General features: G+C 69.7%; 51 protein-coding genes and 3 pseudogenes (1 of these 54 running past the window's edge). 33 read left to right on the top strand and 21 right to left on the bottom strand.

Going from position 1 to position 57,671, the window contains the following annotated elements; translation table 11 throughout:
- A protein-coding gene (urtA, locus tag ABZS58_RS26175) for an urea ABC transporter substrate-binding protein (RefSeq protein ID WP_354785754.1) crosses the window boundary here: on the bottom strand, positions 1-235 show its 5' portion. It extends 1,061 nt beyond the left edge of the window; only the first 235 of its 1,296 coding nucleotides appear in the window; it begins with the start codon at positions 233-235; its stop codon lies off the left edge, out of view.
- A gap of 1,011 nt (positions 236-1,246) precedes the next feature.
- Between urtA and ABZS58_RS26170 the strand changes: the two genes are divergently transcribed.
- The 13 genes from ABZS58_RS26170 (at position 1,247) to ABZS58_RS26110 (ending at position 14,312) form a co-directional block, all read left to right on the top strand.
- Entirely contained in the window at positions 1,247-2,095 is an 849-nt protein-coding gene (locus ABZS58_RS26170; protein WP_354785753.1) for an ABC transporter permease subunit, read from the top strand.
- Positions 2,096-2,224: 129 nt separating this feature from the next.
- The gene (locus ABZS58_RS26165; RefSeq protein ID WP_354785751.1) at positions 2,225-3,016 is read left to right on the top strand and encodes an ABC transporter ATP-binding protein; all 792 of its coding nucleotides are present in this window, start codon (positions 2,225-2,227) and stop codon (positions 3,014-3,016) included.
- The gene (locus ABZS58_RS26160) at positions 3,016-3,825 is read left to right on the top strand and encodes an ABC transporter permease (protein WP_354785749.1); all 810 of its coding nucleotides are present in this window, start codon (positions 3,016-3,018) and stop codon (positions 3,823-3,825) included. Before ABZS58_RS26165 ends, ABZS58_RS26160 begins: the two co-directional genes overlap by 1 nt.
- 51 nt (positions 3,826-3,876) lie before the next feature.
- Complete coding sequence (locus tag ABZS58_RS26155; protein WP_354785747.1) at positions 3,877-5,028, top strand: ABC transporter substrate-binding protein; 1,152 nt, start codon at positions 3,877-3,879, stop codon at positions 5,026-5,028.
- Between the two features lie 122 nt (positions 5,029-5,150).
- Complete coding sequence (locus ABZS58_RS26150; RefSeq protein ID WP_354785745.1) at positions 5,151-5,942, top strand: IclR family transcriptional regulator; 792 nt, start codon at positions 5,151-5,153, stop codon at positions 5,940-5,942.
- A gap of 51 nt (positions 5,943-5,993) precedes the next feature.
- Positions 5,994-7,478: an NAD-dependent succinate-semialdehyde dehydrogenase gene (locus ABZS58_RS26145; RefSeq protein ID WP_354785743.1), complete on the top strand. Its 1,485-nt coding sequence runs from the start codon at positions 5,994-5,996 to the stop codon at positions 7,476-7,478.
- Positions 7,475-8,302, top strand: coding sequence for a nitrilase family protein (locus tag ABZS58_RS26140; RefSeq protein WP_354785741.1), 828 nt, complete (start codon positions 7,475-7,477; stop codon positions 8,300-8,302). The genes ABZS58_RS26145 and ABZS58_RS26140 overlap by 4 nt, the downstream gene beginning before the upstream one ends.
- Positions 8,303-8,392: 90 nt before the next feature.
- Positions 8,393-8,956, top strand: a complete 564-nt coding sequence (locus tag ABZS58_RS26135) for an amino acid synthesis family protein (RefSeq protein WP_344513343.1) — start codon at positions 8,393-8,395, stop codon at positions 8,954-8,956.
- Positions 8,953-10,320 carry an aminotransferase class III-fold pyridoxal phosphate-dependent enzyme gene (locus tag ABZS58_RS26130; RefSeq protein ID WP_354785739.1) on the top strand — a complete coding sequence of 456 codons (1,368 nt, stop codon included), beginning with the start codon at positions 8,953-8,955 and terminating at the stop codon, positions 10,318-10,320. The genes ABZS58_RS26135 and ABZS58_RS26130 overlap by 4 nt, the downstream gene beginning before the upstream one ends.
- Before the next feature lie 15 nt (positions 10,321-10,335).
- A complete protein-coding gene (gene hydA / locus ABZS58_RS26125) occupies positions 10,336-11,754 on the top strand; it encodes a dihydropyrimidinase (RefSeq protein ID WP_354785737.1) in 1,419 nt (472 codons plus the stop codon).
- A 10-nt stretch (positions 11,755-11,764) separates the two neighbouring features.
- A complete protein-coding gene (locus tag ABZS58_RS26120) occupies positions 11,765-12,772 on the top strand; it encodes an LLM class flavin-dependent oxidoreductase (RefSeq protein WP_344513336.1) in 1,008 nt (335 codons plus the stop codon).
- Positions 12,769-13,485: an NADPH-dependent F420 reductase gene (gene npdG, locus ABZS58_RS26115; RefSeq protein ID WP_354785735.1), complete on the top strand. Its 717-nt coding sequence runs from the start codon at positions 12,769-12,771 to the stop codon at positions 13,483-13,485. Before ABZS58_RS26120 ends, npdG begins: the two co-directional genes overlap by 4 nt.
- Positions 13,482-14,312, top strand: coding sequence for a nitrilase-related carbon-nitrogen hydrolase (locus tag ABZS58_RS26110; protein ID WP_354785733.1), 831 nt, complete (start codon positions 13,482-13,484; stop codon positions 14,310-14,312). Before npdG ends, ABZS58_RS26110 begins: the two co-directional genes overlap by 4 nt.
- 281 nt (positions 14,313-14,593) lie before the next feature.
- Here the strand turns inward: ABZS58_RS26110 and ABZS58_RS26105 are convergent, their stop codons facing one another.
- The gene (locus ABZS58_RS26105) at positions 14,594-19,177 is read right to left on the bottom strand and encodes an FG-GAP-like repeat-containing protein (protein WP_354785731.1); all 4,584 of its coding nucleotides are present in this window, start codon (positions 19,175-19,177) and stop codon (positions 14,594-14,596) included.
- Between the two features lie 532 nt (positions 19,178-19,709).
- Between ABZS58_RS26105 and ABZS58_RS26100 the strand changes: the two genes are divergently transcribed.
- From ABZS58_RS26100 to ABZS58_RS26035, 14 genes and pseudogenes are all read left to right on the top strand, one after another.
- Positions 19,710-26,594 carry a polymorphic toxin-type HINT domain-containing protein gene (locus ABZS58_RS26100; protein WP_354785729.1) on the top strand — a complete coding sequence of 2,295 codons (6,885 nt, stop codon included), beginning with the start codon at positions 19,710-19,712 and terminating at the stop codon, positions 26,592-26,594.
- Position 26,595: 1 nt separating this feature from the next.
- A complete protein-coding gene (locus tag ABZS58_RS26095; protein WP_354785727.1) occupies positions 26,596-27,150 on the top strand; it encodes a DUF416 family protein in 555 nt (184 codons plus the stop codon).
- 382 nt (positions 27,151-27,532) lie between these two features.
- Positions 27,533-27,904 carry a hypothetical protein gene (locus ABZS58_RS26090; protein ID WP_354785725.1) on the top strand — a complete coding sequence of 124 codons (372 nt, stop codon included), beginning with the start codon at positions 27,533-27,535 and terminating at the stop codon, positions 27,902-27,904.
- A gap of 1 nt (position 27,905) precedes the next feature.
- Positions 27,906-28,217, top strand: a pseudogene (locus ABZS58_RS26085) (amidase domain-containing protein); the annotation flags it as partial.
- A gap of 35 nt (positions 28,218-28,252) precedes the next feature.
- Positions 28,253-28,468, top strand: a complete 216-nt coding sequence (locus ABZS58_RS26080; protein ID WP_354785914.1) for a hypothetical protein — start codon at positions 28,253-28,255, stop codon at positions 28,466-28,468.
- A 6-nt stretch (positions 28,469-28,474) separates the two neighbouring features.
- Positions 28,475-28,927 carry a hypothetical protein gene (locus ABZS58_RS26075; RefSeq protein ID WP_354785723.1) on the top strand — a complete coding sequence of 151 codons (453 nt, stop codon included), beginning with the start codon at positions 28,475-28,477 and terminating at the stop codon, positions 28,925-28,927.
- A 259-nt stretch (positions 28,928-29,186) separates the two neighbouring features.
- Entirely contained in the window at positions 29,187-29,459 is a 273-nt protein-coding gene (locus ABZS58_RS26070; protein ID WP_354785721.1) for a hypothetical protein, read from the top strand.
- A gap of 20 nt (positions 29,460-29,479) precedes the next feature.
- Entirely contained in the window at positions 29,480-29,821 is a 342-nt protein-coding gene (locus tag ABZS58_RS26065) for a hypothetical protein (protein WP_354785719.1), read from the top strand.
- Positions 29,822-29,836: 15 nt separating this feature from the next.
- Complete coding sequence (locus tag ABZS58_RS26060) at positions 29,837-30,232, top strand: hypothetical protein (protein WP_354785717.1); 396 nt, start codon at positions 29,837-29,839, stop codon at positions 30,230-30,232.
- Positions 30,233-30,398: 166 nt separating this feature from the next.
- Positions 30,399-31,073 (top strand): hypothetical protein, encoded by a 675-nt coding sequence (locus tag ABZS58_RS26055; RefSeq protein ID WP_354785715.1) that lies wholly within the window; start codon positions 30,399-30,401, stop codon positions 31,071-31,073.
- A 307-nt stretch (positions 31,074-31,380) separates the two neighbouring features.
- Positions 31,381-31,599 (top strand): annotated as a pseudogene (locus ABZS58_RS26050) (RHS repeat-associated core domain-containing protein); the annotation flags it as partial.
- A 55-nt stretch (positions 31,600-31,654) separates the two neighbouring features.
- A complete protein-coding gene (locus ABZS58_RS26045; RefSeq protein ID WP_354785912.1) occupies positions 31,655-32,179 on the top strand; it encodes a hypothetical protein in 525 nt (174 codons plus the stop codon).
- A 232-nt stretch (positions 32,180-32,411) separates the two neighbouring features.
- On the top strand, positions 32,412-33,131 hold the full coding sequence (locus tag ABZS58_RS26040; protein WP_354785713.1) for an IS6 family transposase: 720 nt from the start codon (positions 32,412-32,414) through the stop codon (positions 33,129-33,131).
- Positions 33,132-33,448: 317 nt separating this feature from the next.
- Entirely contained in the window at positions 33,449-34,624 is a 1,176-nt protein-coding gene (locus tag ABZS58_RS26035) for a site-2 protease family protein (RefSeq protein WP_354785711.1), read from the top strand.
- Positions 34,625-35,173: 549 nt separating this feature from the next.
- On the opposite strand, the gene ABZS58_RS26030 is transcribed toward ABZS58_RS26035, so the two are convergent.
- The 10 genes from ABZS58_RS26030 to acsA form a co-directional block, all read right to left on the bottom strand.
- Positions 35,174-37,600 (bottom strand): glycosyl hydrolase family 65 protein, encoded by a 2,427-nt coding sequence (locus ABZS58_RS26030; protein ID WP_354785710.1) that lies wholly within the window; start codon positions 37,598-37,600, stop codon positions 35,174-35,176.
- Between the two features lie 13 nt (positions 37,601-37,613).
- Entirely contained in the window at positions 37,614-38,219 is a 606-nt protein-coding gene (locus tag ABZS58_RS26025) for a CBS domain-containing protein (protein WP_354785904.1), read from the bottom strand.
- 231 nt (positions 38,220-38,450) lie between these two features.
- Positions 38,451-38,732 (bottom strand): hypothetical protein, encoded by a 282-nt coding sequence (locus ABZS58_RS26020; protein ID WP_354785708.1) that lies wholly within the window; start codon positions 38,730-38,732, stop codon positions 38,451-38,453.
- Entirely contained in the window at positions 38,729-39,049 is a 321-nt protein-coding gene (locus tag ABZS58_RS26015) for a hypothetical protein (protein WP_354785706.1), read from the bottom strand. The genes ABZS58_RS26020 and ABZS58_RS26015 overlap by 4 nt, the downstream gene beginning before the upstream one ends.
- Positions 39,046-39,426: a CBS domain-containing protein gene (locus tag ABZS58_RS26010; protein ID WP_354785704.1), complete on the bottom strand. Its 381-nt coding sequence runs from the start codon at positions 39,424-39,426 to the stop codon at positions 39,046-39,048. The genes ABZS58_RS26015 and ABZS58_RS26010 overlap by 4 nt, the downstream gene beginning before the upstream one ends.
- A 43-nt stretch (positions 39,427-39,469) precedes the next feature.
- Positions 39,470-39,718 carry an acyl carrier protein gene (locus ABZS58_RS26005; protein WP_354785702.1) on the bottom strand — a complete coding sequence of 83 codons (249 nt, stop codon included), beginning with the start codon at positions 39,716-39,718 and terminating at the stop codon, positions 39,470-39,472.
- The gene (locus ABZS58_RS26000) at positions 39,715-41,013 is read right to left on the bottom strand and encodes a dihydrolipoamide acetyltransferase family protein (protein WP_354785700.1); all 1,299 of its coding nucleotides are present in this window, start codon (positions 41,011-41,013) and stop codon (positions 39,715-39,717) included. Before ABZS58_RS26000 ends, ABZS58_RS26005 begins: the two co-directional genes overlap by 4 nt.
- Positions 41,010-41,990 (bottom strand): alpha-ketoacid dehydrogenase subunit beta, encoded by a 981-nt coding sequence (locus tag ABZS58_RS25995; protein WP_354785698.1) that lies wholly within the window; start codon positions 41,988-41,990, stop codon positions 41,010-41,012. Before ABZS58_RS25995 ends, ABZS58_RS26000 begins: the two co-directional genes overlap by 4 nt.
- Entirely contained in the window at positions 41,983-43,005 is a 1,023-nt protein-coding gene (gene pdhA / locus ABZS58_RS25990) for a pyruvate dehydrogenase (acetyl-transferring) E1 component subunit alpha (protein WP_354785696.1), read from the bottom strand. Before pdhA ends, ABZS58_RS25995 begins: the two co-directional genes overlap by 8 nt.
- Positions 43,002-44,813: an acetate--CoA ligase gene (acsA, locus tag ABZS58_RS25985; RefSeq protein WP_354785694.1), complete on the bottom strand. Its 1,812-nt coding sequence runs from the start codon at positions 44,811-44,813 to the stop codon at positions 43,002-43,004. The genes pdhA and acsA overlap by 4 nt, the downstream gene beginning before the upstream one ends.
- A gap of 272 nt (positions 44,814-45,085) precedes the next feature.
- On the opposite strand from acsA, the gene ABZS58_RS25980 reads away from it, so the two are divergent.
- Entirely contained in the window at positions 45,086-45,493 is a 408-nt protein-coding gene (locus ABZS58_RS25980) for a phosphoribosyltransferase family protein (protein ID WP_354785692.1), read from the top strand.
- A gap of 81 nt (positions 45,494-45,574) precedes the next feature.
- On the opposite strand, the gene ABZS58_RS25975 is transcribed toward ABZS58_RS25980, so the two are convergent.
- From ABZS58_RS25975 to ABZS58_RS25965, 3 genes and pseudogenes are all read right to left on the bottom strand, one after another.
- Entirely contained in the window at positions 45,575-45,919 is a 345-nt protein-coding gene (locus tag ABZS58_RS25975) for a hypothetical protein (RefSeq protein WP_354785690.1), read from the bottom strand.
- Between the two features lie 377 nt (positions 45,920-46,296).
- Positions 46,297-46,575, bottom strand: a pseudogene (locus ABZS58_RS25970) (universal stress protein); the annotation flags it as partial.
- Positions 46,536-47,045, bottom strand: a complete 510-nt coding sequence (locus ABZS58_RS25965) for a universal stress protein (RefSeq protein WP_354785688.1) — start codon at positions 47,043-47,045, stop codon at positions 46,536-46,538. The gene ABZS58_RS25965 and the pseudogene ABZS58_RS25970, both read right to left, overlap by 40 nt.
- Before the next feature lie 273 nt (positions 47,046-47,318).
- On the opposite strand from ABZS58_RS25965, the gene ABZS58_RS25960 reads away from it, so the two are divergent.
- A complete protein-coding gene (locus tag ABZS58_RS25960; RefSeq protein ID WP_354785687.1) occupies positions 47,319-49,634 on the top strand; it encodes a glycoside hydrolase family 9 protein in 2,316 nt (771 codons plus the stop codon).
- A gap of 40 nt (positions 49,635-49,674) precedes the next feature.
- Entirely contained in the window at positions 49,675-50,274 is a 600-nt protein-coding gene (locus ABZS58_RS25955; RefSeq protein ID WP_354785685.1) for a hypothetical protein, read from the top strand.
- 85 nt (positions 50,275-50,359) lie between these two features.
- Here the strand turns inward: ABZS58_RS25955 and ABZS58_RS25950 are convergent, their stop codons facing one another.
- Both ABZS58_RS25950 and ABZS58_RS25945 read right to left on the bottom strand, forming a co-directional pair.
- The gene (locus tag ABZS58_RS25950; RefSeq protein WP_354785683.1) at positions 50,360-50,842 is read right to left on the bottom strand and encodes a hypothetical protein; all 483 of its coding nucleotides are present in this window, start codon (positions 50,840-50,842) and stop codon (positions 50,360-50,362) included.
- Positions 50,843-51,174: 332 nt separating this feature from the next.
- Positions 51,175-51,438 carry a hypothetical protein gene (locus tag ABZS58_RS25945; RefSeq protein ID WP_354785681.1) on the bottom strand — a complete coding sequence of 88 codons (264 nt, stop codon included), beginning with the start codon at positions 51,436-51,438 and terminating at the stop codon, positions 51,175-51,177.
- Positions 51,439-51,825: 387 nt separating this feature from the next.
- Here ABZS58_RS25945 and ABZS58_RS25940 point away from each other — a divergent pair, with 387 nt between their 5' ends.
- Positions 51,826-53,094, top strand: a complete 1,269-nt coding sequence (locus tag ABZS58_RS25940) for an APC family permease (protein WP_354785902.1) — start codon at positions 51,826-51,828, stop codon at positions 53,092-53,094.
- 76 nt (positions 53,095-53,170) lie between these two features.
- Here the strand turns inward: ABZS58_RS25940 and ABZS58_RS25935 are convergent, their stop codons facing one another.
- The 4 genes from ABZS58_RS25935 to ABZS58_RS25920 form a co-directional block, all read right to left on the bottom strand.
- Positions 53,171-53,476 carry a PadR family transcriptional regulator gene (locus ABZS58_RS25935; RefSeq protein ID WP_354785679.1) on the bottom strand — a complete coding sequence of 102 codons (306 nt, stop codon included), beginning with the start codon at positions 53,474-53,476 and terminating at the stop codon, positions 53,171-53,173.
- Between the two features lie 314 nt (positions 53,477-53,790).
- Entirely contained in the window at positions 53,791-54,252 is a 462-nt protein-coding gene (locus tag ABZS58_RS25930) for a hypothetical protein (protein ID WP_354785677.1), read from the bottom strand.
- 5 nt (positions 54,253-54,257) lie between these two features.
- Positions 54,258-55,139 carry an ABC transporter permease gene (locus ABZS58_RS25925; protein WP_354785675.1) on the bottom strand — a complete coding sequence of 294 codons (882 nt, stop codon included), beginning with the start codon at positions 55,137-55,139 and terminating at the stop codon, positions 54,258-54,260.
- The gene (locus ABZS58_RS25920; RefSeq protein ID WP_354785673.1) at positions 55,136-56,113 is read right to left on the bottom strand and encodes an ABC transporter ATP-binding protein; all 978 of its coding nucleotides are present in this window, start codon (positions 56,111-56,113) and stop codon (positions 55,136-55,138) included. The genes ABZS58_RS25925 and ABZS58_RS25920 overlap by 4 nt, the downstream gene beginning before the upstream one ends.
- A 70-nt stretch (positions 56,114-56,183) precedes the next feature.
- On the opposite strand from ABZS58_RS25920, the gene ABZS58_RS25915 reads away from it, so the two are divergent.
- Both ABZS58_RS25915 and ABZS58_RS25910 read left to right on the top strand, forming a co-directional pair.
- Positions 56,184-56,861, top strand: a complete 678-nt coding sequence (locus tag ABZS58_RS25915; protein ID WP_354785671.1) for a response regulator transcription factor — start codon at positions 56,184-56,186, stop codon at positions 56,859-56,861.
- Positions 56,854-57,671 (top strand): HAMP domain-containing protein (locus tag ABZS58_RS25910; RefSeq protein ID WP_354785669.1); only part of this gene is annotated, 818 nt, incomplete at its 3' end. The genes ABZS58_RS25915 and ABZS58_RS25910, both read left to right, overlap by 8 nt.

Raw genomic sequence — 57,671 nt, 5'->3', positions numbered from 1 at the left:
TGTGCAGCACGTTGGAGACGGTCTTCTCGGAGATCGCCATGCCGCCGGTGAGGGAGTTGAGGAAGCCGAGCTTGATGGTGTTGCCGGAGGTGTCGACGCAACTGGGTCCGGCCGACTTGCTGCCGGACGTTTCGTCGCCGGCGCGGGAGCCACAGCCGGCGAGCACGAGGGCGACGGTCGTCGCGAAGGCGCCCGTGGCGACAAGCGTGCGCAGCCGCTTGCTGGTGGTGGACATATGCGGGAACTCCGTTCCTGGTCAAGGAGGCGTGACGCCGGGGTCGCGGCACAGCGGATGGTGCGGATGTTCATGTCCCGGGCCGAGCCGCCGGCGTCCCAAGCGCCCAGCCCGGTATCGCCAACGAGGTGCAGCCGGCTGCTGCAGGTGAGAGCAGATTGATCCAGTGTCATTGCTCTGACATTTCTCGATCGTTCCAACTATGTAACCGCAGTCCGGCAGAGCTGCACTGGCCTCGGAAATGCACGGAAAATCGCAGAAGGGCGATGTCAGAGTTCTGTCGCGGCCGAGATGGCGGGCAGGGCGATGGCACACTTCTGACATCCGGGAGGGGCTGATGCGCTGCATTCCGCCGTGACGGTGTTGCGCGATCGGCGGGTTGCCCAGGACGCGATGCACTTCCGTCCTGCTCGATCGGTTCCGGCGGAACCTTCGCCGCGCCGCCGGCCGCAACGTCCAGTTCGGTCGGACTAGGTCCGGCGGCTACCAGAACGAGCATTCGTGACCGATTATTCGGTCCTGCTGCACGAATACATGGGCATGATCGTGGAGAAGATCGCGAGCCGTTCGACTCGTCGCTGATCTCGCCCGCGTACCCGGTCACGGGCAAGACCGCGGGCCCCACAGGTGCCCCGGGCCGAAGAACGGCACCCCCTCGGCCGATCCCCGGCCCAGCCGGACGGCCGACGCGAGAAATGTCCGCAACAGGCGGAAACTCGCAGGTCACCTGCGGTAGGAAGGTCCGCCGAAACGCGTGAGATCCGCGTTGCCGGATGCATTGACGTGCCCTGAGTCACGGCTCTATCGTGAACCACCAGTTCACTCAGTGATCCGATCCAACGGTTCACTCAGTGAAACGCCACCGCCGGACGACGGCTCCCGAGAGGTTTCGGAGAGTGCCTGCACATGACCGCGACAAAGATCGTTCCGCCGCCGCCGTCGGCCGATACTGGGCGCGCCCAGCGCGGGCGGCAGCAGCTGGCGCAGGGCCGGTCCCTTCGCGGACCTAACGTGAAGAAGCACGTCATCAACACCGTCGGCTCGATCGGGGTCGTCGCGCTGCTGGCCGGGCTCTGGGAGGGGTACAAGGCGCTGGGCCAGGCGGTCGGCGACGTCATCCCCGGGACCAAGATCGGCTTCCCGGTGGCCACCGACGACCTGTCGATGCCTCACCTCTCGACGATTCTGCACTCGCTGATCGAGCCGGCCCGGCGCGGCGACTCGACGTCCCTGGCTGCGTACCTGATCGGCGAGGCCACGGTGACCCTGCGCGAGGCCCTCTACGGCCTCGTCGCCGGCTCCGTGCTCGGCCTGCTGCTCGCGATCGTGTTCCTCAACGTGGTCCCGATCGGCAAGGGCCTGATGCCGTGGTTGGTGGCCTCGCAGACGGTGCCGCTGGTGGCGATCGCCCCGATGATCGTGATCTGGGGCGGCAAGGCCGGCGCCCCGCCGTGGATCGCCGTGACCGGCATCGCCGCCTACCTGGCGTTCTTCCCGGTCACGATCAACACCCTGCGCGGCCTGAAGTCACCGCAGAAGGTGCACCTGGAGCTCATGCACAGCGTCGGTGCCAAGCGCCGCCAGGTGCTGTGGTGGCTGCGCGTACCGGCCTCGCTGCCGTTCGTGTTCGCCGGGCTCCGGCTGGCCGCGACGGCGAGCGTCGTCGGCGCGATTGTCGGCGAGCTGTCGGCCGGCACCGGTCGCGGCATCGGCCGGTCGATCCTCACCTTCGCCTACTACTACTCGAACGGCCCGGAGAAGCTCTACGCGGCCGTGCTCGTATCTGCGGTCGCCGGCATCGTCTTCGTGCAACTGCTGGGCCTGATCGAGCGATTCGCGCTCCGGCACCGCCATGCGTGAGCAGTCCGAAAAGAGCCGGAAACCTATGGCTCGGACCGCGTCGGCGGCGGACCGTCGCTCCCGCCAGGAATCCCGGCGTCCGCGGTGGCAAGACCGCACCGAACCTTCGACATGTGCCTGGAGTAGTTGATGACTGAGCCCGCCATCATCTCCGTCCGCGGAGTCAACAAAGAGTTCAACAGCGGCGGCAAGCGCTCGGTGACCGCGCTTCAGAACATCGACCTGACGATCGAGCGCGGCGAGTTCGTGTCGCTGCTCGGCCCGAGCGGCTGCGGCAAGAGCACCCTGCTGCGCGTGCTGGCCGACCTCACCGAGCCGACCAGCGGCACGGTGACCCTCAACGGCAAGACGCCCCGCGCCGCGCGGACCGACCGTGACTACGGGATGGTCTTCCAGCAGGCCGGCCTGTTCGACTGGCGCAGCGTCCAGCGCAACGTGGAGCTGCCGCTACAGGTCGCCGGGGCCGACAAGCAGGCCCGCCGGGCGAAGGCGCAGGAGATGCTGGAGCTCGTCCGGCTCTCCGAGTTCGCCAAGCACTTCCCATGGCAGCTCTCCGGCGGCATGCAGCAGCGGGTGGCGATCGCCCGTGCGCTCTCCGCCGACCCCGCGATCCTGTTCATGGACGAGCCGCTGGGCGCGCTGGACGAGATGAACCGGGAGCGGCTGCAGGGCGAGCTGCTGCGGATCTGGGCCGACACCCGGACCACGGTCGTGTTCGTCACGCACAGCATCTCCGAGGCGGTCTTCCTCTCCTCGCGGATCGTCGTCATGTCGGCCCGCCCGGGCCGGATCGCCGCGAGCATCGACGTGGACCTGCCGTACCCGAGGACCTCGGCCACCCGTAGCACTGAAGCGTTCTTCGCCAAGGTGACCGAGGCCCGCACGGCCCTGCACAGCGAGCACGCCGAGCAGGCCGCCTGATGGCCGTCACCCAGGCCGTCCAGCCGTCCCAGCTGCGGGCCCAGCTCGGCCGCGTCCTGCCGGTCGTCGTCACCGCCCTGGTGATTCTCGGCGCGTGGCAGCTCGCCGTCATCGTGTTCGACGTCCCGTCGTTCATCCTCCCGACGCCGACCGCGATCCTGTCCGCGTTCGCCGGCCAGTTCGGCACGATCATGTCGGCCTCCCGGATCACCGTCGAGGCGGTCCTGCTCGGCCTGCTCATGGGCGTGGTCTGGGGCGTCGTGGTGGCGCTGGTGCTGAGCCGGTTCCCGAGCATGTCCGGGCCCGTGCTCACCGTGTCCGTCATCATCAACTGCGCCCCGATCGTGGCCCTGGCCCCGATCTTCAACAACTGGTTCGGCGTCACCAGCCTGGTCTCCAAGGCCGGCGTCGCCGCCGTGATGGTGTTCTTCCCCGTTCTGGTCAACACGACCCGGGGCCTGCTCCAGGTCTCACCCCTGCACCTGGAGCTCATGCAGTCGCTGGCGGCCAAGCCCCGGCACGTGGCGCTGATGCTGCGGCTGCCCAACGCGCTGCCCTTCCTGTTCAACGCGTTGAAGCTCGGCTCGACCCTCGCCGTCATCGGCGTGATCGTGACCGAGTACTTCGGCGGCCCGAGCAACGCACTTGGCGTCTACATCGCCTCGCAGGCATCGCTGCCCAGGTTCGACTACGCCTGGGCCGGAATCCTCGTGGCGAGCGCGCTCGGCCTGGCCATGTTCGGCATCGTCTCGCTGCTGGAGCGCCTCCTCATGCCCTGGCACTCCTCGCTGCACGACGAGAACCCGTAGGCGCCACACCCCCTCAGAAGCCCTCAAACTCTTCTCTGCTTTGGAGTCACCATGTTCCTTCGTAGACGGCCGGGCCGGTTAGCAGCCGGTCTGAGCGCCCTCACCGCCACCGCGCTGCTCGCGACCGGCTGTGGCGGCATGTCCGACAGCGGCACGCAGGCCGCGTCCGACGCCGGCAAGGACTGCCAGTCGAAGACCAAGGTTCGCGTCGTGCTCCAGTGGGTCGCCCAGGCCCAGTTCGCCGGCTACTACGCGGCGAAGGACAAGGGCTTCTACGACTCGGCGTGCCTGGACGTGACCATCCAGGAGGGCGGCGTCAACATCGTCCCCCAGCAGGTCCTCTCGTCCGGCAACGCCGAGTTCGCGGTCAGCCACGTCACCAAGACGATGGCGACCCGCGAGCAGGGCGCCGACCTCGTCAACATCGGCCAGGTCTTCCAGCGCGGCGCGTACCTGCAGGTCGCCTGGGCCGACTCGGGCATCAAGACCCTCGCCGACCTCAAGGGCAAGAAGACCGGCAGCTGGGGCTACGGCAACGAGCTGGTGCAGTACGCGGCGATGCGCGGCGCGGGCGTTGAGCCGACCAAGGACACCCAGATCATCCAGCAGCCGTTCGACATGTCGCTGCTGCTCAAGCGCGAGGTCGACAGCGCGCAGGCGAAGACGTACAACGAGTACGCCCAGCTGCTGGAGACCAAGAACCCGAAGACCGGCAAGCTTTACCAGCAGTCGGACTTCACCGCGATCAGCCTGCAGGACGCCGGCTACACCAGCCTCGAGGACGGCATCTACAGCCGCGGGGACTGGCTCAAGGACCAGGCCAACCAGGACACCGCGGTGAAGTTCCTCAAGGCGTCGTACCAGGGCTGGGCCGCCTGCCGCGACGACCTCAAGGGCTGCGTCGACATCGTGCTCAACCACGGCAGCGCGCTGGGCGCCGGTCACCAGACCTGGATGCTCACCGAGGTCAACAAGCTGATCTGGCCGTCGCCGAACGGCATCGGGGCGATGGATCAGAAGTCGTGGGACTCCACCATCGACATCGCGATCAAGGGCGGCGTGCTCAAGAACAAGCCGGACAGCAGCGCGTTCCGCACCGACCTGTCCGACAAGGCCCGCGAGGAGCTCAAGGCGGCCGGCGTGGACGTCGCGGGCAGCTCCTACAAGCCCGAGACGCCGACGATCACCGAGGGCGGCAAGTAGCCGCGCGGGGTGCCGGACGGAGGTTGCGGCCTCGTCCGGCATCCTGGTGGCCCGCCGCGCCTGCCAGGATGGCATCGAAGAATTGCCGCTGACGATGGCATGCGGATAACGGGAGGAACTCGATGGCATCTGGTGAAGCCGGCCTGGTCCGGCGCACCATCTGGCTGCTGCGCGCGGTGGCCGCCCACCCCGAGGGCGTCGGCCTCAGCGAGGTCGCGCGCGAGGCGGGCATTCCGAAGGCGACCTGCTACCGGGTGCTGACCGTGCTCGAGCGGGAGAGCTGGCTGACCCTCGACCCGGTGACGCGGCGCTACCGCGTCTCCCTCGGCCTGCTGTCCATCGTGGGCGGCCTGCTCGACGGCGGCGGCGCCTATGGCCACATGCGTGACGTCCTGCGCGGCCTGGCGGGGGAGACCCGGGAGACGGCGGGCTTCGACGTCCTGCTCGCCCCGAAGGTGATGGTCGTGGCCCAGGTGCCGGGACCCTCGCTCATCGGCCAGACCCTCAAGCCCGTGCCGCGGACGCAGCCCGTGTGGGCCACGTCCACCGGCAAGGTGCTGCTGGCCGCGCTCGACCCGGCCGAGGTCCGCGCCGACTTCGCCGAGGAGTTCGCCGCGTCCGCGCCGCCGGAGGTCGGCGACCTGGACACGTTTATGGGCTCGCTGGCGGCGGTCCGCGCCCGCGGGTTCGCGGTCGCCTACGACGAACTCGAGGTCGGCGCGGCCTCCGTGGCCGCGCCGGTGCGAATCCGGGGCACCACGCCGTACGCGGTCTGGATCGGCGGCCCCACCTACCGGCTCACCCGCGACAGCATCGACGACGTGGCGGAGTCGGTCATGAAGGCCGCCCGGCAACTCAGCGACCTGCTCAGCAATACCGACATCGAACTGCCCAGTGGGCTAGGCCGGCTGTAACGCCGGCGATGGACCGGACCGGGGACGACCGGCCGGTGGGAGGAGGAGGCAATGGCCTCATTTGACGAGGCGCTGGCCGCGGCGACGGCGGCGGCCGGCCGGGTGCCGAAGGGCCTGTACATCGACGGCGAGTGGCGGGCGGCCCAGGGCGGCAAGGCTCTGGCGGTCGAGGACCCGGCGACCGGCTCGGTGATCGCGGAGGTCGCCGACGCATCCGTCGCCGACGCGCTCGACGCCCTGGCCGCCGCCGACCGGGCCCAGCACGCCTGGGCCGCCACGGCACCGCGCGAGCGCGGCGAGGTGCTGCGCCGGGCGTTCGAGCTGATGGTCGAGCGCCGCGACGACCTGGCCGGGCTGATGACCCTGGAGATGGGCAAGGCCTTCGCCGAGTCGCAGGCCGAGGTCAGCTACGCGGCGGAGTTCTTCCGCTGGTTCGCCGAGGAGGCCGTCCGCATCGACGGCGGCTACCTGCCGGCCCCGGCCGGTGGCTCCCGGGTGCTGCTCATGCGCCAGCCGGTCGGCCCGTGCCTGCTCATCACCCCGTGGAACTTCCCGATGGCGATGGGCACCCGCAAGATCGGCCCCGCGCTCGCGGCCGGCTGCACGGTCGTGGTGAAGCCGGCCAAGCAGACCCCGCTGTCGATGCTGGCGCTGGTGGCGATCCTCGAGGAGGCCGGCGTCCCGCGGGGCGTGGTCAACGTGTTCACCACGGCCCGCTCGGGCGAGGCCAGCTCGGCGCTGCTCGACGATCCACGGCTGCGCAAGGTGTCGTTCACCGGCTCGACCGAGGTGGGCCGGACCCTGCTGGGCCAGGCCGCCCGGCGGGTGCTGCGCACGTCCATGGAGCTCGGTGGCAACGCGCCGTTCCTGGTCTTCGACGACGCCGATCTCGATCTCGCCATCGACGGGGCCGTCCAGGCCAAGATGCGCAACGTCGGCGAGGCCTGTACCGCCGCCAACCGCTTCTATGTCCAGCGCTCCGTCGCGGAGCAGTTCGTCAGCGGCCTGGCCGAGCGCCTGGGCCGCCTGCGCGTCGGCCACGGGCTCGACCCCGCGACCGAGGTGGGCCCGCTCATCGACGGCAACGCCGTGAAGTCGGTCGGCGAGCTGGTCTGCGACGCGACCGCGGCCGGCGCCCGGGTCGTGACCGGGGGAGCGGCCGTCGGCGGCGACGGCTACTTCTTCGCCCCGACGGTCCTGGCCGACGTGCCCGGTGACGCCCGGACGGTCCGCGAGGAGATCTTCGGCCCGGTGGCCCCGATCGTGGTCTTCGACGCCGAGGATGAGGCGGTCGGCCTGGCCAACGCCTCCGAGTACGGCCTCGCCTCCTACGTCTTCACCGAGAACCTGGGCCGCGGCCTGCGCGTCAGCGAACGCCTCGAGAGCGGCATGGTCGGTCTCAACCAGGGCGTCATCTCCAACCCGGCGGCGCCCTTCGGCGGGGTGAAGCAGTCCGGCCTCGGCCGCGAGGGCGGCCGGGTCGGCATCGACGAGTACCTGAACATCAAGTACACGGCAGTCCGGGCGAACTGGTGACCGGCTTCGTCCTGGCCGGCGTGCAGTGGGAACCGGTCCTCGGTGACGTCGAGGGCAACCTCGCGGCCTCGTCGGCCTGGATCCGGCGGGCCGCGGCCGAGGGGGCCCGGCTCGTCGTCCTGCCCGAGGCGTCCTCGGCCGGCTACGTGTTCGAGGACCGGGCGGAGGCGGCGAAGTACGCGGAGCCGATACCCGACGGCCCCACGAGCACCGGCTGGGCCGCGCTCGCGGCGGAGCTGGGGATCTGGATCGTCGGCGGCCTGACCGAGCTCGACGGGGACCGGGTCTACAACTCCGCGGTGGTGCTCGGGCCGGACGGCCACCTGGGCACGTACCGCAAGGCCCACCTGTGGAACGACGAGAAACGCATCTACGACCCGAACACGGCCGGCTTCCCGGTGTTCGACACCCCGCTTGGGCGCATCGGCGTGGGCATCTGTTACGACGCCTGGTTCCCCGAGATGTTCCGCAGCGCGGCCGTACAAGGTGCGGATCTTCTCGTGCTGCCGTCGAACTGGGTGCCCGTGCCTGGGCAGCCCGACACCGGGCCGGCGATGGCGCACCTGATGTGCATGACGGGCGCACACAGCAACCAGTTCTTCGTCGCCGGCATCAGCCGGATCGGCGTCGAGCGCGGGCAGGAGTTCGTCGGGCGGTCCGTGCTCGTGGGCCCCGACGGCTGGCCGTTGGCCGAGCCCGCGAGCCGCGACCGCGAAGAGCTGGTGCTGGCCGAGGTCGACCTCATCAGCACCCGTCGGCAGCGCCGGGAGAACCCGTTCAACCAGCCTCTGGCTGACCGGCGCACCGACCTCTACTCGAGCTGAGCCTCGAGTCCTCACGGCTCTTGACAGCCCCCCGCAGTGTCTACAGTATTTGAACCGACGGTTCGTTGAATGAACCACAGAGGAGTGATCGTGATCAGGGTCCGGAAGATCGTTCGCCACCTCGAGGAGACCTGGCTCGAGAACGGTCAGGACGTGCAGCCCCGCCACCGCGTCGCGTTCGTCGGGGTCGTCATCGAGAACCCCTACCCCAGCGAGTACGTGCAGGATCTGGTGACCCTCGCCGACGAGCTGGGCGAGGAGATCGGCAGCCTCATCGGCCCGGCCTGCGTCGAGCTGCTGGGCGACGAGGTCGAGGCCTTCGGCAAGGCGGCGCTCGTCGGCATCGACGGGGAGCTCGAGCACGGCTCGGCGCTCATTCACAACCTGCGGTTCGGCAACATGTTCCGCAACGCGGCCGGCGGCACCGAGCTGCTGCCGGCGGCCGAGAAGGTCGGGCTCACCGGCAGCCCGATCGACATCCCGCTCAAGCACAAGCTGGACTCGAAGACCCGCTCGCACCACCAGACGGTGACGCTGCAGGTCGCCGACGTCCCGCGGCCCCGCGAGATCTTCGTGATCGTCGCCGCGGCCAACGCCGGCCGCCCGCTCGCCCGCCTCGCCACGTTCGGCGCCGAGGTCAAGGCCGGCGCATGACCGTCACCGAGCACCAGATCGACACCGGCGTCTGGACCGCGGAGCGGGTGAAGGCGGTCGACAAGGAGTACGTCATCCACTCCTGGTCGGTGCAGGGCTCGCTCGACCCGATCCCCGTCGCCGGCGGCTCGGGCTCGTGGTTCTGGGACTACGACGGCCGCAAGTACCTGGACTTCCAGTCGCAGCTCGTCAACCTGAACCTGGGCCACCAGCACCCCCGCCTCGTCGAGGCGATCCGAGCCCAGGCCGAGGAGCTGTGCTACATCGGCCCCGGCTTCGCGGAGCGCTCGCGGGCTGAGCTCGCCGAGATGATCGCGAACCTGACCCCCGGCGACCTGAAGATGAGCTTCTTCACCACCGGCGGCGCGGCGGCCAACGAGAACGCGGTGCGGCTCGCCCGCCACGTGACCGGCCGGCACAAGATCGTCGCGCGGTACCGCTCGTACCACGGCGCCACCGCCGGGGCGATGTCGCTCACCGGCGACCCGCGCCGGTGGGCCGCGGAGCCGGGCATCAGCGGCGTGGTGCGGATGCTCGACCCGTACACGTACCGCTGCCCGGCCGGGCACCCCGACCCGTGCCCGGTCTGCTCGGGCGGGCCGCACCTCGAGGAGATCCTGCAGTACGAGAACCCCGAGACCGTCGCCGCCGTCATCGTCGAGCCGGTCACCGGGACCAACGGCCTGCTCTACCCGCCGGACGGGTACCTGCAGTCGCTGCGTGAGATCTGCGACCGGTACGGCATCATCCTGATCTTCGACGAGGTCATGGCCGGCTTCGGCCGCACCGGCGAGTGGTTCGCCTGCAACCACTGGAACGTCACGCCCGACATCCTCGTCACCGCCAAGGGCCTGAACTCGGGCTACGTCCCGCTCGGCGCGATGACGGTGAACGAGCGGATCTCCGATTGGCTGCGGACGAACATGTTCTGGGGCGGCATGACCTACGCCGGTCACCCCCTCGCGTGCGCGTCCGGCGTGGCCTCGCTGCGGATCATGCAGGACGAGGGCGTCGTGGACAACTCGCGGGCGATGGGCGAGCGCCTCGGCGCCGGTCTGGCCCAGCTGGCCGAGCGGCACCCGAGCATCGGCGACATCCGCGGCCGCGGCCTCTTCTACGGCGTCGAGCTGGTGAAGAACCGCGCGACCAAGGAGCCGCTCGTCCCGTTCAACGCCAAGGGACCCGCGGCCGCCCCGGTGGGCAAGCTGCTCAAGGCGGCGATGGAGCGGGGCGTGTACCTCACCGCCAACTTCAACGTCCTGCGCCTCACGCCGCCGCTGGTCATCAACGCCGCCGAGATCGACCTGGCGCTCGGCGTGCTCGACGAGGTCCTCGCCCTCGCCGACGAGCACTACCAGGGCTGAACTGGAGAGATTGCCATGGGATCGACACTGATTCGCGGCGGTACGGTCGTCAACGCCGACGCGGCCATCCGCGCCGACGTGCTCGTACGCGACGGCCGGATCGTCGCGCTCGGTATCGGTTCGGACTGGACCGCCGACACGATCATCGATGCGACCGGCATGCTCGTCATCCCGGGCGGGATCGACGCGCACACGCACCTGGAGTACCCGATCGACGGGTTCACCACCAGGACGGCCGACGACTTCTACACCGGGACCGTCGCCGCCGCGCACGGCGGCACCACGACGATCCTGGACTTCGTCAAGAAGGAGCCGGACCGGTCGCTGTACGACACGTACCTGCGCCGCCGCGACGCGGCCCTGGAGCGCTCGGTCGTCGACTTCGGTCTGCACGCCATCGTCCCGCCCCGCGCCCAGCAGCCCGACGTGCTCGACGACCTGCGCCGCCTCGCCGGCGAGGGGGCGGCCAGCTGGAAGTTCTTCATGGCCTACCCGGGCACCCAGATGGTCGACGACGGCGAGCTGCTGGAGGGCTTCGACCTCGCCCGTGAGCTCGGCGTGCTGCCGATGGTGCACGCCGAGAACGGGCACATGGTGGCCCGCGAGACCCAGCTGCTCATCGAACGCGGGGACACGGCCGAGCACTTCCACGCGACCGCCCACGGCCACGACTCCGAGGCCGAGGCGGTGCACCGCGCGATCGTGCTCGCCGAGTCGGTCGGGGCGCCGCTGTACGTCGTGCACGTCTCCAGCGCCGCCGCGGCCGACGAGATCAGCCGGGCCCGGGCCGACGGCCGCCGGGTGTGGGCGGAGACCTGCCCGCAGTACCTGCAGATCGCCTACGAGGACTACGAGGGCCTCGGCGAGAAGGCCGCCGCCTACCTGTGCTCGCCGCCGATCCGCGAGCGCAGCAACCAGGAGGGCCTGTGGAAGGCGCTCGTCACCGGCGCGGTGGCGACGGTCGCGACCGACCACGCGGGGTTCTGCCTGCACCAGCCCGACGACCTGCCCCCGCAGAAGCTGCGCAGCCCCGGCTACTTCCCCAAGGTGCCCAACGGGGTGCCCGGCATCGAGGACCGGCTCATGGTGCTCTGGGAAGGCGGCGTGGCGAGCGGGCGCTTCGACGCCTGCCGCTTCGTCGACCTGGTGTCGACCCGGCCGGCCAAGCTCTTCGGCCTGTTCCCCCGCAAGGGGATCGTCGCCGTCGGGGCCGACGCCGACCTGGTCGTGTGGGACCCCGCCGCCGACCATGTCATCACCACCGAGAACACCCACATGCGTACCGACTACAACCTCTACGACGGGATGCGGGTGACCGGCAAGCCGGTCCACGTCCTGTCCCGCGGCGACCACCTGGTCGGCGCCGACGGCTCCTTCGACGGCGCCGCGGGCCGCGGATCCTTCGCCGAGCGCGGCGCGCCGCACCTCTTCTGAACGGAGCGTTATGAAGATTCCTCTTGGCATCCACGTCGGCGAGCGGCTCAGCCTCGAGCAGACCTACTGGCAGGCCGAGTTCGCCGACCAGAACGGCTTCGAGTCGGTCTGGGTCGCCGAGGGGCGCCTCGCCCGCGACGGCATCGTGCCCGCCGCGATCATCGCGAGCAGGACCCGCCACGTGAAGATCGGCACCGGCGTCGTCAACAACAAGAGCCGCAACGCCGCGCTCATGGCGGTCACCTTCAAGACCCTCGACGAGGTCGCGCCCGGCCGCGCGATCCTCGGCATCGGCGCCTGGTGGGAGCCCCTCGCGACCAAGGTCGGCCAGCCCCTGGTCAAGCCGATCGCGTCGATGCGCGAGTACATCACCGTCCTGCAGTCGTTCTTCCGCAACGAGCTCGTCGACTTCGAGGGCGACTTCGTGCAGATGCGCGGCGTGCGCTTCGACAGCATGTACCGCGAGAACAAGCCCGTCGACATCCCCATCTACATCGGCGCCGTGGGCCCGAAGATGCTCGAGCTGGCCGGGGAGATCAGCGACGGCGTGCACATGGACTTCCTGCTGCCGCCGTCGTACCTCGTCGGCGCGAACGCCGCCATCGAGCGCGGCCTGGCCAAGCGCACCGACGGCAAGACGTCGATCGACCTCACTCAGATCGTCTCGTGCAGCATCAACGACGACGACCCGCAGGAGGCCATCGACGCCTGCAAGGCCTTCCTGACGCTGTACCTGTGCCAGCAGCCCCACATCGCCGAGCACTGCGGCGTCGAGCGCGAGCTGGTCGACCGGCTCCAGGAGATCGCCGGCTGGCCCGCGACCCCCGAGGACATCAAGCGCGCGATGCAGCTCGTCCCCAACAGCCTGGTCCAGAACGTGACCGCCTGCGGCTCGACGGACGACGCGTTCGAGAAGCTCATGTCGTACCACGAGGCCGGCGTCCGCAGCCCGATCATCTCGACGCTGGGCGACAAGGAGCAGACCCTCACCCGGCTCGCCCAGGCGGCCAAGGCATGAGCGTCACCACGATCGCCGTCATCGGCGGGACCGGTCCCCAGGGCCGCGGCCTGGCCTACCGCCTGGCTCGCGCCGGACACTCCATCGTGCTCGGCTCCCGAGACGCTTCGCGTGCCTCGGCGGCCGCGGTGGAGCTGGGGCATGAGCTCGAGATCGGCTCCGTGGAGTTGCGTCGGGTGGCCGGGAACATCACCGGTGCGTCCAACCTCGACGCGGCCGCCTCCGCCCCCGTCGTGCTGCTCGCCGTGCCCTACGACGGACACACCGAGCTGGTGTCGTCGCTGGCCGCTGCCCTGGCCGGGAAAATCGTCATCAGCTGTGTCAACCCGCTGGGCTTCGACAAGCAGGGCCCGTTCGGCCTCGACGTCCCCGCGGGCAGCGCCGCCGAGGAGGCCGCGTCCCTGGCCGGCGGCGCCACGGTGGTGGGCGCGTTCCACCACCTCTCGGCCCCGCTGCTGCTCGACCCGGACGCGGACCTGAGCCACGAGGACGTCCTGGTGTGCGGCGACGACCGCGAGGCCAAGGAGCTCGTCATGGGCCTGGCCGCGGACGTGACCGGCGGCCGGGGCGTCGACGCGGGCCGGCTGCGGCTGGCCGGTCAGCTGGAACCGCTGACCGCCGTGCTCATCTCGGTGAACAAGCGGTACAAGACCCGTTCCGGGGTGTCCATCACCGGCCTGACCCAGGCCTCTCACGAGAGGGTCCCCGCGTGAAACTCGCCGCACTGCAACTGCAGGCCTCCAACGACCGCACGGAGACGATCGGCCGCGCCGCCGACCTGATCGACGACGCCGCCGGCCAGGGCGCCCGGATCCTGCTGCTGCCGGAGCTCTTCGCCGTGCCGTTCGTCCAGCCGGAGCCGGACCTCGACTACTTCGAGCTGGCCGAGCGCCTCGACGGCCCCTCGAACCAGATGGCCGCCGAGCGCTCGCGGCAGCACGGCATGACGATCGTCTCGTCGATCTTCGAGGCCGCCGACGTGCCGGGCGTGTACTACAACACGGCCTGCACCTACGTGGCCGGCGAGCTCAAGTCGGTGTACCGCAAGTCGCACCTGCCGTTCTCCAACGGTTTCCCGGAGAAGTTCTACTTCCAGCCCGGCGGCTCGGAACCCGAGGTCGTCGACACCGGCGAGACCGGCGTCGGCACCATCATCTGCTACGAGCGCCACTTCCCGGAGCTCAGCCGGATCGTGGCCCTGCGCGGTGGCTCGGTGCTGTGCGTGCCGGTCGCCTCGGCCAGCGCCCCCATGCGCGAGGTCTTCCAGCTGGAACTGCGCGCGCACGCGGTGTTCAACGGCCTGTTCGTGATCTGCTCGAACCGGGTCGGCAAGGAGGGCGTCAAGGACTACTTCGGCCTCAGCGCCGTCTACGGCCCGGACGGCGACGTGCTGGCCGAGGCGGCGGACGGCGCCGACGGGCTGGCGGTCGCGGAGGTGGACCTGAGCCTGATCGACCGCACCCGGCGCAAGCGGCCGTTCCTGCGGGATCGGCGGCCCGAGCTGTACTCGCGCCTGACGAAGATGGGCCCGACAGCCTGACCCCAAGCCGGTGCGGCGCATGCGATGTCGTGACTCATTGCATGCGCCGTGCCGTTCCACCCCACCCGCCCCTGAGTCCGCGCTCGCCGCGTCACGGGGCGAAGCGATCGACCTGCTCCCGGATGCCGAGGGCGAACGCCTACGCGGAGCGCTGGGTCTGCGGTATCGCCTTGATGTACCAGTCATCGAACTGCGCCAGCAAACGGTTGCCGGTCCTACCATCGACATCCACGCCAGCGGGTGGTCAGGACCCGCTGGCGTGGTTACGCGAGGCTCACGGCCTAACCGTGGTTGGCGACCCGGCCGACGAACGCGGTGCTGGACCAGCGGACCGGACTGTTGAACGAGCTGCCGGTCGAGGTGATCACCCAGGTGTCGGCGTCGTTCTGCGCGACCATATCGGCCCGACCGTCACCGTTGACGTCACCGATGTGGTTGGCGACCCCACCGAAGAACGCGACGCTGGACCAGCGGACCGGAGCGTTGAACGATGTCCCGGTCGAGGTCATCACCCAGGTATCGGCGTCGTTCTGCGCGACCATATCAGCCCGACCGTCACCGTTGACATCACCGACGTGGTTGGCGACCCCACCGAAGAACGCGACGCTGGACCAGCGGACCGGAGCGTTGAACGATGTCCCGGTCGAGGTCATCACCCAGGTGCCGGCGTCGTTCTGCGCGACCATATCAGCCCGACCGTCACCGTTGACATCACCGACGTGGTTGGCGATCCCACCGAAGAACGCACCGTTGGACCAGCGAACCGGGCTGTTGAACGAGCTGCCGGTCGAGGTGCTCACCCAGGTGTCGGCGTCGTTCTGGGCGATCAGATCGGCCCGACCGTCGCCATTGACGTCACCGACGTGATTGGCGACCCGGCCGACGAACGCACCGGTGGACCAGCGGACCGGAGCGTTGAACGATGTCCCGGTCGAGGTCATCACCCAGGTGTCGCCGTCGTTCTGCGCGACCATATCGGCCCGACCGTCGCCATTGACGTCACCGACGTGATTGGCGACCCCACCGAAGAACGCGACGCTGGACCAGCGGACCGGAGCGTTGAACGATGTCCCGGTCGAGGTCATCACCCAGGTGTCGGCGTCGTTCTGGGCGATCAGATCGGCCCGACCGTCACCATTGACATCACCGGCAAGGGTGCCCGGGACCGTGTTGTAGGTGATGCTCATCGTCGCGAGCTGGGCGATCTCGTAGGAGGCCGCCGCGTGATCGAAGATGTCGACACTGTCGATCGTCCCGCCCACGTAGTTGGAGCCGCCGGCCAGGCGCCCCTCGGCTCGGCCGATCTGGACCGGGCCCCAGGCGTTCCACGGGGTCGCCCGGACGCCGGTGCCCTCCAGAACGCCGTTGACGTAGACCTTGATCGTGCCGGTGTCCCCGTCGTAGACGCCCGCGATGTGGGTCCAGGTGTTGGCCTGTGCCAGCGTCTTGCCCTGCACCAACGAATACCCCGTCGGGGACGCCACGTCGGCGTTGGCGAACACGAAGCGCCACTGGCCGTCGACGGTGCACTGCAGGTAGAAGCCGGACTGCCAGCTGCCCTGCGAACCGACCACCGTCTGCCAACTGTTGGTCGCGGTGACCCGCACCCACGCCGCGACGGTGAAGCTGCGGTCGGTCCGCACGACCGCGCCGCTGGTGGCCGCCCACTGGTTGGTGCCGTTGAGCGACAGCGCCCGGTCGGACGGGTCGGTGGAGAACTTGCGACCGTTGACCCGGGTCCCACCGGCGAAGACCTTCGCCGGGTAGTCGCCGTAGTCGTCGAAGACGGCGGTGCCGCTGTCCGTGTCGTCGAAGCGCCACGCGGCCCGCCGCTCGGGCTTCTCCGACACCGTCCAGCTGCGCACCATCAGCGGTGCCGCGGTGAAGCCGGTGCCGGAGTTGCGCACCGTGTGCAGCTCGGTGGTGCCGACGATCGAGCTGTCGCGGAAGATCGCCAGGTCGTCCTTGCCGTCCCCGTCGAAGTCCGAGGCCTGCAGTTCCTTCACTTTGCGCACGTCGAACGAGGTCCACATCGGCGACGCGCTCAGCGAGGTGATCGCGGTGCCGTTCCATCCCCACACCGCCAAGTTGCTGCTGGTGCCGTAGTCGTACAGGACCGCGATATCGATCTTGCCCTTGCCGTTGGTGGTGTCGCCGTCGAAGTTGCCGGTGACGAACCGTGCCCGGCGGTACTCGAAGTTGCCCGATCCCGACGACCAGGCCGACCCGCTGGGCGCCTGGAACGTCTGCGCGGCCCCGTTGGACTTGTAGACCAGCCCCGACATGGTGTCGACCGCGTCGGCTTTCATGAACGTGACGTCGGTGTCACCGTCGGCGTCGAGGTCGGCGCCGATCGGGGTGGCGGTGGTGATGTTGATCGCCGGCGTGCTCGCCCACTGCGTCGCGGTGTACTGGCCCGAACCGGCGTTCTGCTTCCACACCCAGATGGTCGAGCCGTTACCGGTCACGTCGCCGCGGACCGCCGCGACGTCGGCCTTGCCGTCGCCGTCGAAGTCGCCCGGCATGAACCGCAGATTGGCGATGTTCCACAGTGGATCGACCGGCGCGGCCGGGCTGGTCCAGACCGGGTCCTGCAGGATGTCGAAGCGGTTGCCCCGGGCGGTCAGCAGGAACATGCGGATCAGGCCGTCCGGGTCCTGCCGGAACAGTGCGTGGTCGGACAGCCCGTCCGGCGCCCCGGAGGGGCCGGTGAAGTCGCCGGTGACGAAGCGCATCGTGACGAACGAGGAGCCGTCCCGGCCGGTGTCCCAACCGACGGTCTGGGTGGAGAAGTCGAGGTTGTTGTCGACGTCGAGGCCGTTGGAGGTCAGCGTCCAGGCCCGCAACCGGTCGCCACCGGCGTCGATGATCGCTGAGATGTCACCCTTGCCGTCGCCGTTGACGTCGCCGCGTTTCTTCGGCGGCACGGCACCGTTGTCGTTCGCCATCAGCTGGTACGGGTTGGTGGTGGTGATGCTCTGGTTGCCGGCGAAGTCCTCCGAGCGCACGTACAGGTCGCTGCTCGCGTAGCCGGTGTCGGGGTCGGTCCACAGCGTGACCGGGATGGTGGCGTCGCCGGTGCTGTCGGCGGGCACCCACCCGGTCAGCTTGTCCGCGGCGAACCCGTAGGCGTAGCCGGCGATGTCGGTGTCGGCGGGTGCGTGCTTGAGCAGCACGCTGCCCGTCTGGCCGACGTCCTTCACCGGGTCGCCGTCGGGGAAGTCGGTGCTGCTGATCGTCGGTACCGAGGGTCCAGTGGTGTCGATGATGAAGAAGCAGCGGCTGCTCCACGGGCTGGTGCCGACACCGTCGCCGCTGCGGGCACGGTAGGAGTAGACCGTGTTGGCCTGCAGCACGCCGGCAGGGACGGCCGGCCAGGAAACCGCGGAGCCGTTGGCCACGCCGACGGTGCTGGCAGTGTGCTTGACGGTCTCCGTCGCACCCTGCAGCACCTGAAGGTCGCCGTGCACGGTGTTGGCGTCGCTGTCCAGGAGCAGGGCGCTGAACTTCGTCTGCTGCATCGCCGCCGGCAGCCGGGTCGGCCTGCTCTCCGAGCCGCACGTGGTGGCCGGCACGGTGTTGAGCTCCTGCGGCACGTCGGGGGTGGTGTTGTACTCGATGCTCAGGGCCGCGCCCCACGGGTGGAACTGCTTCCACTGCAGCTTCTGGCCCTCGTCCACGGCCTTGAGGCCGAAGGTGATCTGGTTGCCGAACTCGCCGTTGGCGGCGCGCTGCATGTGCTGGCGCACCAGCGGGTAGTTGGAGCCGCCCATCAAGATCGTCATGTCGGGCGCCGCCTGGCCACCGCAGCCGGTGTCCTCGTTGGCGTGCCCCCAGCCGGTGGCGATGTGCGTCGCCCAGATGTTGCTGCCGCTGGAGTTGTTCCAGGTGACCGCCGCGGTCGAGTTGACGTTGTTGGTCCCGTACAGCAACACCGGGGTGTCGCCGCAGCTGGCGGAGTGGTCGAGGTTGATCGAGAACACCGCGTTGGTGAGCTGCTTGCCGACAAGGTTTTCCACGGTGAACAGGAAGTAGGACCGCCACGGCGTCTTCGTGGTGGAGTAGCCGGAATAGCCGACCTTCGCCCGGTCCCGGTCGGTCGACCAGTAGGAGGTGTTGCCGTTGGCCTGGTTGATGTGCGTCCAGTTGCCGTTGTTGGTGACGTTGCCGGACGGGTCGATGTACACCGGGAAGTTGAGGTCGGTGCGGGTCAGCATCGCCTGGTCGGGCTCGACCGACAGCTGGTCCTTGCCGATCACCGAGCGCATCGTGGCGTGGTGGGCCGGCTCGACGAGCTCCGCCTCCCACTTGCTCAGCCCGGCCGGGACGACCGGCTCGTCCCACATGATCGGTGCGTCGCTGATGAGCACCGACGTGCCGTCGTGGTCGACGAGGTTGAAGCCGCCGTCCGCCGTCGAGGTGATCTTCAGGTCGGCGGCGCGCACCCCGAAGGTGAGCTTGCGCAGCGCCTGGCTGTCGGCCGCGGCCCGGTTCTTGACCACGAAGACCTTGCTGAACCCTTCGCGCTGCGCGGTGAGCCGCAGGTCGACGCCGGGCAGCAGGTCAGGGTAGACGGCGTCGGCGCCCTCGAGCCGCGGCTTCGGCAGCTCGGTCGGCCAGGTCAGCGCGAACGTGCCGCCGATGCCCTTGAGGGTCAGCAGGTCGCCCTTGCCGCCGCCGGAGAAGCTGACATCGACCGAGGCCGCCTTCGGCCGCACCACGCCCTTCGCGTCCCGGACAAGCGTGAGGTCGATGTCGGACCACTTGCCGTCCTGCTGCACGCGCACCGGCGCAGCGAACTGCTTCATGGTGTACGTGCCGGACGGGTTGATGAAGAACTCCGTCGTCTCAGTCCGGCGCTGCACGATCTCGACAGGTTTTTCGGTGAGCTTCGCCTCACTCAACAGGGCAGCGATCGATGCGTTGCCTTTGGTACTGGCCGGGTCCTGGACTGCGCCCGGGCCGCTCGCCTCCGAGCCGCTCCCGTCGGTACCGGCGGGAGCGGCGGCAGTGTCGGTTGACTGCTGTGTGTGACGGTCGTGCGAGCCGAATTGCGTGACGGCCAGCACCGATGCGGCTAACCCGGTCACTGTGAGTGCGATGGCCCACTTCTGGGCCCGGCGCAGCGAGATGCTTTCGCCCACCATTGATCCTCCCCGTTTGGTCGATGGAAGCGGCCGCAGCTTAAGGAAGGGAATCAGAGAACTCAATCCCTTGTCCCGCGATGTATTTACATGGATGATCCGTGCTGCGATGCCTCTTCTCGAGGTGTTGATCATGGCTCGTTACGGGGAGGATGCCGTGGTCTGGTTCGGGTTTCATGCTGCGCGGACGGAAGTTCCGCCGGCTCGCCACCGCCGCCGTTGGCGGCAGCGGGTGGTCTCGACGCTTCTTGGTGTGATTGCCGTTACGCTTGCCGCTGGTGCGGTGTCGGTGCTGCCGGCGCATGCGGCGCCGGTGGATCCGTTCGTGGCGGGGCCGAACCAGGTGGAGCGAGTCGTCCCGGCGGATAAGAGCCACAAGAACGTGGTGCAGCCGCTCGTCGACGCGGAGCAGGACATTGCGCTCAAGGCGAGTCCGCCGGTGGCGTGGCCGACGGCGGAGACCACGACGGTCGACCTGGCTGCGCGGCGTCTGGCGGCGGAGCCGCAGCGGACGAACGCGCATGTGGTGAGTCCGGCGAGGGCAGGGCCGACCCGGGCCGGTGGCAGCCCGGTGTTTGTGGGTGATGCCCGTGAGGTGCGGGAGGATCTGCGGAAGGTGCCCCTGGCGGGACCCGGCGCCGTGCAGGTCGAGGTGTACGACCGGGCCCGCACCGCGAAGTCCCGTGTGGACGGTCTGTTGCTGCGGGTGTCGCGGCCGGACCGGGCGATGAGCAGTGACAAGATCGCGGTTGAGGTTGATTACAGCGGTTTCCGGGCCGCGTACGGTGGCGCCTGGAGCTCCCGGCTGAGGCTGGTCGAGCTGCCCGAGTGCGCCGCGACAACCCCGGAGTTGAGCGCCTGCCAGGTGGGCACGAAGCTGGCCGCCACCAACGACACCACGGCCGGGCGGATCGGCGGTGACGTGACCCTGGCCGGCGGCGCGACGAAGCTCCTCGCGGTGCAGGCCGCCGCCTCGGGCAGCGCCGGCAACTTCGGCGCCACCTCGCTGACCACGTCGTCGACGTGGAATGCGGGTGGTGCGACCGGTGACTTCACCTGGTCCTACCCGTTGCGGGTGCCGCCGGCGAACGGTGGCCCGAGCCCGAGCATCAGCCTTGCCTATGCGTCCAGCGCGGTGGACGGCCGGACGAACGCGGCGAACAACCAGACGTCGTGGATCGGGATGGGGTTCGAGTTCGCGCCCGGTCAGATCGAGCGGCGGTACAAGCCGTGTGCGTCCGATGTGGAGGGCGCGGCGAACAACAAGACCCGCCCGACGGGTGACATGTGCTGGTTCTCCGACAACGCGAGCATCTCCCTCAATGGGCACTCGTCCGAGCTGGTCCGGGTCGGGACCACGAACTTCTGGAAGCTGAAGGACGACGACGGCACGATCGTCGAGCAGAAGTTCGACGGGGGCCGCAACAACGGCGACGACAACGGCGAGTACTGGATCTTCACCTCGCCGGACGGCACCCAGTACTACCTGGGCTACAACCGGCTGCCGGGCTGGAACGGCGGCGACGAGACCAAGTCGACGTTCACGGTGCCGGTGTACGGCAACCACCCTGGTGAGGCGTGTTACAACGCGTCGTTCCAGGCGTCGGCGTGCCGGCAGGGGTACAAGTGGAACGTCGACTACGTCGTGGACGTCAACGGCAACACCATGTCGTACTTCTACGATCCGGAAACCAACAACTACGCCCGCTACGGTGACGCGAACAGCCCGGACTGGTACACCCGCGGCGGGAACCTGAAGCGGATCGAGTACGGGCAGCGCAGCAACGCCGTGACGAGCACTCCGGCTTTGGCGCGGGTGTTGTTCGAGACCGGTGACCGGTGCCTGCCGAACACGAACTGCAACGACGCGTGGAACTGGCCGGACACGCCGATGGACCTGAACTGTTCGGCGGCGCCGTGCACGCAGACGTTCTCGCCGGCGTTCTTCACCAAGCGCCGCCTGAAGCAGGTCGACACCGAGGTCCTCAACAACAACGGCGTCGGCTACCGGCCCGTGGACCGGTACACGCTGCGGCACTCCTACGTCAGCGGTGACGCGGCGACCGGGTACGCGCTGTGGCTCGACGGGATCCAGCAGACCGGTCGCGGTGCCACGCCGGAGATCGTCATGCCGGAGGTGACGTTCGACGGGACGTTCCTGCCGAACCGGGTCGATGACCTGGCGAACAACATCGCGCCGTTGAACTGGCGGCGGATCATCGGGATCACGAACGAGAACGGCGGCACCATGGCCGTTCGGTACAAGGACACCAACTGTTCCCGGACGAACCTGCCGGCGTCGCCGGCGACGAACACGCAGCGGTGCATGCCGGTCAAGGGCAGCGACGACGCGTTCCCGAACCGCATCGACTACTTCCACAAGTACGTCGTGGACCGGGTCACCCAGTCGGTGGCCGGGTACACGGTGCCGGCGGTGACGCAGGTCGTGAACGACTACGAATACGTCGGTGACGCCGCGTGGCGGTTCGACGAACTCGACGGCATCACGCCCGAGGAGGACAAGACGTGGGCACAGTGGCGCGGCTACGGCACCGTCATCACCCGGACCGGTGACGGCAACGACGGCACCCGCGGCAAGACCGAGTCGCGGTTCTACCGCGGTATGAACGGCGACAAGACCGGCACCGCCAATGTCTTCAAGACGGTCAACGTGACCGACTCCAGAGGCGGGTCGGTCCCGGACGAGGACCGGTTCAACGGTCAGACCCGGGAGACGACCCAGTTCCTGGACGACACGACCCGGCTGAGCACCACCATCTCGGACTTCTGGGTGTCGGCGGCGACCGCGTCGCAGACCCGGCCGTGGGGTGTCATCAACGCCACCAAGACCGGCACCGCGGCCTCCAGTTCGTTCACGTATCTCAGCCCGACCAACGTCCGGGAGACGCGGGTCGTCAACACGATCGCCGCCGACGGCACGATCACCGCGGTGCACAATCAGGGCGTCGTCGGTGACACCACCGATGATCAGTGCACGAAGTACACGTTCGCGTCCAGCGGTGTCGCGTACCTGCCGAACCGGCCGATCCGAGTCCAGCAGCTCAGTGCGGCCTGCTCGGTGGCCGACCCGCCGAAGTCCGACGTGCTGTCCGACTCACGTACGTACTACGACGGTTCTGACACGCTGGGCTACGTCGGCACCCGAGGCCTCGTGACCCGGGTCGATGAGGTCAACGGGTTCACCGGCGCGAACGCGAGCAGCGTGACGTATCAGACGAAGTCGAAGGCGGTGTACAACGCCGACGGCAACATCACCGACTCGTACGACGTCAAACTGAACCGGACGCAGACGGCGTACACCCGCAACGGCAACGGCCCGATTACCCGCATCACCACCACGGACCCGATCAGCCACGTCACCTACATCGACTCGGACCCGGCGTGGGGCGCACCGATCGTCAGCGGCGACTCGAGCAACAGCACCGTATTGGGCGACGTCAAGACCGAGGTAGAACTCGACGCCCTGGGCCGGGTTCTCAACGTGTGGGGTCTGACGCGCGTCCGCGGTGTGGACACGCCAGACACGGCCTACCAGTACCTGATCCAGCGCAACGCCCCGCCGGTCGTCGTCTCCACGACGCTGCAGGCACCGGCCGGGGCCCTCGCGCCGCAGTACACGTCGAAGTACGAGATCTACGACGGGCTCCTGCGACTGCGGCAGACGCAGGTCGCCAGCCCTTCGGGCGGGCGGTCGGTCAACACGATCGACTACGACAGCCAGAACCGGATCGTGAAGCGCTCCGGACCGATCAACAACGACGCTCCCTCCGGTTTTACCTACCTGCCGATGAACGAGGCGTCGCTGCCCAACCAGGTCCGGACCGAGTACGACGGCGCCAGCCGGGTCACCGCCGAGATCCTGATGGGCCACAACGCGTCCGGGCTGTTCGAGAAGTGGCGCACCACGACCACGCGCAACGGCGATCAGATCAGCACGACGCCGCCCGCCGGCTCGAGCGCGGCCACGCTTACCTACGACGCGCAGGGCCGGGTGTCGAAGCTGTGGCAGTACAAGACCGGCGTGCCGACGCCGTCGGACCCGAACAGCTACGACGAGACGAAGTACAGCTACGCCAAGGACGGGCAGCAGAGCGTCGTTGAGGACTCCGCGGGCAACAAGTGGGAGTACTTCTACGACGACCTGCACCGCACGAAGGAGACCCGCGAACCGGACCGCGGCACGAGAAAGATCGAGTACAACCAGTACGGCGAGGTCAGCAAGACCATCGACGCGCGTAACCAGGCGCTCAGCGTCACCTATGACACGATGGGCCGGCCGACCGAGCTCAAGGACGTGACGCTCACGCCGGAGAAGCGCCTCGCGACGTGGACGTACGACACGCTCAAGAAGGGCCTGCCGACGTCGTCGTCGCGGTGGGCCGGCTCCGACGAGTACCGCAGCTCGATGGTCGAGTACGACCACGCGATGCGGCCGGTCAAGACGTCGGTCAGTATCCCCATGATCGAGGGCGGTCTCGCCGGCACATACCTGTACGAGCACACCTACAACTTCGACGGCTCGCCGAAGACAACGACACTTCCCGCTGTCGGCCACCTCCCCGCGGAGACCCTGACCCACGGATACAACGCGTGGGGTCTGCCGTTCTCCCTGACCGGTGCGTCGACATATGTGCAGGCGTCGGCGTACAACTCCTTCGCGGAGCCGCTGAGCGTGACGGTCGGCGCGACCGGGGCCGGGAACAAGTCGCTGCTGCTGCAGTTCACCTACGAGGAGGCGACCCGCCGCATGGCGTCGTCGTCGGCCCGGCCGAACGGCGGCGCGTCGGTGTACAACGCGAAGTACACCTACGACGCGATCGGGAACGTCACGTCGGTGTCCGACCAGCCTGCCCTCACCGGGCAGCCGCATGACCACCAGTGCTTCCAGTACGACTACCTGCGCCGCATGACCGAGGCGTGGACATCGGCCACGCTGGACTGCACTGCCGCGAACCGCACGGTGGCAAACCTGGGTGGCCCGGCGAAGTACTGGAGCAGCTACGCCTTCGACAAGACCGGCAACCGCACCATCGAGCAGAAGCACGAACTGCCCGGCGAGCCGACCAAGAACTACCTGTACGGCACCGGCCACAAGCTGGGCAGCACCACCGTCGGCGGCAGCACCCTCACCTCGTACCAGTACGACGCGGCCGGGAACACCACCCAGCGGGTCGTCGGCGGCAGCACCCAGATCCTCGACTGGAACTCCGAGGGCAAGCTCGCCAAGGTCACCGAGGGCACGAAGATCACCCAGTACCTCAACGACGCCGCCGGTCAACGGCTCATCCGCCGCGACGACACCGGGACCACCCTGTACCTGCCGGGTCAGGAGATCCACCTCAGCACCGGCGGCGCCGAGACCGGCACCCGCTACTACAACCACGGCGGGTTGAACGTTGCGGTCCGCACCGACGACAACAAGCTTACCTACCTCGCCTCTGACCCGCACAACACCGCCACCGTGGCGATGGACGCCTCCACCGGTGCCTTCCAGAAGCGGCGGGCCACCCCGTTCGGTGAGGACCGCGGCACCGCCGTCACCGGCTGGCCCGGCGACAAGGGCTTCATCGGCGGCACGAAGGACCAGTCCACCGGCCTGACGCACCTCGGCGCCCGCGAGTACGACCCGACCCTGGGCCGGTTCATCTCGGTCGACCCGCTCACGATCCCCGAGGACCCGCAACGGCTCAACGGCTACGCGTACGGCAACAACGCCCCGATCGTCAACGCCGACCCCACCGGCGAGGCGTTCCCGCCCGACCCGGACGCGACCCCTGGGCCGCCTCCGGCGCCGAAGCCCGGCCTCACCCCGGAAGAGGAAGCGGCCCGCGCCGAGGCCGAGGCCATCAAGAAGAAGTCCGTGATGGACATCATCCTCGAACAGGGGCTGGCGTTCCTGCTGGACTTCCTCGGCATCACCGACATCGTCGACTGCATCAACACCCGCAAGGTCAGCTCCTGCGTGAACGCGCTGCTCGGTGTGTTCCCGTCAGGCCGGGTCCTGAAATCCCTCAACTCAATCCGTAAAGGCATCGAACGGGCATTCTCCGCCTACCAGTCATGGCAGAAAGCCATGAAGATCGCCAACGACGTCATCAAACGCACCGACGACCTCATCGCCGCAGCCAAGAAGAAGGCCGACGAACTCGCCCAGAGTGTCGGCGCCGGCGCCAAGAAGGCCGACAATGCGGCAGGCGGCATGGCCGACGACGGGGCGAAGGCTGCTGGTGGCTCCTCAGGAAAGGGTGCGAGCGGGGGCGGGGACTGCGAACACAGCTTCGATCCGAAGACAGCAGTACAAATGGCGGACGGCACCTTCAAGCCGATTGCCGAGGTCCAGCCAGGCGAAGAGGTCGTGGCCACCGATCCGGGCAGTGGATCGACGACGACGCAGAAGGTTGAGCGCAAGCACGTCAATCTGGACAGCGACCTGGTCGACGTAACCCTTGCCACCAGTGGTGGCGTCGAGACGCTGCACACCACCCAGCACCACCCGTTCTGGTCCGACGATCGGCAGGATTGGGTCGACGCGGCAGCACTGCAACCTGGCGAGCGAACTCGCGCTCTCGACGGTGCCGCGATGGTCGTCCTCGAGGTTGAGTTTCTCCACGACACCCGGGTGATGCACGACCTCACCGTCGCTGAGTTTCACACCTATTATGTGCTGGCCGCGGGCGAGCCCGTGCTCGTTCACAACTGCCCGTACTCCGATCGGGCTACGGAGATCTGGGACGCAGAGCCGGATGAGGAGATCAAGAAGCGGAGCACTGTGGCGGTCATCCGTGCGCAGACCCCACATGGGCCGGTGACTCTCATCGGCGCCAGCGGCGACGGGTTCACTCCCGCCCAGATGTCCGTGCCGTTGAACCCGGGTGAGATGCGAGTCCCGAACGTGCCAGGGCTACATGCGGAGCAGAACGTTTTCCTCTACATGATGGTGAATGGCTACACCCTGATAGGTGGGGGGACGTCTCGCAACGTATGCCGCGGCCGATGTAATGTGTTGGTCCAGCAGTTCGGCGGGGCCATGCAGGGTCCGGTCTACAATGGCAATGGCAAAAAGACAACCAGACAGCGAAGTTTCGTCAGGGTGGCAACCCAGATCTTGGGGATTTGAGATGCTCGTCGATCAAGACACTGTCGTCAAGCTCGAGCGTGCAGACAGGGCTGGGCGTCGTATATTTGTCGCCGGCTGCACTGAGCGGATGGCGCCGATTTTCACCGGCGTTCGTGGAATGCACCATGAGCGTGCCCTCGATGTAGAGCGTTATGTTGGTGCCCTGGACGCGCTATGGGATGCGGCCGAGCCGGAGGCATTCAAGGGCCACTTCGAAGAGATCGAACGGTTCGAAGAGTTCGAAGATCCGGAGGATGACGACGTCTCCGACATTGGTGACGTCTATGCCTTTTACGCAGCTCTGACGTTGCGCTATGCACTTTCCTGCGTGACGTCCAGCGACCTGGAAAGCGCAGTGAAGTGTGGGCATGTCGCCCTTACCGCAATGGGGCAGTTCGATCAAGCTGCACCTTCGGCGTCGTTCATGCAGGATGAACGTCGATATCAGGCCAGAACCGATTACGACGTTGGAAGTGCGTCCTCCCTCGAAAAGTTCCGGCAGGAATGCCGGGAGTCCGCTCGTGCAAGATTTGAGACCTTACGGCGCAGGATCTAGTTCCCTGTCGCTGGCCGGTCTGGGCCAACGTCGTCATGGTGGGGCCGGCTTGTCGATGTCGAGCCGTCACCCGCTGCCGTCTACGGTCGGAGCCTCGCGGACATCGTTCCGCGAGGCGACGCCGTAGGTTCATGCTGAAGGCGTGGCGGACCGGGGTGTGGGCGCTCTATGTAGTATCGATCGACGCGCTCGTCCAGCAGGGCGGAGACGGCGGCCGGGGTGCGGGCTTTGTGAGCGGTGCTGCTCATACCCCGCACCGCTCTAACCCGGATCTCCCCCGTACGATACTCACTGATGTGAATGTATTCCCACGCTGACTCCTCGCCATTGGTAGCTTCCGCATGCACAGAGTGTGCCGGGGGACACGACGAAACGGGGAAGCATGAAACGGCGTACGTTGATGAGCGGCATTGCGCTCGGTGGTGCGGTCGCGGCGATGCCCGGCATCGCGCTGGCGGCTCCCGCCGCTGACGACCTGGCGGCCATCGAAGGGCTCGCCCAGGAGTACTTCTCGGGGCGCGCGCTCCGGGTGACGCATGGAGGCGCATCGGCGGGGCCGGTGGATCTCCTCGTGCCGTCGACGCGTTCGTTCACGCAGCGGCAGCGGTCCGACCACGAGCAGATGAAATCCCGTCGCGCGGTTTTCGGGCGGTTTGGCGGCTACGAACGGTCGCAGACCAAAACCACGGTGCTGTCAGTGAGCGGCGACGCGGCGCGACCGCTTGCGCGGGTTCGGGAGGAGACCAGGCTCTAAAGTGGTTGCTGGGCAAGCATTCGGCGACCGGACGAGCGCGAACCTCCAGGTGGCGTACGACTACAGCCGGATGATCGAGTACGCGATCAGGTACGGCCTGAACTACGACCCGAACGCCCTGTACTACAGCGACGACTGCACGGCCTTCATCTCCGAGTGCATGAACTACGGCTTCTGGCAGCACACCGGCAGCTGGCCAGGCCCGGACCGGACGAGCAACTCACAGTGGTTCCGGGGCTCCTACACCTGGACGGCGACCTACTCCTGGGGCGGCGCCGAGAACTGGTACTGGTTCGCCACGGGCTCCGGCCGGACCTACATCCTCAGTGAGCTCGATTGGATGGTGCCGTGCTCCAATGGAACTGGCCGAAGGGCAACCCGCCCGACGACATCCTCGACCACACCCAGATCTGCACCGACATCTACATCGACCCGGTGCTCGGCCTGGGCGACCAGTACATGACCCAGCACAGCAGTAACCACTACGACTACGTCAACCGTTCGCTGAACTACATTCTCAGCTACCAGACTTGGACGTATCAGTTGTATGCGCACAGGACCTGAGACCTCGTGATGCGAACACGGTGGTTGGCGGTCGCCGCGGTGCTGGTCATCGCGGCGGCCGGCGTGCTGCTGTACGTGACGCTGGGCCGCGGCGGGCCGCGCAACGCGACAGCCCTGGCGACCGTCAGCAGCTACCTGCAGGCACTGTCAGACAACGACCGGGACGCCCTCACCGAGCTGGCCGAGCCGTACGGTCGCGACGCCACCACCGGCGAGAGGACGATGGTCGACGCGCAACTCAAGCGCTACGGCGGCAAGCGGGTGCTGGTCGCGTCGCTCACGTTCGTCAACGCGCTGTGGGTGACGAGCGGCGGCGCCTGTCAGGCCGTCTTCCGTGGCGTTATCGGCGGCGAGCAGGCGGGCTTCGTCGTCGGCATGCAGCTCAAGCCCGAGGGTGGCTGGCAGGTCACGTCCGTCGACCAACAGTTCCCGAAGCCGGATACTCCCGCCTGCACCTGAGCGGTCTCGCACCCCGCAGCAGGCGGTTCTCGGTGTTCGTCACCGCCTGCCGGTTCCAGCCTCCTTGGACGGTGGCCTCTTGCGGAGTCGTGTCGCCGCTCCTCGTCGTCGCCCACTTATTCCGCGAGATCGAAAGTGCGCTTCGCGCTGTTCTCGAAGGACCTTCCGCAGGACGGTTGGCGGCATCTATGGCGCGCCCGGCCAGGGAGCCCACCCCTACTGCGTCGTGACCAGTGACCATCAGACGTTCTACGGAGGCGTGGTCAGTGTCGAGGCGCGTGGTGAGGTCATCGACGTCCTCGTGACCGAAGAAGCGCGCAGCGCGCTCGAGTTGCCGGAGGTCCGGATGTCGTTCGTGCTGAGGATGAACCAGGCCGACATTGTTCACGCCAAACGGGCGATGAGCAGAATCTTCGCCGGTGGTGACTTTGAATATGACCAGCCGTTGTTGACCGGATTCGGCTGCCCGCTGCTCGGCGGCCGCTACGGCGGCGGTCGAAGCACGCAGAACGCGATCAGCGGCGGGGCTTGAAGCGGAGGCCGCTACTCGTAGTGGTAGCGGCACTGCGCGATCTGCACGACGTCGTCGACGATCCGGTAGACCAGGCAGGCGTGTCCGGTGATGATCCGAACGCCAAGACCGTCGAGAAGGCCATGATCAAGGCCAACGGTCAGCATGCCGAACGGATCTACATCAACGCGCCGAGCGCGGACAGCAAGGATCCGTTCCAGGACGGGATGCGAGACTTCGTGAACAACCGGAAGGGTCCCGGCCGCGATCCGAACACCCTGAAGGAGATCACGGTCTACGGCGACGACTGGATGGTGCCGACGCAGAAGATCGACTTCGGCAAGGGTCTGAACTGCGAGGGATGGGACTGGTTGAAGTGCTGACCGCGGGAGCTGGCGATGGGTGAGTGGACACTGGCCGTGTCGGCGGCCGACCGGCGGGTCCGCACACCCGACGAGCTCGCTGAGCTGCTGCCCGCGCTCAGCGAGGTGATGCGGATGCCGATCGTGCGGATGGGGGAGGACGGCCGCGCCCTGTCCGCGCACGCGATCGACCCGCGCGGCGTCGACCACTGGGTCACCGGCGAACTGTGCGACCCGGGCACGTACGGCGGCCACCACCCGTCGTACCAGATCGACTTCGCCATCCAAGCACTGCCGGACCACGGCCCGGGGGTGATCGCCGCCGAGTTCTACGAGTGGATTCGCGCCGACGGCCGGTTCGAGGCCGTGCTGATGGGCAACGACGACCCGGTCGAGGCAACCCACATCGACAAGTCCCTGTGGTGGAAGTAGACAACGGCGTCCCGGTACGTCGGCAGCGCCGCGTACACGATCGCCTATCCGCAGCGCGACAACCTGTACCGGGTGACGAAGACGACCTACACCATCCCGGCCGACGCCGGCACGGAACTGGCCAGGACGTACGACTTCGTCTCCACGTACAACGCCGACGACAAGCGTGCAGGGGATCGGCATGCCGGCCGCGGGTGGCCTGCCGGCCGAGAACCTGGTCTTCGGCTACGACAACCTGCAGCGGCCGCTGTCCATGACCGGCCTCAACTCCTACGTGGTCAGCAACCAGGAGAACCCGACGAGCTACGCCGACACCGGTGAGCTGCTGCGGATGATGCTGTGGAACGGCACCGGGAAGAAGGCGTGGCTGACCTTCAGCTGGGAGCGGGGCGCCGGCCGGCAGAGCGGCATCCGCCTGGACCGCCAGGACGTCGCCGCGGTCGACCTGGACCAGCACTACAAGTACGACGACGCCGGCAACGTCCTCGCGATCGCCGACACGCCCGCCGGCGGCCCGGTCGACACGCAGTGCTTCAGCTACGACGGCTCGCGGCAGCTCACCGAGGCGTGGAGCACGGCCACCGCCGACTGGACCCGGTGCCCGAACGGTGCGGCCTCGACCAGGGTCGGCGGACCCGCCTCATACCACCAGGCGTGGACGTTCGACGCGGGCGGCGGCCGCCTCACCGAGACGAACTACCCGGTCGCCGGGCCCGGTGTCACCACGAACTACCACTACGCGGGCACCGGGCAGCCCAAGCCGCACACGCTGAGCTCCATCGACCAGGCAGCGCCGCGACGACGACCGACTACACCTACGACGAGCGGGGTACGCTGCTGACCCGGCAGAACCCGGCGAAGTCGGAGTCGTTCCAGTGGAACACCGACGCGCAGCTGGCGAAGTACACCAGCGGCAGCGGCCCGGGCACCACACGTTCGTCTACGACGCCTCGGGCAACCGGCTGCTGCGCAAGGAACCCGGCGCGACGACGCTGTACCTCGGGACGATGCAGCTGCGGCTGGACCTCGCGACCCGGGTCGTCACCGGCCCGCGGTACTACACGTTCGCCGGGTACAGCATCGCCACCCGAACGCCGTCGGCGTTGAGCTGGACGGTCGCCGACCAGCACAACACCAACAGCTGCGCGATCGACGCGACCACCGGCGCCATCACCTGGCGGCGGACCCTGCCCTACGGCGGTGTCCGCGGCGCCGCGCCGGCCGCGTGGCCGGACGACCGGGGCTTCCTCGGCGGCACCGTCGACGCCAGCGGCCTGGTCCACCTCTCCGCCCGCGAGTACGACCCGGTGATCGGGGGGTTCATCTCACCCGACCCGGTGCTGGACGTCGACAACCCGGAGCAGATGAACGGGTACGGGTATTCCGTTCACGGAGGAGATCCAGCAGCTCTACACGATCGACGTGGCACGGCAGATCATCGCTTCGGAACTGGCCGCCGGGAAGTTGTACGGCCACACGAACACGGACTTCCATCTCGCCCGGTTCAGGCCGGAAGAGCGCGAATGGAATGCATACAACACCGCCATGAGCATCTATACGCTCGGGGAGCAGGGGATGCAGGAAGCGGCGTCATTCCTCGGGTCCTACGACCTGACGTGGCAGGTCGTCGGCAAGGACGCGAACGGCGGCCCGGTGGTCGAGTTCCACCTGACGAACGCCAGTACCTTGAACTCCGCCAAAATCGACAAGGGCAAAGTGGCGGATTACGGTATTGACCTGTCGGCCGGCGACGGCCATGACGCCAGACCGGGCGAGCACTGGCTGCAGCAATCCGTGCGATGGCGCGAGCCCTTCACCACGGACAACCAGCCAACCGAGCACGTCGGCACGCGAGATGGTGTCCCCTGGGGCGACCCGAACAAGCGCGATCCGTTCGGGCAGGCCGCGATCTACGCCGCGCTGAAAGTGGCGAAGAACTTCCTCTAGTGGCACGGAAGGACAGTCGATGCGAAAGATGGCGTTCGCGCTGGTGGCGCTGGTACTGATGGCCTGTGGGAGTCAGACTGTCGACCCGGGGCCGGGCCAGCGGGGCGTCGCCGTCGCCGTCCCGGTGATCCGGCGACCGCGCCGCGTCACCAGGGGTCGAGGCGGAGTCGTGCGTGCTCGACGGTCATGGGTCTGTTGCGTTGAGCGTTCCCTGGTCGGGCAGGCTTGACCGGTGAAGGTCTCGAACCGCCAGCGTCCGGTCCAGCCGCCACGGTCGGCGTTCGCCGGGTTCCGGTTCCCACCCGACGTCATCGTGGTCGCGGTCTGGCTCTACCTGCGGTACAACCTCTCCTACCGCGACGTCGAGGAGCTGCTGCTCGAGCGTGGTGTCGAGGTCGACCACGTCACGATCTTCCGGTGGGTGCAACGCTTTACCCCGCTGCTGGTTGACGCGGCCCGGTTCTGCCGGCAGGCACCCGGCGACAGGTGGTTCGCCGATGAGACGTATGTAAAGGTCAACGGCGTGTGGCGGTACGTGTACCGAGCTGTGGACCAGGACGGGCAGATCATCGACGTGCTCGTCTCCGTCCGCCGCGACGCCACGGCGGCACGCCGGTACTTTCGCCGGGTGATGGCCATGTTGAAGGTCCGACCCGCCGAGGTGATCACCGACGCGTCGCCGGTGTACCCGGCGGTCCTCGACGAAGTGGTCCCGTCGGCGTGGCACCACATCGAACGGTATGCCAACAACCGGGTCGAGGCCGACCACAGCCAACTCAAGCACCGGCTCAGACCGATGCGCGGGCTACGGACCGACCGGACCGCGCAGACAATCATCGCCGGACACGCGTTCATGCAGAACCTCCGCCGCGGCAACTACGAACTCGGCGTCGACGCCCCGCGTGGACTCCGCGTCGCCGCAGCGTTCACCGAGCTCGCCAGGGTCGTCTGAGCCGGCAGGCAATCCGGACTCACTGCGTCACCCGATCGAGCAACGCATCGGTGCCCTTCGTGCCGTGCGGCGACTGGCTCGCAATGCCGCTGGTGACCTCGGCCGGTAGCTCGGCGCTGACCTGCAGGGCCTGTACGAAGACGTACGCTCAGCGGCCCGGCGCGGCGCGCGGACTGCCGCGCAGTAGGGGGCAGAGACGATCTTGTTGCGGGGCGGTTCGAGGCCGCCGGACTGCGGGTAGCGACGGAGGGATGCCGCCGGCTCGGGTCCGTCGAGGGCTGCGGGCTGTGCGCTGGTACGGGAGGTCGGTGGTGGCGATGCGGCAGACTGCACGGCTGGGCCGGATCGCCGGCATCCCGATCGGGGTGCACTGGTCGGTGTTCGTCATCATGCTGCTGCTGGTGCAGGGGCTGGCGTCGGTGGTCCTGCCCAGCGGCGCGCGGGGGCACGCGACGGTCGTGTACTGGGGTGTGGCGGTGGTCGTGGCGGCGCTGTTCCTGGCCGCCCTGCTGGCTCACGAGCTCGCCCACGCGCTGGTCGCCCGGCACTACGGAGTCCGGGTCCGCGCGATCACCCTGTGGATGCTCGGTGGCGTGTCCGAGCTGGACGGCGAGGCTCCGCACCCCCGGGCCGACCTGCTGATCGCGTTGGCCGGGCCGGTGGTGAGCCTGGCCGGTGCCGGGGTGTTCGCCGCCTGCGCGGCCGCCGCGTCCGCGTCGGGTGCCGGCCCGCTGGCGGTGACCGGGCTGGCGTGGCTGGCCGTCGTCAACGTCATTCTCGGAGGGTTCAACCTGCTGCCTGGCGCACCGCTGGACGGCGGCCGGGTGCTCGCCGCCATCCTGTGGTGGGTGCGGCGCGACCGGGCGTCCGCCCGCCGCACCGCCGGCCGTGCCGGCATGGTCCTCGGTGCGCTGCTGATCATCGGCGGTCTCGTCGAGATGCTGCTGGCCGCCAACCTCAGTGGGCTGTGGCTGACGGTGCTGGGCTGGTTCGTCTTGCTGGCCGCCCGCGCCGAAACCACCGACGTGACGCTGCGCAAGACCCTCGCCGGGGTCCGGGTCGGCGACATCATGACGGCACCGGCCGCATACGGCTACACCAGCCAGTCCGTAGCGAACTTCGTCGCCACCGTGGCGCGCCATCACCCGCATCGCGTCTTCCCGGTCCTGGACCTCGACGGACAGCTGGTCGGCCTGGTCAGCCTCACCAGGCTCGCCAAGGTTCCGAGCACCGATCGGGAGCGGACCCGTCTGGGCGACGTCACGGCGCCGGTCGACCGGACCCGCGTGCTGGACCCGGCCGTCCCCCTGACCGATGCCGCCCCGGCGATGCTGGCCGGCGGCCACCGGCTGGCCCCGGTCGTCGCCAACGGCCGGCTGACCGGAATCGTGACGCCCGGCGACGTGGCCCGCGCCACCGAACTGGCCGAACTGGGCATCACGCCGGACCGTGGCGGAGGAGACGCGGACACGTCGGGGACTACGCGCTGGTGAACCTCCACCGGTAACAGACGAGACCGCAATGACTGCGGCGCAGGATGCCCATGCTGTCGCGGCACCGGGCGTGGCCACTGATCGCGGTCCTCAGCGTGGCGGTGACTGGTGTCCACTCCTGCAACGCCATCGATGAGAAGTACGAACTCGAAAGGCCCAGCGGGCACCGGCCGCCAAGCCGCGCTGGCGGACGTACGGCGCAAGGTCAGAGGGCACGTCGCCTGACGGCAACTCACCGAGGCGGCCATCTGCCGCCGATCGCAGACCATCGTTGAGCTACGGCAGCGAGGAGTTCGACCCGGCGTACCCGGCGCTGCGGGCCCGTATCGGTTGGGCTGCCGATGGATTCCGCGGTGGGGGACGGCGGGTTCGGTTACCTGGCCGAGCCGACCATTCGTTGGCAGGCGCCGGGCCGGTCGGTGCAGTCCTGCATGTCGAACGCCGGCATGCGCCGCTACGGCTCGGCTCGGTCGGCCGGGCATTCGCCGACCGGCCGTCAGGTGTGGTGGCCATTGTCGGATGACCCCGGGTCACCCGGATGACCCGGCGTCACTCCTCATCGGCGGTCGTGTCGCGTTGCGAGACGGGAAATTCGACGACCTCGCCGGGGCCGAGCATGACGACCTCGCCGCGGCAACACAGCCGGATCGGTGGCTGGCGGCCGGGGCCGGCCTCGACCCGGACGGTGTCCCCGGTGATTCGCAGCGTCAGCGGGTGCTCCCGGTAGCGGATGTCGAGCTTCAGCGCGCCCAGGTGCGGTGGCCAGTACGGATTGAGCATCAGCGTGTCGTCGCGGGTCTCCACGCCGGCGAAACAGCGCTGCAGCACGTCCACCGATCCGGCCATGGCCGCCAGGTGTATGCCTTCGGCGGTGGTGCCGCCCTGGACGTCGGCGACGTCGCTGTCGAGCGCCTCGACGAAGTAGCGCAGTGCCTGCTCGCGATGGTTGCGGGCGAGGACCCATGCGTGCACCACCGCGCTGAGTGTGGAGCCGTGTGCGGTGCGGGACAGATAGTATTCGATGTTCTTCGATATTGCGTCTGGGGGCAACGAGTAGCCGAGCCGGTCGATCAGCGCCCTGAGCTCGTCGGCGGACAGCAGGTAGAAGAGCATCAGTACGTCAGCCTGTTTGGATGCCTTGTACCGGTTGGGGCTGTCGCCCTGCGATTCCAGGATGCGGTCCAGGCGGCGGATGTCACCGTAGCGGTCGCGGTAGGCGTTCCAGTCCAGCTCGGCGAGATCCGCGTACCCGTCGAACTGGTCGATGATCCCGTCGGGCCGGATCGGCACGTACATCCGGTGGGCGACGTCCTGCCAGTGCCGCGGCTCACCGGGGGCGATGCCCAGCGTCTCGACCAGCGCTGCGCGGCGATCGGCGCTGAGCAGGCCGAGAACGTCCAGCGCGCGGAGCATCACCCACGCTGTCAGGACGTTGGTGTAGGCGTTGTTGTCGATGCCCTCCTCGTCTGTGTGCGGATAGCCGGTGTGGAACTCGTCCGGGCCCATCACCCCGCGGATGACGTACCGTTCGAGGCCGTCGTCGTAGTGGGCCAGCCCGGCGAAGAAGCGCGCGATCTCCAGGATCATCTCGGCGCCGTAGTGGCTGAGAAATTCCAGGTCGCCGGTGACCTGATAGTACTGCCAGACGTTGTACGCCACTGCGAGCCCGACGTGGCGTTGCAGCCTGGTCGAGTCCTTGACCCACCGTCCGGACAGCGGGTTGAGGTGCAGTCGTTGGCTCTCCTCGCGCCCGTCACTGCCGGACTGCCACGGATACATCGCCCCGCTGCGGCCGGCGGCCCGGGCGGCAGCACGGGCCCACGGCAGCCGCCGGAACCGGTAGCGCAGCAGCGCGCGGCTGAGCAGCGGCATCCGCAGGTTCAGGATCGGGAAGACGAACAGTTCGTCCCACAGCACGTGCCCTCGGTACGCCTCGCCGTGCAACCCTCGGGCCGGAATCCCGACGTCGGCGTCGACGCTGTTCTCCGACACCGTCTGCAGCAGGTGGAACAGGTGCAGGCGCACCGTCGGCAGGACGCGGCGCTCCTCGCCCTGCATCGAGATGCGGAATCGCCGCCACAGGTGCCGCCATGCCAGCACGTGCTCGTCGAGCAACTCGTCGAAGCCGGCCAGCCACCGTGACCGCTGCACCGCCTCGTCGGCGGGGTCGGAGATCGCGTTGTCCCTCGAGGTGTAGACGGTGACCAGCTTCTCGACGGTGACCTGCTGCCCGGCCGAGACGCCGCTCTCGAATTCGTGGCCGATGCGGCCCGGCTCCCGGCACACCCTGCGTTCGGCGTCGACCGGTCGCCCCTGGCTGAGAACCCGGGTGCGCGCAGCCTCGGCCACACGGATGTGTGACTGGTTGGTCTGCACCACGCACAGCACGGTGTCCGGGCCCGCAGGTCCGGCGGCCAGCAGCTCCAGGTGCTGGCCGGACAGGCCCCGGTAGCGGGCCACCCCACGGTTGCTGATCGTGGCGTCGACTTCGGAACGCACGGTCAATGTCCCCGACCAGCTCTCGGGTGTGAGCGTGACCTGGAGCCCGCACACGTGCTCGTGGCGCAGATGCACGAATCGCCGCTGGGTCACCGCCGTGACCCGGCCGTCGCTGTCACGTACGCGGAACCGGCGAGTCAGCACTCCGTGCCGCAGGTCGAGCTCGTGCCGCTGGTCGAGCAGTTCTACGCCGGCTTGGCCCAACCACGGGCCGTCATCTGCTCGGAACGTCAGCGGCAGCCAGTTGGGCAGGTTCACCAGGCTCTCGTTCTCGACGGTCTCGCCCGCGGTCGAGTCCTGCAGGCGGTTGTAGCAGCCGGCGGCGTACGTGCCCGGGTAGTACGGCCCGCCGGCGTCGCGCTCGGGCAGGGCGCCGCGGGTGGCCAGGTAGCCGTTGCCGACGGTGCACAGCGCTTCCCGCAACCCTTCCCGGGCCGGGTCGGATCCGTCGAAGTGCAGGGTCCACGCCGCCGTCACGGGCGCGCCCGTCCTACGAACCTGTCCGGTGCGGGCCGGACCGTTCGGTCACGCGGACCTCGTTCACTCCCACGGTGGTGCGCACCAGCACCTCGGCGACCGCGAGCTCCGTGTCGTCGTCGAAACTGCCGTCGACGGTCGCCGCGGCATCGTGAACCGCGACCGGCCAGCGGTGCCGGCCGCCGGCGTAGCTGTCGAGGCGCCGCTGCGCCTCGCGCTGCGCGGACTCGTCGGTGGGCAGGATCGTCCGCAGCACGTCGCACCGGCTGACGATGCCGATCACATGCTCCTCGACGACCACCGGGACGCTGTGCACGCCCTGCTCCACCATTGCCGCCGCGATGTCGGCGACGTCGGCCTCGGGCCATGCCACCAGCGGCCGACTGGACATCACCTCGCCGACACGCGGCGCGGGCGAACCCTGCCCGCCCGGAGCTGCTCCGCCCGCCTTGCCGGCAGCGGCCGTCTGCTGCCGGAGCACGTCGAATTCGCTGATCAGCCCGACCAAGACGTCCCCCTCGTCGACGACAGGCAACGTGGTGATCGACCTCTGCTCCAGCAGCGCCACCGCGTCATCGAGCGGCGCATCGGCGCGGACGGTGTGCACCGGCACTGTCATGATGTCATTGGCGTGCATCGTCGACTCCTCAGCGATGTGGCCCCTCCGGCAGTTCGCCCAGTGGCGTCCGATCCGGCCGGGATGACGCCGAGGCCGGCAGTCGCCTGCGCCTCTGCGCGGCTCGCGATCAGTTCGTGCGCCATTGCCGCTCGCTTCCCGCGCGGGAAGCGGCGAAACCTCGTTGCCTCGCAGGGCCGGCCGCCGTGTTTGCACGGCCGGCCGGCTGCAGGCTCAGAAGGAGCAGACCACGCCCAGACACCCCTTCGGGTCGCCGGCGGATCTGTTGCCGCCGCTGTCGAGCACGGTGCCCGGCGGTGCGAAGATGCCATACCGGGCGTTGTGGCTGGTGATGTTGTCGGCAAACAGGAGCGACGCGCCCGCGGGGACCGCGAGGTGCAGGCCGTCGGCGACTGGGTTGCCCAGGTGGTCGGTCAGCTGGCCGGCGTCGAACCCGTTGCCGACGAACCTGTTGGCCGTGACCTGTGGACACGTGGCGCACCCGGCGCCTGTCACCTCGAACGGTACGCCCGCTGCCTGGTTGTGCAAATAGATGTTGCCGCTGATGATCGTGCCGGCCAGCTGGTCGAGCAGGTTCGTCTGGACCAGCGGCCGACCCGGTTGCCGACGAACAGGTTGCCGATCGACCTGTTGCTGACCTTGACGGCGCGCCGCCCGGCCATCGTGATGCCGGCCCCCGTGCCCGATCCACGCAAGGTGTGCCCGCTCAGGTCGACGGTGATGCCGTCAGCGCCGATAATCAGTCCGTCACCGGTGCAGGTGAGGTCGTTGCGTAGCCTGGTGTCAACAGTGAGCGTAGATCGGGCGGTCATGCCTCACCGGCAGGACGCTGCCCTGCCCTCGCGACCAACTCGACACTGGAGACCCCGCCGACGGTGCGGGCCAGAACTCCGGCAACCGTCTTCTGGACCTCATCGTCGAACCGGCCGTGGATGACAGCCGCACCGTCGCAGACCGTGACGGTCCAGCAGCGCTGGCCACCGGCGTAGTCATCGAGTCGGCGCTGGACCTCCAGGCACACCACGTCATCGGTGCGCACCAGGCTCCGCAGGATGTCGCGGCGGCTGACCACACCCACCAGCTCCACCTCGTCGAGGACCGGCACGCACCGCACCTCGTAGTCCAGCATCACCTTCGCGACATCAGCCACGTCCGCGTCCGCAGCGACGACCACCACATCCTCGACCATGACATCAGCCACCACCCTCGGCCGAGTGTCTGGAACGCTGCGGTCAGGTGTCGCCGGCCGAGCAGAGCCAGCCGGCTGCCGCGCTGATCGTGGTCAGCTTGGGATAGTCGTCCTCGTCGATGCGGACTCCGGTGCGTCCGGTGAGCAGTTCGACGACGCGCAGGAAGTCCAGCGAGTCCAGCTCGAACGCCTCGCGCAGCTCGGCGTCCGGCGGCACGGCCGCCGGGTCGACGTCGGGTGCGACCTCGCGTAACGCCGCGTGGATCGCCTCGGTTGCCTCGTCGTGGTTCATAGCTCCTCCGGTTTCTGCATGAGCCGGGCGATGCGGTCGAGGAAGCGGGAGCCGACCGCACCGTCGGTGGCCCGATGGTCGGCGGCGAGCGTGACGCGCACGATGGGCCGGACGCCGATCAGCCCGTCGACCGCCCACGGCCGGTCGGCGATGCGCCCGAACCCCACGAGGGCGACCTGGGGCGGGTAGATGACCCCGAGGATGGACTCGCTGCCCTGCTCGCCGACGTTGGAGACGGTGATGGTCGGGTCGGCCATCTCCGAGCCGCGCAGCCGGCCGCCGCGGCTGCGGGTGACCAGGTCCCGCATCCGGTCCATGAGCGCGGCCAGGTCGAGCTGGTCGGCGTCGTGGATGGCGGGTGCGACGAGCCCGCCGCCACGCAGCGAGACCGCGACGCCGACGTGGACACCGCCGCCGGGCACGAACCCGTGCTCGCCCCAGAAGCCGTTGAGCTGCGGCACCTGACGCGCGGCGAGCGCGGACGCCTTGAGCAGCAGCGCCGCCGGCACGATCCGCCGGGTGACCGGCAGCCGGCGGTTGCACTCGCGCAGCCACGCCATGGCGGCGGCGAGGTCCACGCTCTCGGTCAGGTAGTAGTGCGGGATCTCGCGCTTGGACCTGGCCATGAGCGCGGCGATCGTCGTCCGCATGGCGGCGGTCCGGTCTGCCGCGGCGGCCGCCGCCACTGGTGCGCTCGGTGCACCCCGGGCAACGGTGTCCGCGGCGTGGCGGACCTGGCCGGCGTGCACGACGCCGTCCGCCGCGGTGGGCACGGAGGTGAGGTCCACCCGGAGTTCGCGGGCCAGGCGTCGCGCCAGCGGTGTGCTCCGCACCCGGGTGGGGGCGGTCGCCGCCCGCTCGACGTCGATGCGCATGATGCGGGCGCCGGGGCCGCTGCCGTGCAGGGCGGCGAGGTCGACGTGGCGGGCGGCAGCGAGCCGGCGTACCAGCGGCGACAGGACCGGGGACGGCTCGCCGCCGTCGCCCGTCGGCGGCGGCGCGGGCGCCCGCACAGCGGCCGGCGAGGCTGCGCCGGCAGGTGGTGCGGTGGGCGGTGGTGCGGCGTCGGCGATGGTGGCCAGCACGGTGCCGACCGGGACGCGGTCCCCCGGCTCGACGACGAGGTCCTGGACGACGCCGTCGGCGAAGCATTCGACGTCGATGGCGGCCTTGTCGGTGTCGACCACCGCGACGATGTCACCGTGGTGGACGGGGTCGCCGGGGTGCACGAGCCACTCCAGCAGCGTCCCGTCCGTCATGTCGGCGCCGAGCGACGGCATCCGGAACTCGCTCACGACGCACCGACCAGCTCCCCTGCGGCGCGGACGATCCCGGCCGGCTGTGGCAGGGCGGCGGCCTCGAGGTGCTGCGCGTACGGCAGCGGCACCTCCGCCGAGCAGACCCGGCCGACCGGCGCGTCGAGCTCGTAGAACGCCTGCTCCACGATGCGCGTGGTGATCTCGGCGGCGAGACTGCCGGAGCGCCAGCCCTCGTCGACGATCAGCGCGCGATGGGTACGGGCGACGGACTCCATCACGGTCACGTCGTCGATCGGTCGCAGCACCCGCAGGTCGATCACCTCGGCGTCGACGCCGCTGTCCGCCAGCTCCTCGGCGGCGGTCAGCGTCTTACCCAGCGTGCCGCCGTAGGTGACGATCGTGACGTCCCGGCCGGCCCGCCGGATCCGGGCGCGGTCCAGGTCGGTGGGGCCGGCGTCGTCGGGCAGGTCGCCGCTGGTGTTGTACAGCGAGCCGTGCTCGAAGACGAGCACCGGGTCCGGGTCCTGCAGGGCCGTCCACAGCATCCCGCGGGCGTCGGCGAGCGTCGCCGGCGCGGCGATGCGCAGCCCCGGAATGTGCGCGTACCAGCCTTCGAGACTGTGCGAGTGCTGCGCCGCCAGCTGCCGGCCGCCGCCGGTCGTCATCCGGATCACCAGCGGCACGCCGCACTGGCCGGCGGACATGTGCCGCAGCGTCGCCGCGTTGTTCATGATCTGGTCCAGGGCGAGCAGGCTGAAGTTGACGGTCATGATCTCCACGACGGGTCGCATGCCGTTCATGGCGGCACCGATGCCCGCGCCGACGAAGGCGGACTCCGACAGCGGTGTGTCGCGGATCCGTTCGGGACCGAACTCCTCCAGCAGCCCGAGGCTCACGCCGAACGCGCCGCCGTAGCGGCCCACGTCCTCGCCCATGAGGAAGACGCGCTCATCGCGCCGCAGCGCATCGCGCAGCGCCTCCCGCAGCGCCTCCCGGTAGGTGATCTCAGCCATGGCGGGTGCGCTGCTCGGCGAGGAGGAAGCGGGTGAGGTCGGCGACGTCCTCGACCGGCGCCGCGTCGGCTGCGGCGACGGCGGCGTCGATCTCCGCCGCGACCGCCGCCTCCATCGCCGCCACCGCGGCGGCGTCGACGGCCCCGCCGTCGGTCAGCTGCTTGAGGAGCCGGTCGATGGGGTCGCGCCGCTTCCAACGGGCGATCTCCGCCTTGTCGCGGTACCGGTCCGGGTCGTACATCGAGTGGGCCCGGAACCGGTACGTGCGCAGCTCCAGGAAGAACGGGCCGTGACCGCCGCGCACGGACGCGACGGCGTCGAGGGCGGCGGCCCGCACGGCGAGCACGTCCATGCCGTCCACGGCGGCGGACGGCATGCCGTACGAGCCGGCCCGCGCGGCCAGGTCGGTGACGGCGTGGGTGCGCTCCAGCGCGGTGCCCATGGCGTAACGGTTGTTCTCGCAGCAGAACAGGACGGGCAGCCGCCACAGCGCGGCCAGATTCATGCACTCGTGGAACTCGCCCTCCGCCACCGCGCCGTCACCGAAGAAGCACGCGGTCACCGCGGAACGCCCCCGCATCCGGTCGGCCAGTGCCAGGCCGACCGCGAGCGGCAGGCCACCGGCGACGATCGCGTTGCCGCCGTAGAAGCGCCGCCCGATGTCGAACAGGTGCATGGAGCCGCCCCGGCCGCGGCTGCAGCCGGTGACCCTGCCGAACATCTCGGCCGTGACCGCCTCGGCACTGACACCGCGCACGAGCGCGTGGCCGTGCTCGCGGTACGTGGACACGATGGCGTCATCCGCGGACAGCGCCCCGATCGCGCCGACCGCGACCGCCTCCTCACCGATGTACAGGTGCATGAACCCGCGGATCTTCGCCGCGCTGTACAGCTGCACGCACCGCTCCTCGAACCGGCGCACCCGGACCATCTGCCGGAGCAGCTCCACGCGCGGGTCGGCCGGGGCCGCCGGCCGGGTGGCCGACTGGACGACCGGCTGGGTTCCGGCAGTCATCGTGACACCTCCAACATGGACAGGTCGCCCTCCGGCAGGCCGAGCTCTCGGGCCTTGAGCAGCCGCCGCATCACCTTGCCGCTCCGCGTGTGCGGGAGGTGCTGGTCGAACGCGATCTCCTTCGGGGCGAGCGCGGCGAGCCGGCGCCTGCCGAGCGCGAGCAGCTCGAGCCGCAGCGCGTCGACCGGCTGATACCCCGGCTTCAACGACACGAACGCCTTGACGACCTCACCGGCCACGGCGTCGGGCTTGCCGATGACGCCGACCTCCGCCACCGCCGGATGCTCCATGAGGACGCTCTCGACCTCGAACGGGCCGATCAGGTGCCCGGCCGACTTGATGATGTCGTCTCCCCGGCCGACGAACCAGTAGTAGCCCTCCTCGTCACGTCTGGCCAGATCACCGCTGAGATACCACCCACCGGCAAACGCGGCGCGGTAGCGTTCCTCGTCGCCGAGGTAGCCGCGGAACATCGACGGCCAGCCGGGGCGCAGGGCAAGCTCGCCGACGGCACCCGGGGTTTCCAGGACGCGGACGGCGCCGTCGACGACCCGGGCCCGCCCGTCGTCGCCCCGCTCCAGCAGCGCCGCCTCGACGCCGGGTATCGGGCGGCCCATGGAGCCGGGTTTGACGTCCATGCCCGCGTAGTTGCTGATCATGATCGCGCCGGTCTCGGTCTGCCACCACGTGTCGTGCGCGGGCCGGCCGAACACCTCCCGCGTCCACAGCACCGTCTCCGGGTTGAGCGGCTCGCCGACCGCGGCGATGAACCGCAACGCCGACAGGTCGTGCCGGCGGGCCGGCTCCGCGCCGTGCCGCATGAGCATCCGCAGCGCCGTCGGCGCCGTGTACCAGTTCGTGACCCGGAGCCGCTGCAGCGTGTCGTACCAGCGGGGAGCGTCGAACTCGGCGGCGTCGACGACGACCGTGACGCCGTGCACCAGCGGCGCGACGATGCCGTACGAGGTGCCGGTCACCCAACCGGGGTCTGCGGTGCACCAGAACACGTCGTCGGGGTGCAGGTCGAGGGCGTACAGGGCGGTGGCGTAGTGCGCGACGACGGCCTCATGTACGTGGACCGCGCCCTTGGGGTGGCCGGTGGTGCCGCTGGTGAAGTGCAGCAACGCAATGTCGTCCGGGTCCGTCGGCGGCACCTCGAACGTGTCCGCCGCCGCGTCGACCGCGGCCGTGAACGACTCGGTGCCCTCCGGCGCGGGGCCGTCGCCGACGACCAGCACGTGACGCAGCTCCGGCAGGTCGGCACGGACCGGCGCCACCCGCCGCCGGTACAGCTCGGGCGTGGTCACCAGGACCTTGCCGCCGCCGCGATGCAGCCGCTCCCGGACCGGTTCGGGACCGAACGCAGGGAACAGCGGCGCGCACACGCTGGTGGCGCGCAGCGTGCCGAGCGCCGACACGTACAGCTCGGGGGTGCGGCCGAGCAGGGTGAACACGCGGTCACCACGGCCGATGCCGCGGGCGCGCAGCGCATTGGCGAAGCGGCTCGTGCGACGGGCCAGCTCCGCGTACGTGACGTCCTGCACGGCGCCGGAGCGGTCCACGCAGCGCAGTGCGACGGCACCGGCCCGCTCGCCGGTGGCGTGCCGGTCGACCGCCTCGTAGCCGATGTTGAGCCCCCGGCCACCGGGCAGGCCGGACAGCCACGACCGGGCGCGCTGCCAGGTGAAGTCGTGCCGGACCCAGGCGTAGTCGGCCAGGTTGGCTCGCTCGCGGTCGGCCGCCGTCTTCAGGATGCGTTCGCTCATCATCGGGGTGCCATCTCCGTTCGGGAGGAACGGCTGCGTCACGAATTGCTCGTCGTGTCCAGCGTCGCGCGGATCGTCCGGCACGCCCAGCGCCCTTGGTACGGCAGCGCCCAGGCCCGAGCCGCGCTTCGTTGGGCTCGAGGTCGTGCGGCGGCACGGAACCTGCAGCGCTGACGGTCGCCGCCGTCGCCGTCACCGCGGCACGGTGGAGGGATATGGTCGATGCCAGTGGCCGCACCGACCTGTGCGAGCTCCGGCGGTCGGCCGCCGGATCCGCGGCAGTCCGGCCCGCCGCTGTCACCTGGAGTTGGACCATGCAGATCGCAACCCCGATCTTCAGCGACCGGGTCGACGCGGGCCGCCAGCTGGGCCGCAAGTTGTCCCGGCTGCGCGGCCAGGACGTCGTGGTGCTGGGCCTGCCCCGCGGCGGCGTGCCCGTCGCCGCCCAGGTCGCAGACGAACTGCACGCCCCGCTGGACGTCATCGTCGTGCGCAAGCTCGGCGTGCCGTGGCAGCCCGAGCTCGGCATGGGCGCCATCAGCGAAGACGGCGTGCGCATCCTCAACCCGCGCATCCTCGGCCTTGTCCGTCGGCGTCGGGCATCCGGCGCCGTCCACTCGCCGGTAGGCGGCCGGCCCGGCCAGGCCGTCCCTCGAAGCCGATGTTCAAGCTTCGTCGCTCGGGCAGCCCGGCGAGCCACGACCGAGCTACTGGCCGCGTGAAGTCGTGCCGAACCCACGGGCGATCACTGAGGCTGGCGTTCGTCCGGTCTTCTGCGCTCTTCGCGATCGGTTCGTACGCCATCACTGTTCGCTTCCCCCGGAGGAACCGGCGAAACCTCGCGGGCTGGCTGCGGGGGAGCAGGGTTGAGTCAGCGTACGACTGCGACCGGGCAAGCTGCGCGGTGCAGGACTCGCCGGGTGACCGTGCCGAGCAGTTTGCTCGCTGCGGCCGACGTGCGAGCAGGCCGAAACGACGAGCATCGACGCGTCCTGGGAGGCCTGCGTGAGCGCCTCCGCGGGATCGCTGTGCAGTACCGCGCGCCGCCGCACCAGCACCTGTGGATACTTGTCGTTCCAACCGGCGAGCGCTTCTGCCAGCACCCGATCGGCCTCGTCTTGGCCGTCCGGCATCTGCCGGCGCAGCATGGGTTTCTCGTTGCGGCCGGTCTCACGACGCGCTGGAATTCCTCGCGAGCCTCAGGTTCGAAGAGAACGAGATCGAGTACCTCCGGCAGTCGGCCGTGCTCGGCGGGCGCGCACCGAGCCCGCCGACCGGCCGTCGAGCTCCGGGCGGCTCGCGGCCGCTGCGACACCGACCTGGCCTGGCCGCCTGCGACGGCTGGACTGGCCGACCGATCCCGTGCCCGAACGGCGGTGCACGTCATCAGGCCGTTGCGTACGCCCAGTGCGCGGCTGGCCGCTTGGCTTCGCTGACAGATTTCCAGAGCCTCAGTGTCGGGCCACAGCACCGGCGCGGTTGCGTGCTCGAGGAGTTGCTGGGTGACCGACCCGAGCCGCAGCTCGTCGGAGCCGCCCGTGCCGCGGGGGCCGAGCACGATCATGAGCGCGTCACGCGACTCGGCGAGCAGGACTGGCGCCGGAGGTCCGTGAAGACAGCGCAGGTCTACCCGGACCCGGGGGTGTTTGGCTCGCCAGGGCTGCACGTCCGCTGCCAGTGCCTGGTCCGCGAGGTCGGCGAACCGGGCCGGGCTCGAGGCGAAACCCCAGCGGCGCGGCGGTTCCTGCCAGGCTCGCAGCGCGATCAGGTCGACGTGACGTGATGCCGCTTCAGCGAAGGCCAGTTCGATGGCCAGCTGCGCGTTGTCCGAACTGTCGGTGCCACCAGCACCGGCAGGTGCTGCGGCAGCACGGCGGCCGGGTCGGCCCAGCGCTGCGCGTCGTGGACGACGAGCACTGGGCAGTGGGCGTGCACCGCCAGCTGTAGGCCTAGGGAATCCGCCGGCAGTGGCTCAACGCCACCCGGCCCGCGGCTGCCGACCACGACCAGGCTCGCGCGGCGGGACTGCTCGACGAGGATCTGGGCGGCCCCGCCCTGCCACGTGCTGGTGATGACGTGGAGGTTGGGCTGGAAGCCTTGGGCCGCGACGGCGGCCTGCGCGGCCAGTTGGTGGTCGTCGGGCGTCGGCTCGTGCTGACCCGAAGCACCCAGCGTGTGGGTGATCTGCAGCGGCCGCTGGAGGCGTACTGCCTCGTCGGCGGCCCAGCGAACGGCGCCCGTGCTAGCTGGGGAGCCGTCGATGCCGACGATCACCGGCGGGTCCAAGCTGGTCGTGTGGGTCTTGCGTGACGGCGTGCTTGCCGCTGATGCCCTTCGATGTTGGGCCGATCCAGTGACATCGTTCGGCATCCGCCACGGATCCAGTTGACCGGAGTGAAGCCGGAAGGTCTGTCGACGGCGAGTGACTGTCGGCAACCTCTCACTCGATGCCGGGATGGTGATTGTTCGGGGGACGTGCGACGGAGTGAGGGGCGACTGCGGGTCCCGTGGTGTGGTGGCGGAGTGTTTGCGAGGCATGGTCGAGGCATGGTTACGGTCAAGGAACCCCGTGAGCAGGTATTCAACGGCACGTTCGACGGCAACGACACCGCTGGCTGGTTCGCTGCCGGGACGGCGCTGGCAGCGGCCGACGGGAAGCTCAGGGTGCAGGTGCCGGGTGGCACGCAGCAGCGCTGGGACGTGCTCGTCGGTGAGAACGACATCCGGTTGAACGCCAGCACGCCGTACTCGGTCTCGTTCACCGCGTCGGCCAGCCGGCCGGTGACGATCAAGGCGCAGGTCCAGCTCGGCGACCCGCCGTACACGGCGACATGGTCACAGGACGTGCAGCTGACCATGAACCCGCAGCAGTACCACTACTCGTTCACCTCCAACCTCGACACCGACCGGGGCCAGGTCTCCTTCCAGATCGGCGGCTCCGGCGAGGCGTGGACGTTCACCCTCGACGACGTCTCGCTGGTCGGTGGCGAACCGTGGCCGTGGTACGTCCCTGAGACGGACCCGCCGGTGCGCGTCAACCAGGTCGGCTACCTACCGGACGGGCCGAAGCACGCGACCGCGGTGACCGACGCGCCCGACCCGCAGTCCTGGCAGGTCGTCTCCGGCGCGGGCGAGGTCGTGGCGTCCGGCCGGTCGACCCCACGCGGCGTCGACGCGTCGTCGGGGCAGAAGGTGCACACCATCGACTTCTCGACGGTGACCGCGCCCGGCACGGGTTACGTGCTGCGCGTCGGCGGGCAGCAGAGCTTCCCGTTCACGATCGCCGGCTCCATCTACGACAAGCTGTGCCGGGACGCGTTGCACTTCTTCTACGTGCAGCGCAGCGGCATCGCCATCGACGACGCGCTCGCGCCCGGCTACGCCCGGCCGGCCGGTCACGTCGGTGTGCCGCCCAACCAGGGCGACACCAGCGTGCCGTGCCAGCCCGGCACCGGCGACTACCGGCTCGACGTGCACGGCGGCTGGTACGACGCCGGCGACCACGGCAAGTACGTCGTCAACGGCGGCATCGCCACCGCTCAGCTGCTCGGCCTGTACGAGCGGGCCACGACCGCGCAGACCGGCAACCCGGACGCGCTCGGCGACGGCACCCTCGACATCCCGGAGCACGGCAACAAGGTCCCGGACGTCCTCGACGAAGCCCGCTGGGAGCTCGAGTTCATGCTGCGCATGCAGGTCCCGGACGGCAGACCGAACGCCGGCATGGCCCACCACAAGGTCCACGACCGCGGCTGGACGGACCTGCCCTGTCTGCCCGACCAGGACCCCAAGGTCCGCGAGCTGCATCCGCCGTCGACCGCGGCGACCCTCAACCTCGCAGCGGCCGCGGCCCAGGCCGCCCGGCTGTTCAAGCCCTTCGACGGCCCGTTCGCCGACCGCTGCCTGGCCGCGGCCCGCACCGCGTGGAAGGCCGCGCAGGATCATCCGGCGATGATCGCCAGGCCGGACGACAGCGACGGCGGCGGCGCCTACGATGACGACGACGTCCGCGACGAGTTCTACTGGGCCGCGGCCGAGCTGTTCATCACGACCGGCGAGCAGCCGTACCTCGACTACCTGCGCTCGTCGCCGTACTGGACCGGCGACGCCTTCCGCAACACCGGACCCGGCTGGAAGTTCGTCGCGCCGCTCGGCCGGATCGACCTGGCCACCGTCCCCAGCAAACTGGCCGGCAACGACCGCGACGCCGCCCGCTCCTCCGTGCGCGAGGCCGCCGACCACTACCTGCAGACCATCCGCGACCAGGCCTACGGCGTCCCGATCGGGGAGAACGACTACACGTGGGGCTCCACGAGCGTGATCCTCAACAAGCTCATGGTCATCGCCACCGCGTTCGACCTGACCGGCGACCAGCGCTACCGCGACGGCGTCCTCGAAGGCCTCGACTTCATCCTCGGCCGCAACGCCCTCAACAACTCCTACGTCACCGGCTACGGCAGCCGCTGCTCACACAACCAGCACAGCCGCATCTACGGCCACCAACTCGACCCCAGGCTGCCCCAGCCGCCATCGGGCGCGATCGCAGGCGGACCCAACCCCGGCCTGGAGGACCCGAAGGCGAAGAAGGTCCTGCTCCACACGCCCACCGCGGAACACCCCAAACCACAGTTCTGCTACCTCGACGACATCGACTCCTGGTCCACCAACGAGGTCGCGATCAACTGGAACTCCGCGCTGTCCTGGGTCGCATCCTTCGCCGCGGACCAACGCCCACACGACAACCACGACGGCCCGCTCCACATCGGCGACGTGACCGTCAGCCTGGGCGGTGACCATCAGGTCAACGTCGTGGTGCCGGTCGGCTGGTCCTTGCACGTCGAGTCGGCCCCGGCGGGGCGATGAAGGCCCCCGCCGGTACACCGCCGATGCGGGGGTGATCCGGGTGAACGACAAGGTGCAGCTGCCGGCGAGCTTTGTGAACCAGTCCGGCGACGACCTCGCCGGGCCTATCAGGCACGCACTGATCACGTTCAACCTACTCGAGGACAAGGGCGACGACGTCACCGTCTGGAAGACGCCGTTCGACAAACAGGCGATCACCGCGGGCGCCCTGGCCCTCAGCAAATGGACGGGCACGGCGATCGCCTCGGTCGGCGGCGTCGCCACCGTCCTCGCGACGATCGCGGCGTTCACCGCGACCGAGCGGATCGCCTACGCGGCCTCGGCAGTCGTCCTGCTGGTCGGCGTCGCGCTCGCACTGGCCCTGCTGGCGCGCGCCGACGTCACAGCCCGCGCCACCGCGACAGCGGCGATGTACCAGGCACGCGCCCAGGTCGCGGCAAGCTTCCTCACCACCACCGGCGCCGTCCTCGGGCCGGAGCCGCAGTACTGGGCCAAGTCCAACAAGGACAACCATTGGCATCCGATCAGCGAGTTCAAGCAACAGGGCCGCGACATCATCGCGGTGCGACCGGACGGCTCCTCCCTGCACATCGCCGACATCGACGACCTGGAGATCTCCCACGTGCACTCGGTGCGCTGACAGTGAGGTCCGGTCCACCGCCCAGCCTTGCGTCCAGGCGGAGGATTGGGCCGCGTGGCGGCCGTTTGCGCGAGTTCAGGACGAACTACGGAACCTGCGTCGACTTGGCGGCGCAGTGACCGCGTAACCGCCCAGGTGACGTACCGGCGGACGACCAGCCGTGCCGGCGCGGGCACCTGCTCGAGGATCTGAACGACTCTGGCGTGGTAGCCACCAGGGTCGGTGCCCGCTCCGGCGGGCGGCCCACGGCCAGCCGGCATTCAGCGCATCGGCCAGCGCGTAGCTGTCGGGTGAACTGGCCACAGGTGGTGCGTTCGTACGCGCCAAGGATCGAGACAGCGGTCAGGGCCAGGAAGTACCGCTGGTCGCCCGGAGCGGTGGGCAGCACCCGGCGCAGCAGGGCCGGCGCGGCGGCGGCCAGCGCGCCGAGGCTGCCGGCCGCCGCGGCCACGGCGTTGTAGCGGCCCAGCCCGGTGACGAGGGGCTTCTGGCCGGGTACGGCGGTGGCGAGCATCGCCTGTTCCATGGTGGTGAACGGGCCGGACTCGACGACCTCGGTGGACAGCACCCCGAGCAGGGCGACCGCGGCCAGCAGCGGCCAGCAGCGGCCACCAGGGGGTGGATGCGTAGGCCACGCCGGTGGCGGTGAGCATGATGTAGAGGGTGAGGTAGGTGCAGGCGGCGGCCGACCCGGTCGGCCAGGACGCCGACGGTCAGGCTGGCCAGCACGGTGCCGGCCACGACGCAGGCCAGGACCAGGCCCACCTCGGTCGGGCTCAGCCCGGTGGCGGCGAGGGTGGCGCCCAGCAGCACCGCGGCCAGGCCGTAGCCGAACGCCCGGCCGGCCTGGGCGGTCAGGATCCACCGGGAGTCCGCTGTGTTCACCGGGGTTCCAGGTGTTCACCAGGGCCAGTGCAGGGCGAGGCCGGCGGCGGCGCTGAGCCCGACCAGGATCGGTTCTTTGATCTTCCACTTCAGCAGCAGGACGAGCGCGACCACCGCGATGATGGCGGCGGGCCAGTCGGCTCGATCCTGTCGGGACCGGTCGGTGCCCGGGGCGGTGGGAGGGTCGGCAGCGGTGTCGGCGTCGGGTTTGGGCCGGGGGAGTGGCCTGGGGATCAGCGCGCCGATGAGCTGCTCGACGGCCGGTCCGCTGCGTCTCATGGCGGTCATCGTGACCGCGCCGCGATCGAGGGACGTGTGCCACAAATGGGCTGGTCACCCGATCGAGTGACCGAGCACGCGACAGCACACCAACACCGTGGGCGGCCGGGCCCTGACTCGATGTTGGTGTAATCCCATACGAACTGGTGTCGAAGGGGGATGCATGCGTTTGACCGCATCGACGAAGAGCCGCTTCTTCAAGTGGCTAAGCCCCGCGTAGGTGTCAGCCACACGGGCAACTCCGACAGCCCGCGGTGGGGCCGCCGCCGTACGTCGCGCCCTGTGGTGCCGGAGGCTGATCTACAGATATCGTATTCCGATATCGGCTATCGTTAGCCAAAGGTCGCCTGTAGGAGTTGGTGAGCGGTGAGCGGGGCGTCAGCGGTCATGGACGGGCGGCTTCGCCGGCAGCTGGGGCTGTTCGATGCGGTGACGATCGGGCTGGGTTCGATGATCGGGGCCGGGATCTTCGCCGTGCTCGCGCCAGCGGCCGCCGCGGCCGGGTCCGGGCTGCTGGTCGGCCTGGCGGTGGCGGCCGTGGTCGCCTACTGCAACGCCACCTCCTCAGCGCGGCTCGCCGCCCTCTATCCGGCGTCTGGGGGCACATACGTCTACGGTCGTGAACGTCTCGGCGAGTTCTGGGGCTATCTGGCCGGGTGGGGTTTCGTGGTCGGCAAGACGGCGTCGTGCGCGGCGATGGCGCTCACCGTGGGGGTGTATGTCTGGCCGCAGCACGCGCACGCCGTCGCGGTCGCCGCGGTGGTGACGCTGACCGCCGTCAACTACGTCGGGGTGCAGAAGTCCGCCTGGCTGACCCGGGCCATCGTGGCGGTCGTGCTGGTCGTGCTCGCCGGTGTGGTCGTCGTCTGCGGCACCGCGGACACGGCGGATGCGGGCCTGGTGTTCGTCGGACGCGGCGTCACGGCCGGCGGCGTGTTGCAGGCTGCCGCGCTGCTGTTCTTCGCCTTCGCCGGCTACGCGCGCATCGCCACGCTCGGTGAGGAGGTCCGCGACCCGGCCCGCACCATTCCCAGGGCGATCCCGCTCGCGCTCGGCATCGCCCTGGGCGTCTACGCGTTCGTCTCGGTCGCGGTCTTGGCGGTCCTCGGCGGCCATCTCGCCGGCACCACCGCGCCCCTGACCGACGCGGTCCGCGCCGCCGGATGGACGTCGTTGGTGCCGGTGGTGCGCGTGGGCGCCGCGGTCGCCGCGCTGGGCTCGCTGCTCGCGCTGATCCTCGGCGTGTCCCGCACCAGCTTCGCGATGGCCCGCGACCGGCACCTACCCCGCGCCCTGGCTGCCGTGCACCCCCGGTTCGGGGTGCCGCACCGCGCTGAACTGGCCGTCGGTGCGGTGGTGGCCGTCGTGGCGGCCACCGCGGACGTGCGTGCTGCCATCGGCTTCTCGTCGTTCGCCGTGCTGGTGTACTACGCCGTCGCCAATGCCAGTGCGTGGACGTTGCGCCCAGGCGAGGGCCGCCCACCACGGCTCATCCCGGTGCTCGGCATCGTCGGCTGCCTGGCCCTGGCCTTCGCGTTGCCGCTGCAATCCGTGCTCGCCGGTGCAGGGGTCGTGACCTTCGGCGCCATCGCCTACGGCGTCCGCCGCCTCCGTACCCCCGGCACCGACCGCACCAACGAGCTTCCGCACGCTTGAGGAGCCCGTCCACCCCCGGCCCAGCCAGCTGCAAGACCAAGGCCCGTCGCTGCCTGCAGGCGCCCCAGGGACCGGGTCAGGTGCCAGCGTCCCCGAGGACCTCGCGGGCCAATTCGGCCAGTGCGCGCCTGTCCTCCTCGAGGGCGAGACGGCCCGCTTCGGTCGCCCGATACACCCGCCGGACGCGACCCTCGACAACCTGCTGCTCAGAGACCAGCAGTCCGTCCGTCTCCAGCCGGTGCAGCGTCGGATACAGCGTTCCCGGGCTGATCTGGTAGCCGTGCTCAGCCAACTCGGCCGTCATCCACGCGCCGTGAATCTCTCCGATGGCGGCGTGGTGCAGGATGTGCAGTCGCACCGCACCCCGCTGAAACTCCCGCACGCACCCACCGCCTCACACAATGACGAACCCGATATCGGGCCCCGATTCTATGCCGGTGCAACCCAGCTGACGACGCTGCCTGTCGACCCTCACGTGTCCACCGCGACGTGTGCGGACTACCGAGGTCAGGCCGGTCGCCGGATCTGCACGCAGTCCGATGGCTCCGGCCCGGCGGGCTCGCGCGAATGCAGAGGCGGGGTGAGGAGGGCGAGGCCGGGGAAGCTGGCGCACCTACGCGGTCCGGAGCCGTCCGGTTTGTGGTATCCCGCGTTCACGCCATGTCGGGCGGGGCGGCGACGAGGATCGGAAGTGGGTCAGCTGTCGGGGTCGAAGGCGCCGTCGAACTCGAAGGCCGGGTTGGGCACGTCGTTGCCGTGGGTGTCGGTGATGGTGGCCGGTCCGACGAGTTTGGATGGGCCGCCGGCGACGTAGGTGGCGTCCGCGTTGGCCGTGACCTCGAACTTGCCTTCCTGGTGCTGGCCGGTGTCGTCGGTGAAGGCGATCATGCAGATCCAGTTGGCGCCGGGTCCGGAGTCGGGCACCTTCGGGCCGCCGCGGTCGCAGGCGGCGTGCGCGTCGATGGCAGCGGCGGTGACGGTCCTGCCGAGGATGGCTGAGCGCTGGACGTAGAGGTTGGCGAACGTCGGGCCGATCGCTCGTTCCAGGCGGGCGCTGGTGATGTCCTCGCCGCCGCGGCCTGCGGTGGCGGCGAACACGGCGGCGACGGCGAGGACCGCGGCGGCCGGGGCGGTGACGTGGGAGCGGATGCGGGTCATGGCGGTCAGCCTCCGGTGATGTCGCGGCGGCGCAGCGCCAGGTAGCCGATGAGCAGGCACACGGCGGTCCAGCCGGCGGCGACCGCGGCGGCCTGGACGATCGGGCCGGTGAAGCGCTGCGCGGTGAACAGGCCGTGCCAGGCCTCGAAGCCGGTGGTGAGCAGCAGTCGCCGGGCGAGGTCGAGGCCGCCGAGGGTGGACAGCAGCTGCATGGCGAAGCCGAGCACGACCGGGGCGGTGACCCCGGCGGTGGGGTTGCGCGTCAGTACGGACAGCAGCAGCGCCAGCGCGGTGAAGCCGAGCATGGGCGCGATCGCGGTGGCCCAGGCGGCGGCGACCAGCGGCAGCGCGGTCCCGGCCGGGATGAGCTGCCCGGACAGGCCAGGCAGCGGCTGCCGGCCGACGATGAGCACGCCGGAGACGATCGTGCTGGCCGCGAGGGCCAGTAGGGCGACGAGGTTGAACAGCACGGCGGTGAGGGCTTTGGCGGCGTAGAGCTGGCCGCGACCGGCCGAGCGGGTCAGGATCGTCTTCCAGGTGCCGTGGCCGTCCTCGCCGGCGAAGATGTCCCCGGCGACGAGCGCGGCGAGCAGTGGGAACAGCCACTGGTGGGCGAAGGCGAGGATGAGCAGGGCGTCGGCGAAGCCGCTGGCGTGGATGTGCCGGCCGTAGATGGTGTCCGACGGCGGCTGCTGCCCGGTGAACACCGCGACGATGAGCGGCGGGACGATCAGGCAGCCGAGGAGCAGGTAGCGAGCCCGGGCCTGGGCGGCGACCTTGGTGAGCTCCCAGCGCAGCACGGTGAGCGTGGCCGGCCGGCGCGTCAGCGCGACGCCGCCGGCGCCGGTGGTGGTGGAAGTGGTGCTGGTGGTGGCGGCGTGCGTCATCGGTGGGCTCCGGTCGGGACGGCGGCGCGGCGCAGGTCGGCGGTGGGCGCGTCGGGTGCGGTCTCGGTGAGCATGAAGAACAGGGCCTCCAGCGGTGTTTCGGACAGGGTCAGGCCGCGCAGCCCGATGCCGGCGCCGACGATGGCGGCGATGAGCGCGTCGAGGTCGGTTTCGTCGCCGCGGACCGCGAGGCCGCCGCCGTCGGCCGAGTCGACCGTCAGGCCGTGCGTGGCTGCGAGCGCGGCGGCGCGCGGATCGTCGGTGGTGGCGAGGCGGTGCGCCTGGGCGGGCGCCCGTCCGCGGAGGGTCGCGATGGAGCCGTGGTAGACGACCTGACCGGTGCGCATGATGGTGACGTCGTCGCAGATCTGTTCGACCTCGGCCATGTCGTGGCTGGACAGCAGCACGGTCAGGCCGCTGCCCGCGAGGCGTTTCACGAGGGCGCGCATGTCGCGGATGCCTGCCGGGTCGAGACCGTTGGCGGGCTCGTCGAGGACCAGCAGCCGCGGGTCGCGCAGCAGCGCGGCGGCCACGCCGAGGCGCTGGCGCATGCCGAAGGAGTAGCCGCGGACCTTCTCCCGGTCCCGGCCGGCCAGGTCGACCAGGTCGAGGACCTCGTCCACGCGCCGGGTGGCGGTCGGGGTGTCGAGGCCGTCGAGGCCGGCGAGGAGCCGCAGGTTGCGCCGCCCGGACAGGCCCGGGTAGAACCGGGGGCTCTCGATGAAGCCGGCGACGCCGTCGAGGGTGCGCACGCCGTCGCGGGGCCAGGACCGGCCGAACACCTCGAGGGTGCCGCCGTCGGGGCGGATCAGCCCGAACAGCATGCGCAGCAGCGTGGTCTTGCCCGCGCCGTTGGGGCCGAGGAGGCCGTACACCTCGCCCTGGGCGACCTGCAGGCTGATGCGGTCGACCGCCGTCAGCGCCCCGAACGTCTTCGTGAGGTCGACGGCGTCGACCGCCAGCACATCGTTCATGCCCGCCGACGCTAGCGACGCCAGATGAAACAGACATGAAGCCCGCCGGGGCCGTGATGAACTGGGCGGCATGCGCGTACTGGTGGTGGAGGACGAGCGGCGCCTTGCGCAGCTCGTCTCGCGCGGCCTGGCCGAGGCCGGTCACGAGACCGAGACCCGGCACACGGGCCCGGACGGGCTGCTCGCCGCGGCCACCGGCCGTTTCGACGCCGTCGTGCTCGACGTGATGCTGCCGGGCCTTGACGGCGTCACCGTCTGCCGGCGGCTGCGGCAGTCCGGACACCGGGTGCCGGTGCTCCTGCTGACCGCCCGCGGTGAGGTCCCCGACCGTGTCACCGGGCTCGACGCCGGCGCCGACGACTACCTCACCAAACCGTTCTCCTTCGACGAGCTCCTCGCCCGGCTGCGGGCCCTGCACCGCCGCACCGCCGAGGCCGCCGCCGCTGCGCTGACCGCCGGTGACCTGACGCTCGACCCGGCCGCCCGGCGGGTCACCCGCAACGGCGCCGAGGTCGAGGTGTCGGCCCGGGAGTTCGACATCCTCGCCCTGCTCATGGCGCGGGCCGGGCAGTGCGTCACCCGGTACCAGATCCTCGACGAGGTGTGGGACGGCGAGACCGACCTGCGCTCCAACGTCATCGACGTGTACATCGCGAACCTGCGCGGCAAGGTCGACAAGCCGTTCGGCCGGCACGCCATCGAGACCCTGCGCGGCGCCGGCTACCGGCTGCGTCCCGACGGTGGCTGACACTCCCCGGCGCACGTCTCGGTGGCGGCGCCTTCCGGTCCGGGTCAGGCTCATCACCGGGTTCGCGGCCGCGATGCTGGTCGTGCTCACCGGCGCCGGCGCGTTCGTGTACGTGCGGGTGCAGTTCGCCCTCGACCGGGGCCTCGACGCCGACCTCGCGGCACAGTCCACGGCGGTGACCGCCGCCCTGCACGACGGCACGCTCGGACCACGCAACCCTGCCGTCGTCTCCGGCGGCCTCTACCAGATCCTCGACCCGACCGGTGCGATCCTGCAGGCCAGCCCGGGCCTCACCGGCCGCCCGCTGCTCACGGCCGGCCAGGTGGCGGCCGCCCGGCGCACGACGGTCCGCACCGACCGGGGCACCTTGCTGCCGATGAGCGCCGAACCGCTGCGCGTGCTCGCGACGCCGCTGTCCCCGGACGCGGCGCCCGCCGCCGGGCGACCGGCGATCATGGTCGTCGCGGTGCGCCGTGACCAGCGCGACGAGGCCCTGCGGGAACTCATCGCGCAGCTCACCCTGGCGAACCTCGCGGCGCTCGCGGTCGCGTCCCTGGTCGGCTACCGCCTGGCCCGGGCCGCGCTCGACCCGGTCGAGCGCTACCGGGTGCAGGCCGCCCGCATCGCCGGCGGTGCCACCGGCGTCCGGCTCGACGTGCCGGCGGGTGACGACGAACTGACCCGCCTCGGCGGCACGCTCAACGACATGCTCGCCGCTCTGGACACTGCGCTGCAGCGGGAGCGGCGGTTCGTCAGCGACGCCAGCCACGAGCTGCGCACGCCGCTCACCCTGCTCGCCGCGGAGCTCGA

The organism is Dactylosporangium sp. NPDC005555, assembly GCF_040605635.1.
In the GTDB taxonomy this organism is placed as follows: Bacteria; Actinomycetota; Actinomycetes; order Mycobacteriales; family Micromonosporaceae; genus Dactylosporangium.
This window is presented reverse-complemented; position numbering and strand designations above follow the sequence as displayed.

What these genes read in the sequence shown, in the direction of transcription:
- ABZS58_RS26165 (WP_354785751.1), top strand. Translation starts at nt 2,225, where the DNA reads ATGACTGAGCCCGCCATCATCTCCGTCCGCGGAGTCAACAAAGAGTTC.
- ABZS58_RS26160 (WP_354785749.1), top strand. Translation starts at nt 3,016, where the DNA reads ATGGCCGTCACCCAGGCCGTCCAGCCGTCCCAGCTGCGGGCCCAGCTC.
- ABZS58_RS26155 (WP_354785747.1), top strand. Translation starts at nt 3,877, where the DNA reads ATGTTCCTTCGTAGACGGCCGGGCCGGTTAGCAGCCGGTCTGAGCGCC.
- ABZS58_RS26150 (WP_354785745.1), top strand. Translation starts at nt 5,151, where the DNA reads ATGGCATCTGGTGAAGCCGGCCTGGTCCGGCGCACCATCTGGCTGCTG.
- ABZS58_RS26145 (WP_354785743.1), top strand. Translation starts at nt 5,994, where the DNA reads ATGGCCTCATTTGACGAGGCGCTGGCCGCGGCGACGGCGGCGGCCGGC.
- ABZS58_RS26130 (WP_354785739.1), top strand. Translation starts at nt 8,953, where the DNA reads ATGACCGTCACCGAGCACCAGATCGACACCGGCGTCTGGACCGCGGAG.
- hydA (WP_354785737.1), top strand. Translation starts at nt 10,336, where the DNA reads ATGGGATCGACACTGATTCGCGGCGGTACGGTCGTCAACGCCGACGCG.
- ABZS58_RS26120 (WP_344513336.1), top strand. Translation starts at nt 11,765, where the DNA reads ATGAAGATTCCTCTTGGCATCCACGTCGGCGAGCGGCTCAGCCTCGAG.
- npdG (WP_354785735.1), top strand. Translation starts at nt 12,769, where the DNA reads ATGAGCGTCACCACGATCGCCGTCATCGGCGGGACCGGTCCCCAGGGC.
- ABZS58_RS26095 (WP_354785727.1), top strand. Translation starts at nt 26,596, where the DNA reads ATGCTCGTCGATCAAGACACTGTCGTCAAGCTCGAGCGTGCAGACAGG.
- ABZS58_RS26090 (WP_354785725.1), top strand. Translation starts at nt 27,533, where the DNA reads ATGAAACGGCGTACGTTGATGAGCGGCATTGCGCTCGGTGGTGCGGTC.
- ABZS58_RS26060 (WP_354785717.1), top strand. Translation starts at nt 29,837, where the DNA reads ATGGGTGAGTGGACACTGGCCGTGTCGGCGGCCGACCGGCGGGTCCGC.
- ABZS58_RS26035 (WP_354785711.1), top strand. Translation starts at nt 33,449, where the DNA reads ATGCGGCAGACTGCACGGCTGGGCCGGATCGCCGGCATCCCGATCGGG.
- ABZS58_RS26025 (WP_354785904.1), bottom strand. Translation starts at nt 38,219, where the DNA reads ATGACAGTGCCGGTGCACACCGTCCGCGCCGATGCGCCGCTCGATGAC.
- ABZS58_RS26015 (WP_354785706.1), bottom strand. Translation starts at nt 39,049, where the DNA reads ATGACCGCCCGATCTACGCTCACTGTTGACACCAGGCTACGCAACGAC.
- ABZS58_RS26010 (WP_354785704.1), bottom strand. Translation starts at nt 39,426, where the DNA reads ATGGTCGAGGATGTGGTGGTCGTCGCTGCGGACGCGGACGTGGCTGAT.
- ABZS58_RS26005 (WP_354785702.1), bottom strand. Translation starts at nt 39,718, where the DNA reads ATGAACCACGACGAGGCAACCGAGGCGATCCACGCGGCGTTACGCGAG.
- ABZS58_RS25995 (WP_354785698.1), bottom strand. Translation starts at nt 41,990, where the DNA reads ATGGCTGAGATCACCTACCGGGAGGCGCTGCGGGAGGCGCTGCGCGAT.
- pdhA (WP_354785696.1), bottom strand. Translation starts at nt 43,005, where the DNA reads ATGACTGCCGGAACCCAGCCGGTCGTCCAGTCGGCCACCCGGCCGGCG.
- ABZS58_RS25980 (WP_354785692.1), top strand. Translation starts at nt 45,086, where the DNA reads ATGCAGATCGCAACCCCGATCTTCAGCGACCGGGTCGACGCGGGCCGC.
- ABZS58_RS25975 (WP_354785690.1), bottom strand. Translation starts at nt 45,919, where the DNA reads ATGCTGCGCCGGCAGATGCCGGACGGCCAAGACGAGGCCGATCGGGTG.
- ABZS58_RS25960 (WP_354785687.1), top strand. Translation starts at nt 47,319, where the DNA reads ATGGTTACGGTCAAGGAACCCCGTGAGCAGGTATTCAACGGCACGTTC.
- ABZS58_RS25945 (WP_354785681.1), bottom strand. Translation starts at nt 51,438, where the DNA reads ATGAGACGCAGCGGACCGGCCGTCGAGCAGCTCATCGGCGCGCTGATC.
- ABZS58_RS25940 (WP_354785902.1), top strand. Translation starts at nt 51,826, where the DNA reads ATGGACGGGCGGCTTCGCCGGCAGCTGGGGCTGTTCGATGCGGTGACG.
- ABZS58_RS25930 (WP_354785677.1), bottom strand. Translation starts at nt 54,252, where the DNA reads ATGACCCGCATCCGCTCCCACGTCACCGCCCCGGCCGCCGCGGTCCTC.
- ABZS58_RS25925 (WP_354785675.1), bottom strand. Translation starts at nt 55,139, where the DNA reads ATGACGCACGCCGCCACCACCAGCACCACTTCCACCACCACCGGCGCC.
- ABZS58_RS25920 (WP_354785673.1), bottom strand. Translation starts at nt 56,113, where the DNA reads ATGAACGATGTGCTGGCGGTCGACGCCGTCGACCTCACGAAGACGTTC.
- ABZS58_RS25915 (WP_354785671.1), top strand. Translation starts at nt 56,184, where the DNA reads ATGCGCGTACTGGTGGTGGAGGACGAGCGGCGCCTTGCGCAGCTCGTC.